Source organism: Mycobacterium scrofulaceum (genome assembly GCF_001667885.1).
Classification (GTDB): Bacteria; Actinomycetota; Actinomycetes; order Mycobacteriales; family Mycobacteriaceae; genus Mycobacterium; species Mycobacterium scrofulaceum_C.
This window is the reverse complement of the sequence record NZ_LZJW01000002.1, coordinates 1-55,777: the sequence shown is the minus strand read 5'-3', so window position 1 is coordinate 55,777 and position 55,777 is coordinate 1. Positions and strand designations below refer to the sequence as shown.

The 55,777-nt window shown below is 67.6% G+C and carries 58 protein-coding genes and 2 pseudogenes (1 of these 60 cut by a window edge); 31 read left to right on the top strand and 29 right to left on the bottom strand.

Translation table 11 applies throughout. The features are described 5' to 3' along the window. A protein-coding gene (locus A5681_RS00310) for a cation:proton antiporter regulatory subunit (protein WP_067268500.1) crosses the window boundary here: on the top strand, window positions 1–30 show its 3' end. Its footprint begins 453 nt before the window's first position; only the last 30 of its 483 coding nucleotides appear in the window; its start codon lies off the left edge, out of view; its stop codon occupies window positions 28–30. A gap of 4 nt (window positions 31–34) precedes the next feature. Continuing rightward, window positions 35–1,183: a cation:proton antiporter gene (locus tag A5681_RS00305; RefSeq protein ID WP_067268496.1), complete on the top strand. Its 1,149-nt coding sequence runs from the start codon at window positions 35–37 to the stop codon at window positions 1,181–1,183. A gap of 10 nt (window positions 1,184–1,193) precedes the next feature. On the opposite strand, the gene A5681_RS00300 is transcribed toward A5681_RS00305, so the two are convergent. Further along, window positions 1,194–1,733 carry an Rv3235 family protein gene (locus tag A5681_RS00300; RefSeq protein ID WP_067268494.1) on the bottom strand — a complete coding sequence of 180 codons (540 nt, stop codon included), beginning with the start codon at window positions 1,731–1,733 and terminating at the stop codon, window positions 1,194–1,196. A 185-nt stretch (window positions 1,734–1,918) separates the two neighbouring features. Here A5681_RS00300 and A5681_RS00295 point away from each other — a divergent pair, with 185 nt between their 5' ends. The 8 genes from A5681_RS00295 (at window position 1,919) to A5681_RS00260 (ending at window position 10,725) form a co-directional block, all read left to right on the top strand. Next, entirely contained in the window at window positions 1,919–3,337 is a 1,419-nt protein-coding gene (locus A5681_RS00295) for a WS/DGAT/MGAT family O-acyltransferase (RefSeq protein WP_067268492.1), read from the top strand. 41 nt (window positions 3,338–3,378) lie between these two features. Further along, entirely contained in the window at window positions 3,379–4,239 is an 861-nt protein-coding gene (gene ppk2 / locus A5681_RS00290; protein ID WP_067268489.1) for a polyphosphate kinase 2, read from the top strand. Further along, on the top strand, window positions 4,236–4,754 hold the full coding sequence (locus A5681_RS00285) for a DUF6912 family protein (RefSeq protein ID WP_156737780.1): 519 nt from the start codon (window positions 4,236–4,238) through the stop codon (window positions 4,752–4,754). Before ppk2 ends, A5681_RS00285 begins: the two co-directional genes overlap by 4 nt. A gap of 97 nt (window positions 4,755–4,851) precedes the next feature. Then, the gene (locus A5681_RS00280; RefSeq protein WP_419866283.1) at window positions 4,852–6,045 is read left to right on the top strand and encodes a ferredoxin reductase; all 1,194 of its coding nucleotides are present in this window, start codon (window positions 4,852–4,854) and stop codon (window positions 6,043–6,045) included. Window positions 6,046–6,142: 97 nt separating this feature from the next. Beyond that, window positions 6,143–7,432, top strand: a complete 1,290-nt coding sequence (locus A5681_RS00275; protein WP_067268487.1) for a fatty acid desaturase family protein — start codon at window positions 6,143–6,145, stop codon at window positions 7,430–7,432. 95 nt (window positions 7,433–7,527) lie between these two features. Further along, a complete protein-coding gene (locus tag A5681_RS00270; RefSeq protein WP_082968140.1) occupies window positions 7,528–8,589 on the top strand; it encodes an AraC family transcriptional regulator in 1,062 nt (353 codons plus the stop codon). Between the two features lie 75 nt (window positions 8,590–8,664). Next, window positions 8,665–10,155 (top strand): flavin-containing monooxygenase, encoded by a 1,491-nt coding sequence (locus A5681_RS00265; protein WP_067268485.1) that lies wholly within the window; start codon window positions 8,665–8,667, stop codon window positions 10,153–10,155. Window positions 10,156–10,188: 33 nt separating this feature from the next. Then, entirely contained in the window at window positions 10,189–10,725 is a 537-nt protein-coding gene (locus tag A5681_RS00260; protein ID WP_067268482.1) for a hypothetical protein, read from the top strand. Between the two features lie 28 nt (window positions 10,726–10,753). On the opposite strand, the gene A5681_RS00255 is transcribed toward A5681_RS00260, so the two are convergent. The 4 genes and pseudogenes from A5681_RS00255 to A5681_RS00240 form a co-directional block, all read right to left on the bottom strand. Further along, window positions 10,754–11,254 (bottom strand): nitroreductase/quinone reductase family protein, encoded by a 501-nt coding sequence (locus A5681_RS00255; protein ID WP_067268480.1) that lies wholly within the window; start codon window positions 11,252–11,254, stop codon window positions 10,754–10,756. Window positions 11,255–11,396: 142 nt separating this feature from the next. Beyond that, window positions 11,397–11,885, bottom strand: a complete 489-nt coding sequence (locus A5681_RS00250; RefSeq protein ID WP_067268478.1) for a DUF302 domain-containing protein — start codon at window positions 11,883–11,885, stop codon at window positions 11,397–11,399. Between the two features lie 23 nt (window positions 11,886–11,908). Next, window positions 11,909–12,991 carry an NmrA family NAD(P)-binding protein gene (locus A5681_RS00245; protein ID WP_067268475.1) on the bottom strand — a complete coding sequence of 361 codons (1,083 nt, stop codon included), beginning with the start codon at window positions 12,989–12,991 and terminating at the stop codon, window positions 11,909–11,911. After that, window positions 12,991–13,197, bottom strand: a pseudogene (locus A5681_RS00240) (steroid 3-ketoacyl-CoA thiolase); the annotation flags it as partial. The gene A5681_RS00245 and the pseudogene A5681_RS00240, both read right to left, overlap by 1 nt. Window positions 13,198–13,229: 32 nt before the next feature. Between A5681_RS00240 and A5681_RS00235 the strand changes: the two are divergent. The 3 genes from A5681_RS00235 (at window position 13,230) to A5681_RS00225 (ending at window position 18,670) form a co-directional block, all read left to right on the top strand. Beyond that, the gene (locus tag A5681_RS00235; protein WP_067268469.1) at window positions 13,230–14,570 is read left to right on the top strand and encodes a recombinase family protein; all 1,341 of its coding nucleotides are present in this window, start codon (window positions 13,230–13,232) and stop codon (window positions 14,568–14,570) included. Window positions 14,571–16,065: 1,495 nt separating this feature from the next. Further along, on the top strand, window positions 16,066–17,820 hold the full coding sequence (locus tag A5681_RS00230) for a hypothetical protein (protein ID WP_156737779.1): 1,755 nt from the start codon (window positions 16,066–16,068) through the stop codon (window positions 17,818–17,820). Between the two features lie 253 nt (window positions 17,821–18,073). Next, window positions 18,074–18,670 (top strand): recombinase family protein, encoded by a 597-nt coding sequence (locus tag A5681_RS00225; RefSeq protein ID WP_067268467.1) that lies wholly within the window; start codon window positions 18,074–18,076, stop codon window positions 18,668–18,670. A gap of 203 nt (window positions 18,671–18,873) precedes the next feature. Here the strand turns inward: A5681_RS00225 and A5681_RS00220 are convergent, their stop codons facing one another. From A5681_RS00220 to A5681_RS00195, 5 genes and pseudogenes are all read right to left on the bottom strand, one after another. Beyond that, window positions 18,874–19,929, bottom strand: coding sequence for a hypothetical protein (locus tag A5681_RS00220; protein WP_067268465.1), 1,056 nt, complete (start codon window positions 19,927–19,929; stop codon window positions 18,874–18,876). A 344-nt stretch (window positions 19,930–20,273) separates the two neighbouring features. Next, a complete protein-coding gene (locus A5681_RS26930; protein ID WP_156737778.1) occupies window positions 20,274–21,731 on the bottom strand; it encodes a hypothetical protein in 1,458 nt (485 codons plus the stop codon). Window positions 21,732–21,970: 239 nt separating this feature from the next. Continuing rightward, window positions 21,971–22,204, bottom strand: a pseudogene (locus A5681_RS00205) (steroid 3-ketoacyl-CoA thiolase); the annotation flags it as partial. Window positions 22,205–22,226: 22 nt separating this feature from the next. Continuing rightward, a complete protein-coding gene (locus A5681_RS00200; RefSeq protein ID WP_067268538.1) occupies window positions 22,227–22,961 on the bottom strand; it encodes a hypothetical protein in 735 nt (244 codons plus the stop codon). Between the two features lie 126 nt (window positions 22,962–23,087). Then, complete coding sequence (locus A5681_RS00195; RefSeq protein WP_067268457.1) at window positions 23,088–24,275, bottom strand: thiolase family protein; 1,188 nt, start codon at window positions 24,273–24,275, stop codon at window positions 23,088–23,090. A gap of 94 nt (window positions 24,276–24,369) precedes the next feature. Here A5681_RS00195 and A5681_RS00190 point away from each other — a divergent pair, with 94 nt between their 5' ends. Continuing rightward, window positions 24,370–24,843 (top strand): winged helix-turn-helix transcriptional regulator, encoded by a 474-nt coding sequence (locus tag A5681_RS00190; RefSeq protein WP_067268455.1) that lies wholly within the window; start codon window positions 24,370–24,372, stop codon window positions 24,841–24,843. Here the strand turns inward: A5681_RS00190 and rsgA are convergent. After that, a complete protein-coding gene (gene rsgA / locus A5681_RS00185; protein ID WP_067268452.1) occupies window positions 24,830–25,810 on the bottom strand; it encodes a ribosome small subunit-dependent GTPase A in 981 nt (326 codons plus the stop codon). The genes A5681_RS00190 and rsgA overlap by 14 nt on opposite strands. Next, window positions 25,807–27,090, bottom strand: a complete 1,284-nt coding sequence (aroA, locus tag A5681_RS00180; protein ID WP_156737777.1) for a 3-phosphoshikimate 1-carboxyvinyltransferase — start codon at window positions 27,088–27,090, stop codon at window positions 25,807–25,809. Before aroA ends, rsgA begins: the two co-directional genes overlap by 4 nt. A 44-nt stretch (window positions 27,091–27,134) precedes the next feature. On the opposite strand from aroA, the gene A5681_RS00175 reads away from it, so the two are divergent. After that, window positions 27,135–27,899 carry an SOS response-associated peptidase gene (locus A5681_RS00175; protein ID WP_067268448.1) on the top strand — a complete coding sequence of 255 codons (765 nt, stop codon included), beginning with the start codon at window positions 27,135–27,137 and terminating at the stop codon, window positions 27,897–27,899. On the opposite strand, the gene A5681_RS00170 is transcribed toward A5681_RS00175, so the two are convergent. Beyond that, a complete protein-coding gene (locus tag A5681_RS00170; protein ID WP_067268445.1) occupies window positions 27,896–28,138 on the bottom strand; it encodes a hypothetical protein in 243 nt (80 codons plus the stop codon). The two genes, A5681_RS00175 and A5681_RS00170, sit on opposite strands and share 4 nt — an antisense overlap. Before the next feature lie 209 nt (window positions 28,139–28,347). Here A5681_RS00170 and A5681_RS00165 point away from each other — a divergent pair, with 209 nt between their 5' ends. Beyond that, window positions 28,348–28,920, top strand: a complete 573-nt coding sequence (locus tag A5681_RS00165; RefSeq protein ID WP_067268440.1) for an HdeD family acid-resistance protein — start codon at window positions 28,348–28,350, stop codon at window positions 28,918–28,920. A gap of 8 nt (window positions 28,921–28,928) precedes the next feature. Here the strand turns inward: A5681_RS00165 and A5681_RS00160 are convergent, their stop codons facing one another. Continuing rightward, a complete protein-coding gene (locus tag A5681_RS00160; RefSeq protein ID WP_067268439.1) occupies window positions 28,929–30,155 on the bottom strand; it encodes a PucR family transcriptional regulator in 1,227 nt (408 codons plus the stop codon). A gap of 141 nt (window positions 30,156–30,296) precedes the next feature. Here A5681_RS00160 and A5681_RS00155 point away from each other — a divergent pair, with 141 nt between their 5' ends. From A5681_RS00155 to A5681_RS00145, 3 genes are read left to right on the top strand one after another with little or no spacing between them, the layout of a single operon-like run. Further along, entirely contained in the window at window positions 30,297–31,808 is a 1,512-nt protein-coding gene (locus A5681_RS00155) for a long-chain-fatty-acid--CoA ligase (RefSeq protein ID WP_067268437.1), read from the top strand. A gap of 2 nt (window positions 31,809–31,810) precedes the next feature. After that, window positions 31,811–33,508 (top strand): PHA/PHB synthase family protein, encoded by a 1,698-nt coding sequence (locus tag A5681_RS00150; protein WP_067268434.1) that lies wholly within the window; start codon window positions 31,811–31,813, stop codon window positions 33,506–33,508. 30 nt (window positions 33,509–33,538) lie between these two features. Further along, window positions 33,539–34,366, top strand: coding sequence for an alpha/beta fold hydrolase (locus A5681_RS00145; RefSeq protein WP_067268536.1), 828 nt, complete (start codon window positions 33,539–33,541; stop codon window positions 34,364–34,366). Here the strand turns inward: A5681_RS00145 and A5681_RS00140 are convergent. After that, window positions 34,363–34,848 carry an aminoacyl-tRNA deacylase gene (locus A5681_RS00140; protein ID WP_067268432.1) on the bottom strand — a complete coding sequence of 162 codons (486 nt, stop codon included), beginning with the start codon at window positions 34,846–34,848 and terminating at the stop codon, window positions 34,363–34,365. The genes A5681_RS00145 and A5681_RS00140 overlap by 4 nt on opposite strands. Before the next feature lie 13 nt (window positions 34,849–34,861). Beyond that, complete coding sequence (locus A5681_RS00135) at window positions 34,862–35,710, bottom strand: SDR family oxidoreductase (protein WP_067268430.1); 849 nt, start codon at window positions 35,708–35,710, stop codon at window positions 34,862–34,864. 304 nt (window positions 35,711–36,014) lie between these two features. Here A5681_RS00135 and A5681_RS00130 point away from each other — a divergent pair, with 304 nt between their 5' ends. Beyond that, window positions 36,015–36,662 (top strand): sigma-70 family RNA polymerase sigma factor, encoded by a 648-nt coding sequence (locus tag A5681_RS00130; RefSeq protein WP_197498463.1) that lies wholly within the window; start codon window positions 36,015–36,017, stop codon window positions 36,660–36,662. Further along, window positions 36,659–36,958, top strand: a complete 300-nt coding sequence (gene rsrA, locus A5681_RS00125) for a mycothiol system anti-sigma-R factor (protein WP_067268426.1) — start codon at window positions 36,659–36,661, stop codon at window positions 36,956–36,958. The genes A5681_RS00130 and rsrA overlap by 4 nt, the downstream gene beginning before the upstream one ends. A 6-nt stretch (window positions 36,959–36,964) precedes the next feature. Here the strand turns inward: rsrA and A5681_RS28090 are convergent, their stop codons facing one another. Further along, window positions 36,965–37,039 (bottom strand): 50S ribosomal protein bL37, encoded by a 75-nt coding sequence (locus tag A5681_RS28090; protein WP_011728008.1) that lies wholly within the window; start codon window positions 37,037–37,039, stop codon window positions 36,965–36,967. Between the two features lie 195 nt (window positions 37,040–37,234). Between A5681_RS28090 and A5681_RS00120 the strand changes: the two genes are divergently transcribed. Next, window positions 37,235–37,450 carry a biotin/lipoyl-binding carrier protein gene (locus tag A5681_RS00120; RefSeq protein ID WP_044512934.1) on the top strand — a complete coding sequence of 72 codons (216 nt, stop codon included), beginning with the start codon at window positions 37,235–37,237 and terminating at the stop codon, window positions 37,448–37,450. Between the two features lie 51 nt (window positions 37,451–37,501). Further along, complete coding sequence (locus tag A5681_RS00115) at window positions 37,502–38,995, top strand: sensor histidine kinase (protein WP_067268423.1); 1,494 nt, start codon at window positions 37,502–37,504, stop codon at window positions 38,993–38,995. Between the two features lie 67 nt (window positions 38,996–39,062). On the opposite strand, the gene whiB1 is transcribed toward A5681_RS00115, so the two are convergent. Together whiB1 and A5681_RS00105 are read right to left on the bottom strand one after the other, a co-directional pair. Further along, a complete protein-coding gene (gene whiB1 / locus A5681_RS00110; protein ID WP_007168139.1) occupies window positions 39,063–39,317 on the bottom strand; it encodes a transcriptional regulator WhiB1 in 255 nt (84 codons plus the stop codon). 270 nt (window positions 39,318–39,587) lie between these two features. Then, window positions 39,588–40,568, bottom strand: coding sequence for a diacylglycerol/lipid kinase family protein (locus A5681_RS00105; RefSeq protein WP_067268420.1), 981 nt, complete (start codon window positions 40,566–40,568; stop codon window positions 39,588–39,590). A gap of 79 nt (window positions 40,569–40,647) precedes the next feature. On the opposite strand from A5681_RS00105, the gene A5681_RS00100 reads away from it, so the two are divergent. Continuing rightward, a complete protein-coding gene (locus tag A5681_RS00100) occupies window positions 40,648–41,097 on the top strand; it encodes a hypothetical protein (RefSeq protein WP_156737776.1) in 450 nt (149 codons plus the stop codon). Here the strand turns inward: A5681_RS00100 and A5681_RS00095 are convergent. Genes A5681_RS00095 through A5681_RS00085 form a run of 3 tightly spaced genes read right to left on the bottom strand, consistent with a single transcriptional unit; the run spans window position 41,049 to window position 43,227 of the window. Continuing rightward, window positions 41,049–41,525 carry a GNAT family N-acetyltransferase gene (locus tag A5681_RS00095; RefSeq protein WP_067268418.1) on the bottom strand — a complete coding sequence of 159 codons (477 nt, stop codon included), beginning with the start codon at window positions 41,523–41,525 and terminating at the stop codon, window positions 41,049–41,051. The genes A5681_RS00100 and A5681_RS00095 overlap by 49 nt on opposite strands. Continuing rightward, the gene (locus tag A5681_RS00090) at window positions 41,522–42,619 is read right to left on the bottom strand and encodes an isochorismate synthase (protein WP_067268416.1); all 1,098 of its coding nucleotides are present in this window, start codon (window positions 42,617–42,619) and stop codon (window positions 41,522–41,524) included. Before A5681_RS00090 ends, A5681_RS00095 begins: the two co-directional genes overlap by 4 nt. Next, the gene (locus tag A5681_RS00085; RefSeq protein WP_067268414.1) at window positions 42,616–43,227 is read right to left on the bottom strand and encodes an acid phosphatase; all 612 of its coding nucleotides are present in this window, start codon (window positions 43,225–43,227) and stop codon (window positions 42,616–42,618) included. The genes A5681_RS00090 and A5681_RS00085 overlap by 4 nt, the downstream gene beginning before the upstream one ends. A gap of 110 nt (window positions 43,228–43,337) precedes the next feature. Here A5681_RS00085 and A5681_RS00080 point away from each other — a divergent pair, with 110 nt between their 5' ends. Then, window positions 43,338–44,138, top strand: a complete 801-nt coding sequence (locus A5681_RS00080) for a ParA family protein (RefSeq protein ID WP_067268412.1) — start codon at window positions 43,338–43,340, stop codon at window positions 44,136–44,138. A 91-nt stretch (window positions 44,139–44,229) separates the two neighbouring features. Here the strand turns inward: A5681_RS00080 and A5681_RS00075 are convergent, their stop codons facing one another. Continuing rightward, complete coding sequence (locus A5681_RS00075) at window positions 44,230–45,450, bottom strand: hypothetical protein (protein ID WP_067268410.1); 1,221 nt, start codon at window positions 45,448–45,450, stop codon at window positions 44,230–44,232. A gap of 18 nt (window positions 45,451–45,468) precedes the next feature. Beyond that, entirely contained in the window at window positions 45,469–46,968 is a 1,500-nt protein-coding gene (locus A5681_RS00070; RefSeq protein ID WP_067268407.1) for a DEAD/DEAH box helicase, read from the bottom strand. Window positions 46,969–47,217: 249 nt separating this feature from the next. On the opposite strand from A5681_RS00070, the gene A5681_RS00065 reads away from it, so the two are divergent. Continuing rightward, window positions 47,218–47,937: a ferritin-like fold-containing protein gene (locus A5681_RS00065; RefSeq protein ID WP_067268405.1), complete on the top strand. Its 720-nt coding sequence runs from the start codon at window positions 47,218–47,220 to the stop codon at window positions 47,935–47,937. Between the two features lie 226 nt (window positions 47,938–48,163). On the opposite strand, the gene A5681_RS00060 is transcribed toward A5681_RS00065, so the two are convergent. After that, window positions 48,164–48,877, bottom strand: a complete 714-nt coding sequence (locus tag A5681_RS00060; RefSeq protein ID WP_067268530.1) for an MmpS family transport accessory protein — start codon at window positions 48,875–48,877, stop codon at window positions 48,164–48,166. 206 nt (window positions 48,878–49,083) lie between these two features. Here A5681_RS00060 and A5681_RS00055 point away from each other — a divergent pair, with 206 nt between their 5' ends. Continuing rightward, a complete protein-coding gene (locus A5681_RS00055) occupies window positions 49,084–49,353 on the top strand; it encodes a DUF3107 domain-containing protein (protein WP_067268527.1) in 270 nt (89 codons plus the stop codon). Here the strand turns inward: A5681_RS00055 and A5681_RS00050 are convergent. Further along, the gene (locus A5681_RS00050; RefSeq protein ID WP_067268404.1) at window positions 49,340–50,026 is read right to left on the bottom strand and encodes a TetR/AcrR family transcriptional regulator; all 687 of its coding nucleotides are present in this window, start codon (window positions 50,024–50,026) and stop codon (window positions 49,340–49,342) included. The genes A5681_RS00055 and A5681_RS00050 overlap by 14 nt on opposite strands. Before the next feature lie 199 nt (window positions 50,027–50,225). Here A5681_RS00050 and A5681_RS00045 point away from each other — a divergent pair, with 199 nt between their 5' ends. The 3 genes from A5681_RS00045 to A5681_RS00035 all read left to right on the top strand — a co-directional run bounded on the left by A5681_RS00045 (window position 50,226) and on the right by A5681_RS00035 (window position 53,409). Continuing rightward, the gene (locus A5681_RS00045) at window positions 50,226–51,251 is read left to right on the top strand and encodes a DUF3152 domain-containing protein (RefSeq protein ID WP_067268402.1); all 1,026 of its coding nucleotides are present in this window, start codon (window positions 50,226–50,228) and stop codon (window positions 51,249–51,251) included. A 94-nt stretch (window positions 51,252–51,345) separates the two neighbouring features. Further along, window positions 51,346–52,518, top strand: coding sequence for an adenylyltransferase/sulfurtransferase MoeZ (moeZ, locus tag A5681_RS00040; RefSeq protein WP_067268400.1), 1,173 nt, complete (start codon window positions 51,346–51,348; stop codon window positions 52,516–52,518). 36 nt (window positions 52,519–52,554) lie between these two features. Then, entirely contained in the window at window positions 52,555–53,409 is an 855-nt protein-coding gene (locus A5681_RS00035) for a TIGR02569 family protein (protein ID WP_067268399.1), read from the top strand. Here the strand turns inward: A5681_RS00035 and A5681_RS00030 are convergent. The 3 genes from A5681_RS00030 to A5681_RS00020 are packed head-to-tail and all read right to left on the bottom strand — an operon-like array spanning window position 53,406 to window position 54,738. Continuing rightward, window positions 53,406–53,708 (bottom strand): MGMT family protein, encoded by a 303-nt coding sequence (locus A5681_RS00030; RefSeq protein WP_067268390.1) that lies wholly within the window; start codon window positions 53,706–53,708, stop codon window positions 53,406–53,408. The genes A5681_RS00035 and A5681_RS00030 overlap by 4 nt on opposite strands. A gap of 2 nt (window positions 53,709–53,710) precedes the next feature. Further along, complete coding sequence (locus tag A5681_RS00025; protein WP_067268387.1) at window positions 53,711–54,496, bottom strand: alpha/beta fold hydrolase; 786 nt, start codon at window positions 54,494–54,496, stop codon at window positions 53,711–53,713. Window positions 54,497–54,543: 47 nt separating this feature from the next. Beyond that, window positions 54,544–54,738, bottom strand: a complete 195-nt coding sequence (locus A5681_RS00020; protein WP_067268383.1) for a hypothetical protein — start codon at window positions 54,736–54,738, stop codon at window positions 54,544–54,546. Between the two features lie 108 nt (window positions 54,739–54,846). Here A5681_RS00020 and A5681_RS00015 point away from each other — a divergent pair. Next, a partial coding sequence (locus A5681_RS00015; RefSeq protein WP_156737775.1) for a UvrD-helicase domain-containing protein occupies window positions 54,847–55,777 on the top strand: 931 nt, incomplete at its 3' end.

The following is a 55,777-nucleotide window of genomic DNA, read 5'->3' as shown; positions in this document are numbered from 1 at the left end:
GCTGTCGAGCAGATAATCGACAAGGGCTGAGCCGGTGCAGGTTTCGTGGGCGCTGCTGCTACAGCTCGGCGCCCTCCTGGCGACGCTGGCCGTATTGGGCGCTATCGCACGCCGATTCGCGTTGTCGCCGATACCGGTCTACCTGCTCGCGGGCCTGTCCCTGGGCAAGGGCGGGATCCTGCCGCTGGACGCGGGTGGCCAGTTCATCACGACCAGCGCGCCCATCGGCGTCGTGCTGCTGCTGCTGACCCTGGGCCTGGAGTTCTCCGCGGCCGAGTTCGCCACCAGCATGCGCCACCACCTGCCGTCGGCGGGCGTGGACATCGTGCTCAACGCGGCGCCCGGCGCGGTGGCGGGCTGGCTGCTCGGACTGAACGGCGTGGCGATCCTGTGCCTGGCCGGCGTCACCTACATCTCCTCCTCGGGAGTCATCGCCCGGCTGCTGGAGGATCTGCACCGCCTCGGTAACCGGGAGACGCCGGCGGTGCTGTCCGTGCTGGTGCTCGAAGACTTCGCGATGGCGGCCTATCTGCCGCTGTTCGCGGTGCTGGCGGCCGGCGGCGGGTGGCTGCACGCCGTCGGCGGCATGGTGGTGGCGGTGGCCGCGCTGCTGGCGGCGTTCGCCGCGTCCTTCCGCTGGGGCCATCACGTCGGCCGGCTGGTCGAACACCCCGACTCCGAACAGTTGCTGCTGCGGGTGCTCGGCATCACCCTGATCGTGGCGGCGGCGGCCGAGTCTTTGCACGCGTCCGCCGCCGTGGGCGCGTTCCTGGTCGGGCTGACGCTGACCGGCGAGACGGCCGAACGCGCGCGCCGGGTGCTGGGCCCGCTGCGCGACCTGTTCGCCGCGATCTTCTTCCTGGGGATCGGCTTTTCGGTCGACCCGCACGCGCTGATCCCGATGCTTCCGGCGGCGCTGATACTGGCCGCGGTGACCGCGGCGACCAAGGTGGCCACCGGGATCTTCGCCGCCCGGCGCGACGGGGTGGCGCGGCGCGGGCAGCTGCGCGCGGGCACCGCACTCATCGCCCGGGGCGAATTCTCGCTGATCATCATCGGATTGGCCGGCACGTCGATCCCCGCGGTCGCCGCGCTGGCGACGTCGTACGTGTTCATCATGGCGATCCTGGGCCCCGTGCTCACCCGCTACACCGGAGGCCCGCTGGCGCCCACCGGGTCTTGAGCACCGCGGGTCAACCGATGTGCAGGGCCACCACCAGCCACCGGGCGCCGGCGTCGGCGGGCACCCGCTCGACCCGGCAGGCGATGGCGTGCATCCGGTTCCCGCGGCTGTAGGAGCCCGAGACCTCGGCGGCGGCCTCGGGGTCCCGGTGGCCGGCCGGCTGCAGCCGCACCCGCCGCAGCACCGCGGCGCCGGCGCGCCCGGCGGCCGAATGGCCCAGCGCGACCACGGAATCCACCAAGCTGGGCGTCAGCAACGGGCGCAGCTGCGCGGCCGGCCGCCGGCGGTCGATGACCTCCAGCACTCGGCGCAGCGCCGCGTCGGCGAAGGCCGCCGCCTGACGCATCTGCGGCGACGTTGCGGCGCGGGCGGGCTCCGCCGGTTGCCGCCCGGGCGGGTAGGGGTGCGGGCTGCGCCGGCGCAGCGGTGCGCGCGCCGACGGCCGGCAGGCGGGAACGCCGCGCGGGACGTCCTGCGGGGGAGGCTCGTAGTCGACGACGGGCTGGACGGCGAACACGTCGGACGGACCCGCGACAGGACTGGTGTTCACCACGCACTCTCCAACTCTTCGGTCGAACCTGAGCCCGCTGGAGAGTGGCAGGCAGTGGTCATCATGGCACAACCGCGGCGCGCGCGTACCCGCGCTCGGCCGGAACCCGGCGAGACGATTACCGTGGGCGGGGCACATCTCCTTCAGCAACAGGGCGATGATTCGACGAGGAGGACTGCGCCCCCATGGTGACCCGGCTGTCCCCATCGGACGCGTCGTTTTTTCGGCTGGAAAACACGGCCACCCCGATGTACGTCGGATCGCTGTCCATCCTGCGCCGGCCGCGCGCGGGATTGAGCTACGAGACGCTGCTGGCCACCGTCGAACAACGGCTACCCCAGATCCCGCGCTATCGGCAGAAGGTCCGGGAGGTCCGGGTCGGCTCGGCCCGCCCCGTGTGGGTCGACGACGGCGACTTCGACATCACCTATCACGTGCGGCGCTCCGCACTGCCGTCGCCGGGCAGCGACGAACAGTTGCACGAGCTGATCGCCCGCCTGGCCGCCCGGCCGCTGGACAAGACGCGGCCGCTGTGGGAGATGTATCTCGTCGAGGGCCTGTCCAAGAACCGGGTCGCCCTCTACACCAAGTCGCACCAAGCCCTGATCAACGGCATGACGGCGCTGGAGATCAACCACGTCATCGCCGACCGCACGAAGCGGCCGCCGGCGTTTCCCGAGGACATCTGGGTCCCGGAGCGCGACCCGGGCGACGCGCGCCTGATCTTCGGCGCGATCGGCGACTGGTTCGTGGGGCCGGGCGCCCAGCTGCAGGCCGTCGGGTCGGCCATCGGCGGGCTGGTGACCAACCATGGCGAGATCCTGGCCGCCGGGCGCCGGGTGCTCGACTTCGCCCGCACCGTCGCGCGCGGCACCGCACCCAGCAGCCCGCTCAATGCCACCGTTTCGCGCCACCGGCGGTTCACGGTGGCGTGCGGCAACCTCGACGACTACCGGGCGGTGCGCGCGCGGTACGACTGCGACGTCAACGATGTGGTGCTCGCGGTGATCGCCGGCGCGCTGGGCAACTGGCTGATGTCACGCGGGGTGGCGGTATCGCCGACCGCGACGGTGCGGGCCATGGCGCCGCTGCCGGTCTATGCCGACGGCCAGCTCGACGCGACCGGCCCCGGCCAGGCGATCAGCCAGGTGACGCCCTTCCTGGTCGACCTGCCGGTGGGGGAGCCGAACGCGGTGGTGCGGTTGTCGCAGATCGCGCACGCCACCGAATCGAACCCGACGGGCGCGCGCCTGGTGGACGCCAGGACCATCGTCACCCTGTCGGGATTCGCGCCCCCCACGCTGCATGCCATGGGCATCCGCGTCGCCACCAGTTTCCCCACCTTCTCCAGGCGGACGTTCAACCTGCTGATCACCAACGCGCCGGGGGCCCAGTCACAGATGTACATCGCGGGCACCAAGCTGCTCGAGACGTACGCCGTGCCGCCGCTGCTGCACAATCAGGCGCTCGCGATCAGCGTGACTTCCTACAACGGCATGCTGTATTTCGGCATCAACGCCGACCGCGAAGCCATGAGCGACGTGGACCTGCTGCCCGGGCTGTTGAGCCAATCGCTCGAAGAATTGCTGGAAGCTTCCCGCTAATTAGTCCAAGTGAAAAGCGGCCGGTTCTATCATTCGTTGATGTGAGTACCACGACGAAAACCCCGAAGGCGAAACCGGCGAAATCGGCGGCAGCTAAAGCGCCCAAGATTTCCGACGAGGTATACCGCACCGAATTGTTCCGCCTGCAAACGGAATTCGTGAAGCTGCAGGAGTGGGTGCGGCACACCGGCCAGCGGCTCGTGGTGATCTTCGAAGGCCGCGACGGAGCGGGCAAGGGCGGAACCATCAAACGGATCACCGAATATCTCAACCCGCGCGTCGCCCGCATCGTCGCGTTGCCCGCGCCGACCGATCGGCAGCGCGGCCAGTGGTATTACCAGCGCTACATCGCGCACCTGCCCGCCAAAGGGGAGATCGTGCTGTTCGACCGGTCGTGGTACAACCGCGCCGGCGTGGAAAAAGTCATGGGATTCTGCACGCCCCAAGAGCATGCGCTGTTCTTGCGGCAGACCCCGATCCTCGAGCAGATGTTGATCGACGACGGGATTCTGCTGCGCAAGTATTGGTTCTCGGTCTCCGCCGACGAGCAGCTGCGTCGATTCAGGGCCCGGCTGAATGACCCTGTGCGGCAATGGAAATTGAGCCCGATGGACACCGAGTCGCTGTATCGGCGGGAGGATTATTCTCGCGCCAAGGACGAAATGATGGTGCACACCGATACCCCGGTCAGCCCGTGGTACGTGGTGGAATCGGACATCAAGAAGCACGCGCGGCTGAACATGATGGCGCATCTGCTGGCTACCATCTCCTACCACGACGTCGAGCGGCCCCAGGTCAAGCTGCCCAAGGCCCCGGTGGTGAGCGGGAACTACCAGCGTCCGCCGCGTGAGCTGTCCAAGTACGTCGACGACTACGCGGCCACACTGATGGGGGCCTCGTGACGCTGGTCTACATCCCGGCCACGCTGGCCATGTTGCAGCGGTTGGTCGCCGACGGCTCGTTGATGCCCGTCAACGGCACCGCGTTCGCGCTGACGCCGACGTTGCGGGAGTCCTACGCCGAGGGTGACGACGACGAGCTCGCCGAGGTCGCGCTGCGCGAGGCGGCGCTGGCGTCGCTGCGCCTGCTGGCCGACTCGGAAGCGGAGGAAGCCGCCTCCGGCGGTGCCCTGCCGCCGCGGCGTGCGGTGCTGGCCGCCGAGGTCGGCGACGTCACCTTCCGTCCCGACCTCGACGACGCCGTGGTGAGACTCGGCGCGCCCGTCGCGCTGGAGGATGTGGTCGCCGCGTACGTCGACAACGCGGCGGCCGAGCCGGACGTGACGAAGGCCATTGAGGTCATCGACGCCGCCGACCTGGGCGATGAGGACGCCGAGCTGGTGGTCGGCGACGCTCAGGACCACGATCTGGCCTGGTACGCCAACCAGGAGCTGCCGTTCCTGCTCGAGCTGCTCTGACGCCGAATGTGACGCGTTCGGGGCGCGCCGCCCTAGCTACGCAACCGTAGGTTACGGTACCGTAGGTTTCGTGAGGCCCCAGGAATCGACCACAATGGTGAGCGCAACCAAGACGCCGCGTAGTGAGCAGGAGCTTCCGCTGGGCAGACGTAACCCCGCTATCAAGGGCAACGTCGTCGAGACCAAGCGACCCGTTGTCGCGGGCGCGGACCGCCATCCCGGTTGGCACGCGCTGCGCAAGATCGCCGCGCGCATCACCACACCGTTGCTGCCCGACGACTACCTGCACCTGGCGAACCCGCTGTGGTCCGCGCGAGAATTGCGGGGCCGCATCCTCGAGGTGCGCCGCGAGACGGAGGATTCCGCGACCCTGGTGATCAAGCCGGGGTGGGGCTTCGACTTCGACTACCAGCCGGGCCAGTACATCGGGATCGGCCTGCTGGTGGACGGACGCTGGCGTTGGCGGTCGTATTCGCTGACGTCCAGCCCCGCCGAGACGTCCGGATCCGGCTCCGCGCGCACCGTCACCATCACCGTCAAGGCGATGCCCGAGGGTTTCCTCTCGACCCACCTGGTGGCCGGCGTCGCGCGGGGGACCATCGTCCGGCTGGCCGCGCCGCAGGGCAACTTCGTGCTGCCCGATCCGGCGCCGTCGTCGATCCTGTTCCTCACCGCCGGATCCGGGATCACCCCGGTGATGTCGATGCTGCGAACCCTGGTGCGGCGCAACCAGATTGGTGACATCACGCACGTGCATTCGGCGCCCACCGAATCCGACGTGATGTTTCGCGCCGAGCTGGCCGCGCTGGCCGCCGACCACCCGGGCTACCGACTGAAGCTGCGGGAGACCCGCTCGCAGGGCCGGCTCGACCTCGCCCTGCTCGATCACGAGGTGCCGGACTGGCGCGAACGCCACACGTGGGCCTGCGGGCCGGAGGGCATGCTGGCCCAGGCCGAGAAGATCTGGTCGGCGGCGGGCATCGGCGACCGGCTGCACCTGGAGCGGTTCGCGGTGTCCAAGGCCGCGCCGGCAGGCGCGGGCGGCACGGTCACCTTCGCGCAGAGCGGCCGCGCCGTCGCTGCCGACGCCGCCACGTCGTTGATGGACGCGGGGGAGGGGGCTGGCGTGCAGATGCCGTTCGGCTGCCGAATGGGTATATGTCAGTCGTGCGTGGTGGGTCTGGTGGAGGGTCACGTTCGCGACCTGCGCACCGGCGTGGAACACGATCCGGGCACCCGGATTCAGACGTGTGTCTCGGCCGCCTCGGGCGACTGCGTGCTCGACATCTAAAGGCTACTCACAGGTAACCTACGGATTCGTAGGTTACGATAGCGTAGGTCTTGACCTGTTCAGGACGGACAAATCAAACCGTAGGGAGAAGAAGACGATGGCGATCACCGACGTCGACGTATTCGCCCATCTGACGGACGCCGATATCGAAAACCTGGCCGTCGAGCTGGACGCCATCCGCCAGGACATCGAAGACTCGCGCGGCGAGCGGGACGCCCGCTACATCCGCCGCACCATCGCGGCCCAGCGTGCGCTGGAGGTATCCGGCCGGCTGCTGCTGGCCGCCAGTTCTCGCCGCTCGGCCTGGTGGGCCGGCACCGTAACGCTGGGCGTGGCCAAAATCATCGAGAACATGGAGATCGGCCACAACGTCATGCACGGCCAGTGGGACTGGATGAACGACCCCGAGATCCACTCCTCGACGTGGGAGTGGGACATGAGCGGGTCGTCCAAGCACTGGCGCTACACCCACAACTTCGTGCACCACAAGTACACGAACATCCTCGGGATGGACGACGACGTGGGCTACGGCCTGCTGCGTGTCACCCGCGACCAGCGCTGGAAGCGGTTCAACCTCTTCAACCTGGTCTACAACACCATGCTGGCGCTGCTCTTCGAGTGGGGCGTCGGCCTGCAGCACGTGGAGATCGGCAAGATCGTCAAGAAGCGCATGGAGCACGACGACGCCCGGCAGCGGGTCGACGAGTTCCTGGCCAAGGCCGGCCGGCAGGTGGTGAAGGACTACGTCGCCTTCCCGGCGCTGACCGCGCTGTCGCCCGGCGCGACGTACCGGTCCACGCTGAAGGCCAACGCGGTGGCCAACATCATTCGCAACGTGTGGGCCAATGCGGTCATCTTCTGCGGCCATTTCCCCGATGGCGCAGAGAAATTCACCAAGACCGACATGATCGGCGAAACCAAGGGGCAGTGGTACCTGCGCCAGATGCTGGGCAGCGCCAACTTCGAGGCGGGGCCGGCGCTGCGGTTCATGAGCGGCAACCTGTCCCACCAGATCGAGCACCACCTGTTCCCGGACCTGCCGAGCAACCGGTATGCGGAGATCGCGGTGCGGGTGCGCGAAATCTGCGACAAGTACGACCTGCCCTACACGACCGGGTCGTTCCTGGTGCAGTACGGCAAGACGTGGCGCACGCTGGCCAAGCTGTCGTTGCCGAACAAATACCTGCGCGACGACGCCGACAACGCGCCCGAAACCCGCAGCGAGCGGATGTTCGACGAGCTGGGGCCCGAATTCGCGGGCACCGACCCGGAGACCGGCCGCCGGCGCGGGCTGAAGACCGCCATCGAGACCGTGCGCGGCTGGCGGCGCGGCAAGCGGGCGCAACGCGACGCGCGGCGCGCGATCACCGGCGACATCGCGGCCTAGCGGTCCACACTGAGCGGACACTGAGCCCGCGGTTTCGGGCTGATTCGCGCAGTGCGCGCACGTTCGGCGGTTTCGCCGTTCGCCATACTGGACACGTGCAGGTGTTCGCCGGTCGCCAGGTCTCGCACTGGGATTTCCCGCGCAGCATGGCCAGCGTCGCGCTGATGGCCGAATTCGGTTGCGCGAAGGGCCTTGCCGTAGCGGACGTGCTCGACGGGACCGGCCTGTCGGAGCCCGACCTGCGCGACCACAACCGGATGATCGTCGGCCGCCAGGAGCTGGCCGTCGTGACGAACCTGGTCAACCTGCTGGGTGACCCCGCCAACCTCGGGGTGCAGGTCGGCGGCGCCTATCACGTCGGATCGTTGGGCATCTTCGGCTTCGCTTGCCTGACCAGTTCGACGCTGGGCGACGCCGTCCGGTTCGCGGCCCGGTTCTACGAGCTCAGCTACGGCTTCTGCCTGCCGAGCGTCACCGTGGACGGGCCGGAGGCGGCGCTGCGGCTCGACCTGCCCGACCTGACCGGCGCAGTCGCGGAATTCCTGGTGCGACGCGACCTGACGGCCATCGCCCAAGTCATGTCGGAGCTGCTCGGCCGCGCCGTCCCGTTCACGTCGATCGAGTTCGAGGGTCCGGCGCCGTCGTCGGACACCTTGGCCCTCAAGGAATTTGGCGTGCCCCCGCGTTACGGCTCGCCGGCCAATGTGGCGCGGTGGCCGGCCGAGTTGCTGGACAACCCGCTGCCCCAGGCCAGCGAGATCAGCGTGGCCATGTGCGAGCAGCAATGCCGCGCGCTGTTGGAGCGGCGCCGGGAGCGGACCGGGGTCGCCCGGCAAGTCCGCGAGCGGCTCGCCTCGATCGACGGCGAACCCCACACCATCGCGGCCGTCGCCCGGCAGCTGGCGATGAGCGAACGGACGCTGCGGCGGCGGCTGGCCGAGGAGAACACCACCTTCCGGGATCTCCTCGAGGAGGTGCACCGGGTCCTCGCCGAGGAGCTGTTGGCGACGGGCGCGCTGTCGGTGGACGACGTGGCGTTGCGGCTGGGCTACGCGGAGGCGACGAGCTTCATCGCCGCGTTCAAGCGGTGGACGGGCACCACTCCCGCGCGCTACCAGCGGTCGGTGGCGCCGCGCGGGCGGTTGGTCGCCGTCTGATCGTGGCCGGAATTATGGATTCGCCGACCGCAATCGGCTGCCGGTGACACGCGGCCCGGCCCTACCGTTTCAGTCATGACTTCAACTCGTCCTCGCGTATTGGTGATCGGGGCCGGCTTCGGTGGCCTCGCCGCCGCCTACGAGCTGTCCAGGGACGGCCTGGCCGACGTGACGGTGCTGGAGAAGGCCGGCGACATCGGCGGCGTCTGGCGGGAGAACACCTACCCCGGCGCCGCCTGCGACGTCCCGTCGAACCTGTACTCGTACTCCTTCGCCCGCAAGACCGACTGGGGGCGTCGGTACGCCGAGCAGCCGGACATCCTCGGCTACATCCACGACACCGCCGACCGGTTCGGCCTGCGCGACATGGTGCGCACCGGGGTCGAGGTCACGTCGGCGGCCTACGACGACGGAACCGCCACCTGGCGGGTCGAGACCTCGTCCGGCGAGGTGTTCGAGGCCGACGTGCTGGTGCCCGCCGTGGGCCAGTTGTCGCGGCCGGCGCTGCCGAACATCCCGGGGCTCGACACGTTCGCGGGTCCCTCGTTCCATTCGGCGCAGTGGCGCCACGACGTCGACCTGACCGGCAAGCGCGTCGCCGTCCTGGGCACCGGCGCATCCGCGATCCAATTCGTCCCCCGCATCCGCCAGACCGCGGGGCAGGTCACCGTCTTTCAGCGCTCCGCGCCCTACATCGTCCCCAAGCCCGACCGCGCCTACACCGCCGCGCACCACGCCGCGTTCGCCAAGGCGCCCGGCTTCGCCGCCGCCATGCGCGGCCTGATCTGGGAGATCTCGGAGTTCTTCGGGCTCGCGCTGACCAAGGTGGCCCCGCTCGCCCGGCTGGTGGGCGTCGCCGCGTCGCTGAATCTCAAGCGCCACATCAAGGATCCGGTGCTGCTGGCGAAGCTGACCCCCGACTACCCGATCGGCTGCAAGCGCGTGCTGTTCAGTAACGACTGGTATCCGGCGCTGGCCAGTGCCAACGTCGACGTGCAGACCGGCGCGATCACCGAGGTGACGGCGACGGGGGTGCGCACCGCCGACGGCAGGCTGCACGAAGTCGACGTCGTCATCTACGGCACGGGGTTCAAGGCCACCGAATTCCTCGCCCCGATGACGATCACCGGCCGCGACGGCCGGGACCTGCAGTCCGAGTGGGCGGAAGGCGCGCGCGCCCACCTGGGCATGGCCGTGCCGGGCTTCCCGAACATGTTTTTGATCTATGGCCCGAACACCAACCTGGGCAGCAGCTCGATCATCCTGATGATGGAGCAGCAGGCCCGCTACATCCGCCAGATCACCGAAGAGCTCGCCCGCGGCGGCGTGGCCCGCGCGTTCGAGGTTCGGCGCGCCGCGGAGCAGGCCTACGACGCGGAGGTCCAGGCCCGGCTCGACGCCGGCGTGTGGACCTCCTGCGCCTCCTGGTACCGCACCGCGTCCGGGCGGGTCACCACCAACTGGCCGGGGCTGGTGCACGAATACCAGCGCCGCACAAGGGCGGTCGCGTTCGCCGACTACCTGGAGGTGCTGCCCAAACCGGTGGCCGAGGAGATCAGCGCCTGACCCGGAGCGGTCGGCGGGACTACGCTCGAGGGCATGCTCGCAGCGTTCGGATTCGAAACCATGGGTGTCGTCGTCGGCGACATGTTCTTCGTCGACCCGCGCCCGCTCGAAGGCCAGGAAACCCCGGAGCGGGGCGTCCGGCTGGAACTGCGCCTGGTCGACCGGGATGAGCCGCAAGGGTCCATCTACGCCGGCGTTCCGATCGGCTTCAACCGCCCGGTGTGGCGGGTGGATCTGTTCGGCTCCACCGAAAGCCCGCCCGGGACCCTGGACCGGGCCCATCACCACCCGAAGTTCGACGGCTGGGAGCCCGGGCGCCGGCACTTCGTCCCCGAGCTGTCGGCCGACCCGGTCGCCTGGCTGAGCGATCAGCTCGCCGACCCGGCCGCCGTGCTGGCCCGGGCGGGGGTCGATCCCGACCAGGTGCCCGACGCCGACAAGGCCGGCCTGGCCGCGGCCGCGCCGGAGATCGTGGCGGCGGTCAAACGGATGCTCGACGGCGTGCGCGACGGGGAGTTGGCCCCGTCGCCGCCCGAGCCGGTCGCCGCGGCTCGCACCGGCTGGCTCTGAGCTCTCGAGTTCGGTTGCCTGGCAACGGCTACCGGGAGTCTTCGGCGGAAAAGACGTCGATCGCTCGCACGGGTGTCAGCATCACCAGCGGGATCTGACGGCTGGTTGACTGCTGATAGGTTAGGTACGGCGGGTACAGGTGCGCCATGTACGCCCACACTTGGTGGCGTTCCTCGGCTTCGGGCTCCCGCCACGTGGCCTCGAATGCTTGAGTCGCGATCTGGACGCCGATCGTGTTGCTCTGCAAGACGTTCAAGTACCACTGCGGGTGCGTGTCGGCACCTCCCTTGGACGCGACGACCACGATCTCGCCACCGACGTTGCCGTAGATCAACGGCCTGACGTAGCTCTTCCCCGATTTGCGGCCCACGCACCTGATCAGGCAGTGGGTGGTGAATACCCGGCCCCCGACCGCGCTCACGTCCATGATGTGGCCCCGCGCGCCACCCGAGGTCAGATACGTCTCGAGGTGCTCGGTGATCCAGTCGCTGCGCGCGGCCCGGATCGAGGCGGCGTCGGCGTCGCTCATGGGGGCTCCTAACGTAAGCGAGGCGAGGGCCTTTGGCTGACGGCTTCCGTCGCCTGACTATGCCAGGCTCACCGGCCAGCCGTGCGCCGACCCAACCCGCTGCCGGCAACGCGCCGGCCAGCCCGCTACGACCGCCGCGCGGTTAGCCGCTCGTCACCTTTTCGGCCAGCGCGGCCAGCTTGGCGTCCAGTTGCTCCGCGGCGCTCAGTAATTCGGGATTGGATTCGACGACCATCAGCGACGACGGCTTGACGTAGGTCAGGCTGCTGCCGCCCGCCTCGTCGGTGATCAAGACCTCGACCGGGGCGAACAGGCCCGCGGTCGGGTCGTGCCGCAGCATCGTGATCGCGATCAGCGGGTTGCCCAGGATGACGCGAATCACCTTGCGGTCGATGCCGGTCTTGGTGATCCACGCGCCGTGGTCGAACAACCCGAACAACATGAATCCGCTTGGGCCCACGTGTGGTTCGACGCGCTGCCGATAAGAATCCCAGCTGTCGCTCGTTGCCGCGATGTCGTTGATCGCGACCGGTTGCTCGCCGATGTCGGCGAGCAACGCCGCGAGCAGCTCGTCGTAGCTCTTGGTGCTGTCGTGGCGCACCCGCACGCCCTTGAAAACAGTCTCGGTCATCAGTGCACCTTTCAGACGCAGGCCTACAATTTGCCTGTCCGTCGATCCTCACCGATCTTGAGGATCGGAGTCCGGTTCTCCGGTTGGACGCGCTCCCACAGGCCGCCCTTGCCCAGCTCCCGCCCCAACCGGTCTTCCCTGCGCAACCACTCCTCGGCGGTCTTGATCCGGTTCGGGTGAATCTCGTCGAGCAGGTCGTAATCGCGTTTGATGACTTCGTATTTCCACAAGTTCCAGAACCCCGTGAAGTTGTCGCGGATGTTCATGGTGCTCTTGTCGTTGGGGTCGGCGTTGTATCCGGCGGGCGCATCGGCGGCTCTGCTCAGGGGGCCCTCGCGCCAGTAGGTGTCCAGGTCGGTGTCGATGTATCGGGCTGGACGCCCGGTGACCTTCTCGAACGCCGCGGCCAGGTCCGCGTAGCGGATCTGGTCAATCGCGACTTCGAGATCCATGCCGTTCGCGCGCTCGGGATGATCGAAGAGCCAGCGAACGTAAAATCCGCAATCTTCAAGAGCCACATGGGCAACGGCGCCCGCACCGAGCGGAACCCGCCACGTGACGACACCGTCCTCGACGGTAGGCGCCATGGGCGTTCCGGTCGAGATCGCCATCTCGATGTATGGGCCCGTGGTGAAGAGGGCCGCCCCCATCCGATCACCGTTCACCCGATTCTGGGACAAGATCCATTCGCCCACCCGGCCCTTGCCGTCATAGTGGCCGGTGCGGAAGCGCGAATCGTATCCCGACTTCTTGAGCCCGTAGTCGAGGTTCCCGTAGACGAAGAATTTGACGCCCTCCTCGAGCGCAATCTCGTAACTGCGCATGGCCCAGTACATCTCGGTCTTCTCACCGGTGTTGAACCCGTCGATGTTGACGAATGCCGCGTCACACCCGCGGAATCCTTCGCGCAGGACGGCCTCGTCGGCGAAAGAGCCTTCCTGGACCGAGACGTTGTCCAGTGCGAGCAGCTCCTTGGCCCGTCGGGAGCCGGGGTCGCGGCTGAGGAATCGCACCGAGTACCTGTTGTCGGCGACCAGGGCCCGGATGATGGGCATGCCCTGGGCCCCGGTGCCGCCGATGACGAAGACCCGCGAGAGGGTGGACATCACAACCGCTCGATGATGGTCGCGTTGGCCATGCCGCCGCCCTCGCACATGGTCTGCAGCCCATACCGCCCGCCACGCTGCTCCAAAGCGTTGACCAAGGTGGTCATAATGCGCGCGCCGCTGGCGCCCAGTGGGTGGCCGATCGCGATGGCACCGCCGTTGACGTTCGTCTTGGCCAGGTCGGCGCCGGTGTCGTGCGCCCAGGCAAATGTCGGATTCACGGTGCTAAATTCCTTTCATGGACGCAGTCATCTACACGCGAGTCTCCCGCGACTCTGCAGGCGGGCGGTCCGTTGAGGACCAGGAGCGCGAGTGCCGCCAAGAGTGCGAACGCAACGACTGGTCCGTGCGGGCTGTCTACTGTGACAACTCGATCGGTGCATCTCGCTATTCCGGTGATCGACCTGAGTGGCGGCAGCTAAAGAAGGACCTCCGTAAGGGAGATGTGCTGGTCGTCTGGGAGGCTTCGCGGGCGCAGCGGGACCTGCAGGAGTTCGTGGAACTTCGCAACCTCTGCGCTGAGCTGAGCGTGCCCCTGTCCTATGCCGGACGAGTGCTTGATCTGACTTTGGGTGATGACCGCTTCGCCGGGGGCCTGGATGCGCTCGTAGCCGAATACGAGTCGGAACGCATTCGCACCCGCGTGTTGCGCGGCAAGCGGGCCTCAGCGGCCGATGGTCGGCCGATGAGCCGTCCGCCTTGGGGATTTCTAGCCACTCGAGAAATCGATGCTCAGGGACGATCCAGGCCACAATGGGAACTCGATCCCCTTGAGGCCCCAAGGGTCCGGGAAGCAGTAGAACGGATGCTCGCTGGTGAATCTCAGTACTCAGTATTGGCGTGGCTGAAGTCCACCGACGGCTATGCGCCCACTACACCGACGACGCTTCGAAGGGCGCTGCTGAATCCCGCTTTGGCGGGCTTGCGCCAGCACCAGGGCGAGGTGTTCGGACCGGCGACTTGGCCGGGCATCATCACCAAAGAACAGCACGAGCAACTGAAATCGCGAGATCGCCGTATGCGTGCCATGTTTGGGTTCAACTCCCAGCCGGGTCCGGAACCCAAGTACCTGCTCAGTGGGATAGCGAAGTGTGGTGTATGCGGTGAAGGTCTGAGGTACCGAGCCAAACAGGGCCGGAAGCCCTACTACGCCTGCCGCAAGGGCCACGTCGCTCGGCTGGCCTCTCTGCTCGACAAAGCGGTCGAGACTGAAATTTTCAAGCGGCTCAATGGAATTGACCCAGCGGACTACGAGACTGACAACATACAAGACAGCGCGTTGATAGCTGAGATCGAAGAACTAGAACGTCAGCTTGTCGAGTGGGAAGCCGAAGCTATGGCTGGCCGCGTCAGCCCCGGCGCGTTCGGCCGGGCCGAGCGGCAACTGACCGAACGCATCGAATCGACGCGAGCCAAGATCGAAGCACCATCAGAGCTGGAGCTTGACCCTACTCAGTGGCCCGCGCTGACCATGGCAGAACGTCGGCACATCGTGCGGTCCCTATTTGAAGTGGTCGTCCCAAAGCTCGCTAGGCGGGTACGCGCATTGCCGGGCGACGTAAACATCACGCCAATTTAGCCCTTGGCCGGAACAACTTTCGGACAGTTAACCACTGCTCTCGTGATAGTGGTTGCGTGGGCGACGCATTTCGCGTCGCCGCTTTCGTGTCCATGACTTGACCGTATGGATTCCCGGTAGACGTTCTGGCGGTTTGCTATCCCGGTAGACGCCTCGGTCGGCATGCCAACTTGGTAGGCGAGACAGCACTCGACGGCGAATATCAGATTCGATGAAATGGCTGGGTTGGACCAATGACTGACTGCGCAGCTCGTCCTGGCGATACTCGTCGGCGTAACTCGATAGAACTACCGACGCCCTGGCTCGCCACTTCTCAAAAGTTCTGGGAGAAGTTCGTTTTCATTGATCATGACAGTACATTTCGCGATTGGTTTCATGTCTACGCAGCGGCGGTCGCGAGATGCAAACCCAACCTACACGCAGAGTTCGCGTCCGGTGAACTTGGCAAAATCCTCGGCAGGATCGACCTGGACGGCACGTTGGTCCCAATGGCACCCAACCGACTAAGCAATCTGATTAGGGACTGCGTGCAACGTGGCCTCCTCGCCCAAGGATCTGGACAACGCTGCCTGAGTCTCCCCGCCGACTCGTTCGCCTGCACTCTTCCCGGCTGTAACACGCCGTGCCCGACCTGCGCCGAGCGGATCTCAAAGCCGCGAGCGGGATTTGTCTTGAGGGATCGTAGTAAAGAACATAAGAGAAATTCTAGATACGCACAGGTCAGGGCTCTGCCTCTACACCACCCGGATGTACGGCATACATCCCCAGAGTGCATGGAGGTTCGCGTGAGTTCTCCGTAGACACGTCTGAGGCAGGAGGGCTGGCGCTGCCACAGAAGCATCATGTCCGCTTTGGCTTTTAACGATTTGCATTTGAAAAGGTCCGAACGATTGATTGCCGGAGAGAGATAGCCAGATAGCACGACGTGTCCGGTCTACTGCGGCCGTGGGGATCCCCCCTGGGCAGCCAAAGGCCTTATTGCTCAACGAGATTGGAGAAGTAGTGAGGTGTAAACGAAACGACTGCAACAGGCGAGCGCACTCGCGGGGTTTGTGCACGACACACTATCGTCGGTGGCGCTCGGGCTGGCCGATGGACGCGCCCATCAGAGGCTACGTGCGGTACGAGGAGAGTGCTGAGGGCACTTGTGAGCCAGTGAATATGAAGTCGATTAAGCCGAGGCGAGACAAGCCGTTTGCGGCGGAGTACGCACTTCTGGCCGAGTTGGGGCTCTATCGCGACTGAGCTGGCTAGGATCGCGTACCCGTTTCTTTGGCTGTCCCCGGCTACAGTTGCCTGGCTGCCGCGTTGGGCGTCGTCGGGATGGCGCTCGTTTTGTGTGCGGCGAGGAGGGTTGCTCGTTCCGCCACACCGTTCTGCCGCAGCTCCGCAAAATGCCGCGATCGGCCTGTCGGTGCTAGTTAGATGGGATCGATCAAGATCTCGGCTGTTGATGCCTGTGGGATTGGGGGAAGCGAGTGGGCAGGAATGCGGGATGAGTCGACTGGCGTGGACCCGTTATGAAGGGAACGACATCGAGGCGGTCGTTTCCATGTTCGTCTGTCGGGAATTCCCTGACGCGTTCCGCATCCGACCCTCCCGCGGTGACGGCGGTATCGACGTATGCGTACCTGTGAGTCCTGGGCACGTTGAGATTTACCAGGTCAAAAAGTTTGCCGAGAATCTGGACGCCAGTCAGCGAGGTCAGATCGTCGAATCCCATACCCGGATTCAAGACTACGCAAGTACACGGAACTGGACGATCGACAAGTGGCATCTGACGCTCCCGCTCGACCCGACAACCGAGAACACGGAGTGGTTCGAAGAACTCGAATCGTCGGCCTATTTCCCTTGCGTTTGGGAAGGACTGGCACGGGTTGAAGGGTGGGCGGCAGCTCACCGAGACATCGTTGATTACTACTTGCGGGATGGCCGCGAGCGGTTAATGGAGGAAGTTGCCCGGTTCGTGGCGGTATCCGCAATTCCACTAAACGGCCCGCTCGCCGCGACACCGGAGGATTTCGCCGGCCTCGAACCCGATATGGTCCAGAACCAGTTGGCCACGCTTCGCGACACTCTGAACAGGCGCGACCCGCATTTCCAGTACGACATCGCGGTCTCCCATCGACCGTTAGATTCGATACCTGGTACGGATGCGTACCCCTCCTTGGTGGCCAGCACGTCACGCAAAATCGGGGACAGCTTCGTGACGTTCCACGTCCTCGCCCGTGGCGCTGAGTCGCTGTGTGAGCGGCCTATCACGTTCAGCGGCACACTTGCAGCCAAGGTAGGAAGCGAGGAGCACCGAGAATTCGAGGAGTTCCGAAAGTACGGACGACCCCCAACAGTTCCGCTCGACATTACGAACTTGTCCATGCGCCTTCCAGGCGGACTCGGCGGCGCGTTCGACGTCGGCAAGGTCACCATGGAGCGACTAGCCGATCGTAGGACGTTTGAAAGGCGACTATCGATTCTCTCGCCCGCGGACGAGACCCTGGCAGACGTCATTTTCACTATGAGGCCACCAGTGGCCAACATCGACAACACCGGCACTTACAGCTACGGAACAGATGCTGTCGGATTCCTTGAGATCGAGTTGTTGGCGACGTTTCAGGATGAGGTCGACATCAGGTTGCGGTTCCACCGTGGGGATCCGACTGGCCATTTTCCCGACAAGATCGAACCGTCCTTGGCGCTCGTCCAACACTTCGTTGCGCCGAATCACTTCCGCATCGCCGCCGTAAGGGGGCGTTCGTCGGCAGTCCAAGACATCCCGCATGTGCGCAGAGAGCGCACAGATGTTCAGTGGAATGATCTGCTGCTGCGGTACGTGCGGGCGTTGATCACCATTCAGCGTTATGCCGATTTCGAATTGACAGTCCCAGACTTGGCTACAGAAGACTTTCAGCACATCGAAGGTGTCTTGCGTGCAGCTCGACTGATCCGTGGTGAGGTTGTGGAAGTGACATGGGAACGTATCACCTTCACATTGCACCCGGACGCTTCGCCTCCAGACGGTCTACAACAGGCGATTCTTCCGCGGGAACTAGAGGTCACAATCAGCGGTAGGACCATCCCACTGGGAACGTTTCTGTTCATGAGCTCTGCAGTGGAGGTCACTAACGTCCAGACCGACAGCACGGGTGTGGTTACCGCTGACTTGGTGCCTGCGCTTGAGAACAAAACTGCACACCTGCGGTGGATGGGTGAGGCTTCGATCGACCCGGGGGCGGACGACAACGCCACGTAATAGCCTCAAACGCTAAACACATCGGTCCGAGGACGCTGACGGCTCGTTGCCTGATGGTGCCCGCTGCCGCTCACCTTCTTCCGCTGACCTGTCGGGATCTCTGGGCGGCAGCGGTCTCAAAACTAAGGAATTGATACTTCGACGCTGCGTTATCGCAGGGGCACCGAGAATGCCAGTTCGAGTTGTCTCAAAAGATGACTCAAAAGCGATGTCTCATATTGCATTGTTATGAGAGTTTTGAGACGATGTTCGCATGGCAACCCCCGCCCCCGCGATCACCGGCACGCCGCTCGGCTACGCCCGCGTCAGCACCGGCCACCAGTCACTCGATCAGCAGTTCGATGCACTCACCGCTGTAGGCGTGGACCCTTCTCGCGTCTACAGCGACAGGCTTTCAGGAACTTCGACCCGCGAGCAGCGTCCCGGCCTGGCTGCCCTTCTGGACTATGCACGTGAAGGCGATGCCATCGTAGTTGTCGGTATAGACCGGCTGGGTCGCAACGCTGCTGAGGTCATGGCGACGATTCGGGAACTGGGAGAGCGGGGAATTGTTCTGCGCTCGCTGCGGGAGGGCATCGACACCTCCAATGCCACCGGGCGCATGGTTGCCGGCGTTCTGGCCAGCTTGGCCGAGCTTGAGCTTGAACTCGGCAAGGAACGCCGCGCAGCGGCCCGAGAAGCACGGCGGGCACGCGGGCAATCCATCGGAAGGCCGAAGAAGCTGAATAACTCGAAAGTGGCTACGGCGCAACGTATGCACGCCAATGGCGAGCCTGCCTCGTCGATCGCCGATGCCCTGGGAGTCAGCCGGGCCACGATCTATCGCGTGCTTGCCGGGCAGTCCGCCTGAGCATCCGCAGCAGCCTCGTCGTCCACGATGTCAACCTTCTGACCAGCAGATCCTTAACAGAGCAAGGCCGTGGCCGGTGCACGCCCGAGTGTCTCGTCCGCATCGAAGATTTTCAGCCCACATGCTGGATAGTGGTGGCGTTGGCTATGCCGCCACCATCGCACATCGCACATCGCACGTTCTAGCGCGCCGGGCTTTTCGTTCTAGATGCCCGGGTCTCGTTCTTGCCTAGCTATTGTCAATTCGCGAATGCTGTTGAGGTGCTTGCGCTCAAGTTGCACCCGTGTGAAATGAAGAGTGCGGCCTTCGGCAGGTAGGACAATCGCCCACATCTGCCCTGGTACGTCGCTCAATCCAACGACTGCACCGGCGAATATTTCACCCGTGGGGACTTTCTGCATCGCGACGTGGAGCACTTGCTGCCGCTCCCACTTGAGTTGGCCGTGCAAGGTGAAGTTGTTGATTAGGTACAAGTTCCCATCAGATGCGCGTGTGTAGATTCCATCATTTGTCGTGTCGAGCGTATGAGCGTAGGGCCATTCTGGCTCTTCCGGCATTGGCGTAGCGCGGGCGTGGAACGCCTGTTTGTACGGCTCGAGGCGGTCTTGCATTGGCCTTAGCCTCCATAAGATTCCGGCGGACCGCACGACCATGGCTTCAATCATCGTGCCGACATCACCGTAGATCGGATGCTCATTTCCGTCCCTATCGAAAAGGGTTGTTGCCCCGGTGATCTCAGTTAGCGGTGCATCCACGCCGAGATGGTGTTGCTGGTGCTGGCGTGGCCATACAAGGTTCATAACTAGGGTGTTGAAGACTTCGGACGGCACGCCCGTCATTGGAAGGTCGGGGAACTGGCTTGCGATCGGTTCAGTCCAAGGGCTGATGGTGTAGAGATCCAGGTCGTGGCGCTGGGCTTTCCTGATTGCAGATTCTGAGAATCCAGACGACGAGACGATGGCGCGGTGCGTGACAGATGGCATGTCGTTGAACTTTGTGACGAGTGCGTCCACGTCGTCCACACTGAGCGGGTTCCCCCAGTGCTTAACCTCGTAGCCTTTGAATGCGTACACCCCATCAGGTGCGTTTACGGTGACTGTCACATCGACGTCCCGTTCAGTTTCGGACGCCTCGTCGGGCACCATATCGCCCAGCGTGACTTCGATGTCGACAGCGTTGGCGTCCCACCTAAGCGCACAGAGGCCCACAAGGTACTGAACCAGCATCGGCGACAGTGGCAACTTTTCGGACCTGCGCATGCCGCTAGTCGATCATTTCGAGTCGCCTATTACTAGCCGCCTCGCCGAGGCTTGAGCAGCAAGGAGAGGGTTAACTCCAACCATTCAACGATAGTGACATTGGCAATGCCGCCGCGCTCGCACATCGTGCGTGACTCGTAGCGGCCTCCACTGCTCCAAAGCGTTGATGAGTGCTGTCATGATCTGAGCACCGTCAGCGCGGAGCGTGTGACCGGTTGCGATTGCGCCACGGTTCACGTTCGCCCGTTCCAGAATGTAGGTCCAATTCCGCCTTCATCCATAGTTGGTCCAGGGCAATGGAGTGGGGTGTCGCCGAAGGGACCCCACTGTCGTGCAGGTACGAGCTACGTGTCGAGCGATTCATCCCATTCCGCGCCGAGCACCCAAGACAGAGCTGACATCCTCCCGCTCAGCAGCCCCCACTCGAAGTCGTCCCACCCGAGATTCTCCCGGCCGTATTTCGCCTCGATGCGAGCAGCGGCCTCGTTGGCTTGTTGGAGTATCTCGCCCTGTCCTTCCCTCAGCGGTTCCTCACCCGACTCGATCTTTTGTAGCCAGACTTGGTGGCGATTCCACCAGACCTTGTCCCATAGCTCGTTGTAGGTGGCGAGGATCTGCTTGTCGTTGCGGCGAAGAAGCATCGGATAGAAGGCACCCGGCATTTCGTCATCGGGGATCCACTCCACCTTGTCTCCCTCGTCTGTGTAGCCGACGCGGTGACCGTTCGGCCCTACTTCGTCTTCGACCGGATCGGAGGTTTGAGCGTTGGTCCGTTCCACGGGCTGCGCGCCGACCTGATCTCGCGTGAACTCGCGGTTGAGTTCTTCGATCTGCGCCATGAGGTCTGAATCGAATCGACCGATTTCAATGCCGGCGTCCCGGAGACGGAGTTCCCCGCGACCCCGGATCGCATCATTTGGATCGAGCACGCCGATGACGACGCGAGTGATTCGACGTTCGATGATTCTTTCGGCGCATGGGATCTTAGGGCTGTTTCGACCGGTGCAAGGTTCCAACGTCGTGAATAGGGTTGCGCCCGCTAATGTTTCGTCCCCGAGCTTGCGTTCTAGAAGCGTGAACTCGGCGTGCTCTCCGGGAGCGAGTTCGCCTCGAAAGGCTCCGCCCAGCGCCACACCATCCCGTACGACGAGAGCTCCAACCTTGGGCGAGATTCTCCCATCCTCGCTTACGCATTGTCGTGCGAGCGCGACGGCTCGCTCCATGAACGCTCGCTCCCCCTGAGGTGCCGGGCGTCCAGACACACTAGCGGCACCCGCCCGGGCTGCACTATTAATCGCGGGGGGTGTGGATCCCGATGGCGAGTTGCTCGCGGAGCCTGTTGATGGCGTGTCAGCTTGGATGCCTACCTGGTTGGAAGCATTTTGTCGCGCAACTTCTTCTCCCACCTGATTGTTGAGTTCATCGGCGAGCTGGCGCGTCTGCTCACTATGCGGACCAATGACGTCGAGATGGAGCGAAATGTCTTGTGGGCGAGAGGGAACGTACCGCCTCAGAATCAAGAAGATGTTGAGATTCGGATCGTCCACTCCCTGTTGCTGCCCAAAATTGGTTCGATAGTGGACCTGAATTTCGTGTAGGTCGTCGGGGATCTCCGCGAGTGCTTCGGCCAGATCGCTTGTGCCATTGATCCGATTACCGCCGACCGAACCGACTGTATAGGTGGCTGTGATCGGCTGAAGCGACACAATTGACGCCTCGATAACGGGTTCGAGCGAACGAAACGCAGTCAGCACGTCGCTGCGCCGGATGTCGTGCGTGGTGGTCTTCTGTAGTCGTGGCACCTACTTGCCCTCCGCTGGCAATCGGAACGGCCCTCCCTGTTCGCCTGCCCCTTGAAGCCTGCACCGGCCTGCCAACCACGCACTCACCTCTCGCTTGTACGTCTAGTCGAGGCAGGTTAAAACTCCATGGAAAGGGTAAGGCCAGTCTGTTGCTTCGGGAAGCGGTCGGAACCAACAGGGCCCGTCCGAATGCAAAAGCTCCATCGAGACGCGGGAAGGTGCCGCTGGGCCAAGCCCGGCTAGCCCAACCGCTCGATGATGGTGGCGTTGGCCATGCCGCCGCCCTCGCACATCGTTTGCAACCCATACCGACCGCCGCGCTGCTCAAGCGCATTGACCAGAGTCGTCATGATACGGGCACCGCTAGCGCCGAGTGGGTGACCAAGGGCGATAGCGCCACCGTTGACGTTCGTCCGTTCGAGGATGCCTGTTTGCGCCTCATCTACGTCGTGCGCCCAGGCGAGCACCACGGGCCTTCCGCGCGGAGTGACCGATCTACGGTACGGGGACGCATTCGACGTAAAGGCTTATACCTGCGGATATTCCACTGAAAAGTCCGTTCCTTACGTTGCCGTTGCCGTCCCATGCCCACTCGCTTACGGCGGGCTTGTACAGGCCGAGTCGTGCAAGCTCGTTCGCCAGTGGCTCACACGCACGCAAGGTGCAGCATGCAATCTCGAATACGAACGCCGAAGGCATGGACCTGCCGAACCAGTGCGCCCCTCCGGATTCCATGTACTTGCGCAACTGTTCAGCTGCTTTGTTGCGGTTGGGCTTGCCGTCATTGTGGGTGCCACCGAGGCTGTTCGCCGCTACCCTCAACACGCTCTCGACGGAGTATTGAACGTCAGCCAGTGTCAGGCCGATGGGGTGGGCCAGGAAGTCCTTCCGCGATAGTTCGAGCACTTGGTCGCCCGGCTCGGACGGTTCACCGCTCATCAGGCCTCCGCGCATCCCGGCACCGACGTTCACTCGCTTGACCTCTGGGTGGGCGGCGTGCATCACGATCCATGCTTTGTTCAGCGTGTCGGAGGGTTCATACGGCTTCGGCAGGACGACTCGGAACTTCGCCTCCAGTGAGGTGGCGGCGCTCGCATCGTCTAGCAGGTTTTCCAGCAGGATTTGTCGGAGAAGGCTCGACACCTTCAACAGCTGGTACTCAGTTGGGTTGCTATTGAGCTTCTGGCGGATGTCGATGAGCGTCTCGACAAATAGTTGTTCAACCTGCATGACGTGCTCCTCAGTACTCCACCCGGTGCATGGCATCGGGCGAAGGTTTCCAGAGTACACAGTAATAACAGCGTTGTCATTTCGTCTGGACGGGGGCGCGGGGAGACCTGTAACTTCTGCCCCGGCTCAGCTGAGCCGCTCGATGATGGTCGCGTTGGCCATGCCGCCGCCCTCGCACATCGCCTGCAAGCCGTACCGCCCGCCGCGCTGCTCTAGTGCATTGACGAGTGTGGTCATGATGCGTGCACCGCTGGCACCCAGCGGGTGGCCGATGGCGATCGCGCCGCCGTTGACGTTGGTCCGTTCAAGGATGCCGGTCTGCTCCCCATCAACGTCCTTGGCCCACGCCAGCACGACGGGCGCGAAGGCCTCGTTGACCTCGAACAGGTCGATGTCGCCCAGCGTCAATCCCGCGCGGTCGAGCACCTTTTCGGTGGCCGGGATGACGCCGGTCAGCATGTAGAGCGGATCGGAGCCGACCACGGTGGTGGTGTGGATGCGGGCCAGCGGGCGCAGGCCGAGCTTCTTCGCGACGTCGCTGGTGGTGATCAGTACCGCGGCGCTGCCGTCCGAGAGCGGCGAGGAGTTGCCGGCGGTGATCTCCCAATTGATCTGCGGGAAACGAGCTTTCATCGCGTCGCTGTAGAACGCCGGCCGCAGACCGGCCAGCGTCTCGACCGTGGTACCGGGCCGGATGAATTCGTCGGTGGACAGGCCGGCGATCGGGATCAGCTCGTTGTCGAAGAGGCCGTCCTTGGTGGCGCGGGCGGCCTTGTCGTGGCTGCCGGCGGAGAACTCGTCGAGCTGGGTGCGCGAGAAGCCCCACCGCGCCGCGATCAGTTCGGCGCTGATGCCCTGCGGCACCAGGCCGTCGGGGTAGCGCCGCGTCATGTCCTCGCCGAAGGGATTGCTGCCCGGCAGCACCGAGGTGCCCATCGGTACGCGGCCCATCGATTCCACGCCGGCGGCGACGACGAGGTCGTAAGCGCCGGAGAGCACGCCCTGGGCGGCGAAGCTGATGGCCTGCTGGCTGCTGCCGCACTGCCGGTCGATCGTGACGCCGGGGACCGATTCGGGGAAGCCGGCACCCAGCAGCGCGTTGCGTGCGATGTTGACCGCCTGGTCACCCACCTGGGCGACGGCGCCGGCGATGACGTCGTCGATCTGGGCGGGGTCCACGCCCGTGCGGGCCACCAGTTCGCGCAGGCTGTGCGCCAGCAGGTCGGCGGGCAAGACGTCGTGCAGCGCACCGCTGGGCTTGCCCTTGCCGATCGGGGTGCGGACGGCTCCGACGATGACGGCGTCGCGGTTCATGGCTCCTCCTTGAGTCCCAGGATCTAGGTATAGACCGCTGTACCCAGGTAAACATCTAGGTACACTAAAAGCAACCCAGCCGGGAGAGTGATTTATGACACTGCTACAGGGACCGCTGGCCGACCGCGACGCCTGGTCGGCCGTCGGCGAGTGCGCGATCGAGAAGACCATGGCGGTGGTGGGCACCAAGTCCGCCATGCTCATCATGCGCGAGGCCTACTACGGCACCACCCGCTTCGACGACTTCGCCCGCCGCGTGGGCATCACCAAGGCCGCCACCTCGGCGCGGCTGTCCGAACTGGTCGAGCTGGGGCTGCTGAAGCGCCAGCCCTACCACGAGCCGGGACAGCGCCGTCGCGAGGAATACGTGCTCACCGAGGCCGGCATCGACTTCATGCCGGTGGTGTGGGCGATGTTCGAGTGGGGCCGTCGTCACCTGCCGGGGCGCAACCGCCTCCGGCTGACCCACCTCGGGTGCGGCGCCGAGGCCAGCGTCGAAATCCGCTGCGCCCAGGGCCATAAGGTGGCGCCCGACGAGCTCGGCATGCGGCTCGCTAAGTCTGGTTGAGCGCGGCCAGCAGCCGCCGGGCCGCGGCGACGCGGCGCGCCGCTGGGCCGGACAACGTGTCCAGCGCGCATTCGGGATCGGCCGGCGGACCCATGTGCCCACAGCCCCGCGGACAGTCTTCGATCGCCTCCGCCAGATCGGAGAACGCCATCAGCACGTCCTCGGGCTCGATGTGCGCCAGCCCGAACGAGCGGATGCCCGGGGTGTCGATCACCCAGCCGGACCTCGCCAGGGGCAGCGCGACCGACTGGGTGGAGGTGTGCCGGCCCCGGCCAATGTCGGTGACCTCGCCGACGGCCCGTTCCGCCTCTGGGACAAGGCGATTCACCAACGTCGACTTGCCCACCCCGGAGTGCCCGAGCAGCACGGTGATCTTGTCGTCGAGCAGGTCGGCCACCGCGAGCAGCGGATCGTCGCGGCCCGCGGCCACCACGGTGAGATCCAGGTCGACGAACTGCTCGGCGAACGGCTCCGGCGGGGCCAGGTCGGTCTTGGTCAGGCACAGGATCGGGGTCAGACCGCCGGCATACGCGGCGATCAACGCCCGGTCGACCAGGCCGGTGCGCGGCGGCGGGTCGGCCAGCGCCACCACGATCAGCAACTGGTCGGCGTTGGCGACCACCACGCGTTCGGTCGGATCGGTGTCATCGGCGGTGCGGCGCAACACCGTTCGCCGCTCCGCGCGCCGGACGATGCGGGCCAGGGTGTCCAGCCGGCCGGACAGGTCGCCGACCACGTCGACGTCGTCGCCGACCACGATCGGCGTGCGGCCGAGTTCCCGCGCCCGCATGGCCGTGATCCGGCGTTCGGGGTCGCCCCCCAGCACGCATCCCCAGCGGCCGCGGTCGACGCTGACCACCATCGCGGCCTCGGCGTCGGCGTGCTCGGGACGAGTCTTGGTGCGCGGTCGCGAGCCCCTGCCGGAGCGGACCTTGACGTCGGACTCGTCGTAATCGCCGGGCCTCAAATATCGGACTCCAGCATGTGCGCCCACAGCTGCGGAAACTCCGGCAGCGTCTTGGAGGTGGAGCCGATGTCGTCGACCACGACCCCGGCCACCCGCAGCCCGACGATCGCGCCCGCCATCGCCATCCGGTGGTCGGCGTAGGCCCGCCAGACGCCGGGGTGCAGCGGTGCCGCGGTGATCACGAGGCCGTCGGGAGTTTCGGTGCAGTCGCCGCCGAGGTTGTTGATCTCGGTGCGCAGCGCGGCGAGGCGGTCGGTCTCGTGGCCCCGCAGGTGGCCGATGCCGGAGAGCCGGGAAACGGAGCCCGGGGTCGCCAGCGCGGCCAGCGCCGCCACCGACGGGGTCAGCTCGCCGACATCGCGCAGGTCTACGTCGAAGCCGTCATAGCCGGCCGATCCGCGCACCTCCAGGTACGAATCAGCTTGATCGACAACGGCATTCAGTTTACCCAGCACGGTCAGGATGTGGTCGGCCGGTTGCACGCTGGCCGCCGGCCAGCCGGTGATGCGCACCGTTCCGCCGCTGACCACGGCCGCCGCCAGGAACGGGACGGCGTTGGTCAGGTCCGGTTCCACCTGCCAGTGCCGGGCCGCGACCGGGCCGGGTTGCACCCGCCAGGTGTTGGGCACAGAGTCGTCGACCTCGACCCCGGCCTGGCGCAGCATCACCACCGTCATGGCGATGTGCGGCGCCGACGGCAGCGTCGCCCCGGTGTGCCGCACGGTCAGGCCGTCGGTGAACGACGGCGCGCACAGCAGTAGCCCCGAGACGAATTGCGAGGACGCCGAGGCGTCGATGTCCACGGTCCCGCCTGTCACCGATCCGCCGCCGTGGACGCGGAAGGGCAGGGCCGACCCTTCGATCGGCACGCCCAGGCCCCGCAGCGCGTCGAGCAGCGGCGCGATGGGCCGAGCCCGGGCTTGCTCGTCGCCGTCGAACTCGACCACCGCCTCGGCCAGCGCAGCCAGCGGCGGGACGAACCGCAGCACCGTCCCGGCCAAACCGCAATCCACCCGTGCCTCGGGCCCTGGGGCGATCCGGCCGCCGAGCGTCAGCTCGGACCCCGCGCCGTCGACGCGCAGGCCGAGGGTGCGCAGTGCGCCGATCATCAGATCGGTATCCCGGCTGCGCAGCGCCCCGCTGATGGTCGGGGACCCCTGCCCCTGCGCGGCCGCCAACGCGGCCAGCACCAGCGCCCGATTGGTCTGCGACTTCGACCCCGGAACGGTCACGGTCGCGCGCACCGGTTCCGGCGCGCTGGGGGCCGTCCACATACTCACCGGTCCATCATGGCGTGTCACCATGCAATGCCACTATGGGAGTTATGTGTGGACGGTTCGCGGTCACCACCGATCCGGCCCTGCTGGCCCAGAAGATCAAGGCGATCGACGAGGCCACAGGAGCCTCCGAGGGCGCCGGCGCGCCCAACTACAACGTGGCGCCGACGTCGACCATCGCGGCCGTCGTGAGCCGCCACACCGATCCCGACGACGAGCCCACCCGCCGGGTGCGGCTGATGCGCTGGGGCCTGGTGCCGCCCTGGGTCAAGGCCGATCCCGACGGGGCGCCGGAGACCAAGGGCCCGATGCTGATCAACGCCCGCGCGGACAAGGTCACCACTTCGCCCGCGTTCCGGTCGAGCGCCAAGTCCAAGCGCTGCCTGATCCCGATGGACGGCTACTACGAATGGCGCGTCAACCCCGACGCAGCCGGCGGCAAGAAGTCCCGCAAGACGCCCTTCTTCATGTACCGCGAGGACGGCGAACCCTTGTTCATGGCGGGGCTGTGGTCGGTCTGGAAGCCGGCCAAGGCGGGGTCGCCGCTGCTCAGCTGCACGATCATCACCACCGACGCGCCCGGCGAGCTGGCCGAAATCCATGACCGGATGCCGCTGGTGGTGCCCGAGGGGGAGTGGGACCGCTGGCTGAACCCCGACGCCCCGGTCGACGAAGACCTGCTCACCCGGCCGCCCGACGTGAGCGGCATCCGCATGCGCGAGGTTTCGACGCTGGTCAACAACGTCCGCAACAACGGCCCCGAGCTGCTCGAGCCGGCCGACCCGGAGCCCGAGCAGGCCACACTGCTTTAGTTGCTGAGCACCAGCTTCCAGTTGCCGTTGACGTTGCGGTCCGGGACGCACCAGAAGTTGTTCCAGTTGCCCGGCGTCGAGGCCTTCACGCCCGGCCCGGCGTCCTGGCAGGCGGCCCGCGTCGGGTAGTTGCCCTCGGTCTGGATCGTGTCGGCATGGCCGACGCCCACACCGGTCGTCAGCAACCCCGCAGCCGCCAGCACCGCGGCGGCGAAGAATCTGTTCATCGGTCGGTTCATGACGTCAACGGTATGCGTAGTAGGCCGATCGCAAGGGCTTTTTGCCGACGCCGACCTGCACGGATCGACAGCGCGGTCGGCGACGCCCCAGCTAACCGCATTCGCAGAGCCGGGTGGTCGGTGCGGCCGCGGTCTTAGCGTGTGGGCGATATCGAAATGTGTCCGAAAGGCCCTGTTGCCGTTGCTCCGGGACGGCGGAGCATATTGCCATGACAACCACTGAAAACACTGTGTTTGAGGGGCCACTGCAGCAACTTGCCCGTAGCGCATGGCAGCTGGTTCTCTTCATCGGCGTCCTGGCCATAGCGCTGGGTGTCGTCGTGCTGACGTGGCCCGGCAAGACGCTGTTCGTGGCCGGGGTCCTATTCGGCATCTACCTCGTGGTCTCCGGAATCGGCTACATGTTCGCCGCTTTCGGGGCGCACACCGGCGCGGCGATGCGGGTGCTGGCCTTCCTGACCGGCGTCGTCTCGTTGGTGCTGGGCTTTTTCTGCTTCCGTGACAGGTTCGAGGCGGCCTGGCTCCTGGCCATCTGGATCGGCATCAGCTGGGTGTTCCGCGGGATGAGCCTGCTCGCCGCGGCGCTGTCCTTCGACCACTTGCCCGGCCGCGGCTGGCAGGTGGTCTCGGGGCTGATCATCATCATCGGTGGCGGGGTGCTGATCATCTATCCGCAGGATTCGATCGCGGTGCTGACCCTGGTCGCGGGATGCTGGCTGATCGCCATCGGCATCGTCGACGTCATCAGCGCCTTCCAGATCCGCCACCGGCTGCGTGTGTGACGGTCCAGTCAGGCAGGCAGGTGTCGGTCGATTTCGAACGCGAGGCACAGTTCGGCGAGATCGGTCGGCCGCGAGAGCGATCGGCCGGTCAACTCCTCGATCCGGCGTAGCCGGTGCCGAACCGTGTTCGGGTGGCAGTAGATCTGTGCCGCGGTGTCGTTGGCGGAGCCGCCCGCCTGCAGCCAGGCGCCGAAGGTCAGGAGCAACACGTCGCGCTCCTGGGCGGGTAGTTCGTCGACCCGCCGCAGCAGCGCCGATTTGATCTTGCCCATGATCTCCGGCGCGCTGACCGCCGCGACCGCGAGCGGCGTGCCGTCGAACACCGTGACAAGTGAGTTGCCCGAACGCTTCCCGCGAAGCGCGACTCGCGCGAATCGCAGCGCCCCGGACGTCTCCGACAACTCCTGGAATGGCGGACTGATGCCCACCCGCGCGGTCGCGGCATGCCCGAGCACCTCGACGAGCGTGCCGAGCGTGCCGCCCGGGGCGGGATTCCGAAGGTGGGCGATTCCGGCCTGCAGGTCGGGCAGCAGTCGCCACGCCGACCGGATGTCACGGGCCCCCAGCTTGTTCTCGATCGCCGGCAGGCCGACCCTCCCGATCGCGGGCAGCTCCGCCGCCACGACGACGTAGGGGCCCACCGTCGGCAGCCGCAATAGCTCCGCCACCTCCCACAGGCTGTGCGCGCCGCTCATGCGCCCCAACAGCAGCGCCTCTACCAAGGCGGACCGTTCCTCCTCGCGCTCAAGCATCTGCGTTGTCAGCTGCTGGCGGTAGGCGTCGCTCATCGCATCCGTGAACGTTTCCTGCGCGAAGAAAACGCGCGCGGTGGCGTCCAGGATCGAATCGGTGGGTATGCCTTCGGCGCGGGCGGTCGCCAGCGTCCGTTCCCACATGAACCGGAAACCGATCCGGTAGGCCGTCATGACCGCCGGAAGGGGCACACCCGCCAGCGCACGCTCCGTACCGGTGCGCTCAGCCGGCGCCACCTCGACATCCGCGTCGTCGGCGAGCGCGTGAAAGATGAAACTGACGTTGGCCGAACAACTTTCGGCGACCTGATCCCTCGTCACCAAGCCGCCGTCGCGATACGCATCGATCTCGCGGCACAACACCTCCGCCATCTGTTTGCCCAACTCCGGGGCCTGCGCCAGCATGAGCCTGCCCAGCTTGACCACCTGCGGATCCACCGCGGCGGCGCGCCGCGCGGCGCGGGGTTTCGATGCCAAACCCATGCCCAAAAAGCCTAGGCCAGCGCGCGGGCGAATGTGCGTGGTAACACCAAACGGCCCCGGTCGTTGTCAGCGCGGACATTGAGCTACCGGATGCCCGCGACCACGCTTGAGACAGGCACTACAACACTCCCGGAGCGTCCCATGACCGCGTTGAGCGACAACCTGACCTCGGCCCACGAACGGCACCCCGAGCGCATCGCGCTGCGTTGCGACGACCTGACATTCACCTTCGCCGAACTCCACGCCGCCGCGGCCCGGCTGGCCACGCTGCTGGACCGGGCGGGGATCCGCCCCGGCGACCGGGTCGGTGTGATGCTGCCCAACACGCCGGCCTTCGCGGTCGCGTTCTACGGCATCATGTATCGCGGCGCCGTCGCGGTCCCGATGAACCCGCTCCTGAAGGAACGGGAGATCTCCTACTACCTCTCGAATAGCGGCGCCAAGGCGCTATTCGCAACGCCGGCTTCCGCCGACGAGGTCCTCCCGGCCGCCGCGAATGCCGGGGCGCAATGCTGGCTCGTCGACGACGCGGACCTGGCCGGGCTCATCGCCGACCTGCCGGAACAGCACACCGCGGTGGAGCGGGGCGACCACCATGTCGCGGTCATTCTGCACACCTCCGGAACCACCGGAAAACCCAAGGGCGCCATGCTTACTCACGCGAATCTGCGGCGCAACGCCGAGATCGGCGCTCACACCCTGCTCGGGGCGGGGCCGGACGACGTGGTGATGGGCTGCCTGCCCCTCTTTCATGTCTTCGGTCTCACCTGCGGGCTCAACGTTTCCATCCTCGCGGGCGCCACGTTGACACTCCTCCCTCGGTTCGACGCGCTCAAAGCGCTCCAGGTGATCGAGCGTGACAACGTCACGATCTTCCAAGGAGTGCCGACCATGTATTCCGCGCTGCTCGGCGTGGCGGAGCAGGCGTCGACGGGCGCGGCGCGGACCCTGCGGACGTGCGCCTCCGGCGGGGCGGCGCTGCCCGTCCAGGTCCTCACCGACTTCGAGAAGACCTTCGAATGCACGGTTTTGGAGGGCTACGGGCTCTCGGAGAGCACCGCCGTCGCGTCATTCAATCATCCCGATCGGCCGCGCAAGGCGGGCTCGATCGGCACCCCGATCGAGGGCGTCGAAATGCGCGTCGTCGACATGAATGGCGCGGAGGTGCCGCGGGGCCAAACCGGAGAAGTTCAGATCCGCGGCCACAACGTGATGAAGGGCTACTGGAACCTGCCCGAGGCGACGGCGACCGCCATCACGGCCGACGGCTGGCTGAACAGCGGGGACGTCGGACGCGTCGACGAGGACGGTTACTTCTACATCGTCGACCGGACCAAAGACATGATCATCCGGGGCGGCTACAACGTCTACCCCCGCGAGATCGAGGAAGTGCTCTATGAGCATCCGGCGGTGGCCGAAGCCGCCGTCGTCGGTATTCCGCACGACTCCCTCGGCGAGGAGGTCGGCGCCGCCGTCGCGCTCAAGGAGGGCGCCGCAGCAGCGCCCGAGGAACTGCGCGAATACGTCAAGCGGCGGGTGGCCGCCTACAAATATCCGCGCGCGCTCTGGCTCGTCGACGCCCTCCCCAAGGGCCCCACCGGCAAGGTCCAGAAGCGCGACATCACCGTTCCGACAACCGAAAGCATCCGTTGATCATGGCCGCACGAAACACCCCCAAAAATCCCGACGAGCTCGCCGTACCGCTGGACCTGCTGCTCACCAGCGCCACCAAGCCGTTCGCGAGCCGGATGATGCCCGACGCCACCTGGACCCGGATGGGTGTCAGCCTGGCCAAGCAGCCGCGACCGGTGGCCCGCCGGATCGGTTCTCTCACAAAAGAACTCGGGGCCATAGCGGCGGGCACCTCACACCGCGGTCCGGCGCGCGCCGACAAGCGATTCGCCGACCCGGCGTGGGAGCAGAACCCGTTGCTGCACCGCATCATGCAGGCCTACCTCGCGGGCGCCGAGACCGCCGAAGGGCTGCTCGCCGACTCCCAACTGGACTGGCGGGATCAGGAACGCATGCGGTTTGTCGTCGACAACCTCGTCGAAGGCCTCGCGCCGAGCAACAATCCGTTGATCAGCCCCCTGGGCTGGAAGGCGATGATCGACACCGGGGGGCTGAGCGCGGTCCGCGGCATCAAAGCCTTTGCGCGGGACATGCTCTCGAAGCCGCGGGTGCCCGCCATGGTGGAGCCCGACGCCTACGTCGTGGGGGAGACCCTGGCCGTCACCAAGGGCGCGGTCGTGCTGCGTACGCCGGTATTCGAATTGATCCAATACGCCCCGCAGACCGCAAAGGTGCGCGAGATCCCGCTGCTCATGGTGCCGCCCGTGATCAACAAGTACTACATCATGGATATCGCGCCCGGGCGCAGCATGATCGAGTACTTCGTCCAGCAGGGGCAACAGGTCTTCGTCATCTCGTGGCGCAATCCGCAGAAAAGGCACCGGGATTGGGGCTTCGACGCCTACGGCGCCGCGATCATCGAGGCGATGGATGCGGCGCAGAAGATAACCGGGGCCGACAGCACCCACCTGCTGGCCACCTGCTCCGGCGGCATTCTGGCCGCGATGACCGCGGCCCACCTGGCCGAGATCGGTGAAGGCGACCGGGTCGCCGGCCTCAACCTGTCGGTGACCGTCCTCGACGAGCACCGGGCGGGTTTTGCGGCCGCAGCGATGAGTGACCGTGCGGCGCAGGCCGCCATCGGACTCTCGGGCCGAAGGGGTTACCTGGACGGGCGCGACATGGCGGAGATGTTCGCCTGGTTGCGCCCCACCGACCTGGTTTGGCGGTACTGGGTGAACAACTATGTCCAGGGCCGGAAACCGGCGGCGTTCGACGTATTGTTCTGGAACGCCGACACCACCCGGATGACCGCAGCCCTGCACCGCGACATGGTGCTGATGGCAGTGCGCAACGCTCTTGTCACCCCTGGCGGGGTCAGCATGCTGGGCACCCCGGTCGACTTGGGGAAGGTCACCGCCGACGCCTACGTCGTCGGTGGCGTCGCCGACCACATCTCCCCGTGGCAGGCGACCTACCGCAGCGCGCGGCTGCTCGGCAGCAAGGACAACCGCTACGTGCTATCTACCAGCGGTCATATCGCGGCGCTGGTCAACCCGCCGGGCAACCCGAAGGCCTCGTTTCACACCGGTCCCGTCGACACCGACGATCCGCAGGAGTGGCTCGAGTCGTCGCACAAGTCCAGCGATTCGTGGTGGCCGGACTACGTCGAGTGGCTCGCCGAGCGCAGTGGCCCGGAGGTCGATGCCCCGAAAGCCCTTGGTGGCGAGGGGCTTCCGCCACTCGGGCCGGCGCCCGGCGGCTACGTGATGGAGAAGTGAGTGAAGCGCAGCCCACAACAACAGCGGCGCCTGCGAGTGGTCCAGCCGAGCACGGTGGGCCAGGAGCGTTACGTCAGCGCCGGCGGGCAGCGGATCCGGGTCAACATCCGTCGGGGAACCGGAGTGCCGCTCGTGCTCTGCAACGGCATCGGCGCCAGCCTGGAGGTGCTCGACCCGCTGGTCGAGCAGCTGCCGATGACCGTCGTGAGGTTCGACGTGCCGGGCACCGGGGGGTCGCCGACCTCGCCCCTGCCCTATGGGTTTCCCTACCTGGCCTGGGTGTTGGGCCGGGTGTTGTCCAAACTCGGCATCGGCGTCGTCGACATCTTCGGGCTGTCCTGGGGCGGCGCGCTGGCGCAGCAGTTCGCGTTCCAGAATCCCCGCCGGTGCCGGCGGATGGTGTTGGTGGCGACGGGCACCGGCATCCTGATGGTGCCGGCCAGCCCCTTCGTGCTGGCGAAAATGGCCACCCCGCGCCGGTTCTCGGATCCCAACTACGCCGCTTCGATCGCCGGTGACCTCTACGGCGGCACCGTCCGCGCCCACGGCGAAGACGTGGCGAAGCTGTTCGTACGGCAGTTACACGCCGGTTCGAAGATGGGCTACCTGCATCAACTGCTCGCCGGGTCGGTCTGGACGAGCCTGTTCGCGCTGCCCGCGGTGCGGCAGGAGACGCTGATCGTCTCGGGCACCGACGACCCGATCATCCCGGTGGTCAACGCGCACATCCTGCACCGGTTGCTGCCCCACGCGGTTCTCCACCTGCATTCGGGCGGTCACATCGACATCGTGCACAACGCGACCGAGCTCGCCCCCGTAATCGAGGGTTTTCTGAGCGAGGCGGGCGAACGGGCCTAGCCGCGGATGTCCGCGGTGACCGCATTCGTCAACCGGATCAGGTCATGCGGCGAAACGCCGACATCCCAGCCGCGCCGACCGGCGCTGCAGTAGATCCGCTCCCAACCAAGAGCGCTCGAATCGACCACGGTCGGCAGGCGCTTGCGCTGGCCGAACGGCGACACGGCGCCCAGCACATAACCGGTGGCCCGCTCGGCGGCGGCCGGCTCCGCCATGCCGGCCTTCGCCACCCCCAGCGCCGCGGTGGCCGCCTTCAGCGAAAGCCGTTGCGGCACCGGCAGTATCGCGACGGCGAGCCCGCCCGGCACCGCGATGACGAGGGTCTTGAAGATCTGCTCGGGCGCGATGCCGCGCTCGGCCAGCGTCCGGACCGCCTCGTCGCCGAACGCACGCTCGCGGGGATCGTGCTCGAATGTGACAACCTCATGCGGCACACCGGCTTTCGCCAACGCAGCCAGCGCGGGCGTGGCGGCGCGAGCCACCTGCTCGGCCCGACTAGGGCCCGGAGTAACCCGGCGGGTTCACGCCGTCGACCCAGAAGTCGACACCGAGCTGCCCGCCCGGCACGCAGTTGTAGACCGACAGGTCGGTGACACCGGACTCCACCAGCACGTCCTCGCACAGCAGGGTGTTACCGGTGTACTCGCGGGCGGGCTTGTTGAGGATCACGTAGGCCGCGTCGGAGTACACCTCCGGCTTGCGGGCCCGACCCATCGCCTCGTCGCCCCCGAGCAGGTTCTGCACGGCCGCCGTGGCCACCAGCGTGCGCGGCCACAGGGTGTTGGACGCGATGCCCGCCTCGCGCATCTCCTCGGCGATGCCCAGCGCGCACAGCGTCATGCCGAACTTGGCCATCATGTACGCCGTCGGCTTGAGCCACTCCTTGCCCAGCAGCACGGGCGGCGACAGCGTCAGGATGTGGGGATTCTCCGCGGACTTCAGGTGCGGAATGCAGGCCTGCGACACCGCGTAGGTGCCGCGCACCTGGATGCCGTTCATCAGGTCGAAGCGCTTCATCGGCACCTCGGTGATGGATCCCAGGTTGATCGCCGACGCGTTGTTGACGCAGATGTCGATGCCGCCGAATTGCTCGACGGTCTTGGCCACCGCGGCCTCCACCGACTCCGGGTCGCGAACATCCCCGACGATCGGCAGGGCCTGCCCGCCCGCCTCCTCGAGTTCCTTGGCGGCCGTGTACACCGTGCCCGGCAGCTTGGGATGGGGCTCGGCCGTCTTGGCGATCAGGGCGATGTTGGCGCCGTCCTGGGCGGCGCGCTTGGCGATCGCCAGGCCGATACCGCGACTGGCGCCGGAGATGAACATGGTCTTGCCGTTCAGGGACATGGCGTCACACTAACGTCCCCCTGCTCTCGCCCCGTCTGGGGGACGGGCGGCCACGGATCCGGCCGGGAAATAGCACGTCGGCCGCGGCTGTTGAAGCAATCGGTCTTGAAGTTGCAGTGGGTGCACCCGGGCAGACAGTGTCGGTGGCAGCCTCTAGATTGGGAGGAGCGGTTTGGTGTCAGCGGCGACGAGCCTGTTGGACCGTCCAATGGGTGTCGAGCAGTTGGCCTGCGTTCTGGCAGGCCCGGTGGCGCTTCCGGTGCTGTCCGGTGACACCGCAGCAGAAGGGACCGGGGTAATCGACATGGCCGACAGCGACGGCGCGACCGCACAGGAGATTGCCGAGCCGGGCCCACAGGAGACGGACGCGGAGCTGATGGCGCGTTTCGAGCGCGACGCGATTCCGCTGCTGGACCAGCTTTACGGCGGCGCCCTGCGCATGACCCGCAATCCCGCCGACGCCGAAGATCTGCTGCAAGAGACGATGGTGAAGGCCTACGCGGGCTTCCGCTCGTTCCGGGCCGGCACCAACCTCAAGGCCTGGCTGTATCGGATCCTGACCAACACCTACATCAACAGCTACCGCAAGCGGCAGCGCCAGCCGGCCGAGTACCCGACCGAGGAGATCACCGACTGGCAGCTGGCGTCCAACGCGGAGCACTCGTCCACCGGGCTGCGCTCGGCCGAGGTCGAGGCGCTGGAGGCGCTGCCGGATAACGAGATCAAGGAAGCTCTGCAGGCCTTGCCGGAGGAATTCCGGATGGCCGTCTACTACGCCGACGTCGAGGGATTCCCGTATAAGGAAATCGCCGAGATCATGGATACGCCCATCGGGACGGTAATGTCACGGCTGCACCGCGGCAGGCGTCAACTGCGTTCCCTGTTGGCTGACGTGGCCAAGGAGCGGGGCTTCAACCGCGGCCACCAGGCGCACGAGGAGGTGTCGTCATGAGCGAGTCGTCCACCGACGGCACCTGCCCCAACGACGACGCCCACGGCGCCGTCGGCTGCGCCGAGGTGATCCGCCAGGTCTGGCTCCTGCTCGACGGCGAATGCACGCCCGAGTCCCGGGACCAGCTGCGCCGCCACCTCGAGGCGTGCCCCGGCTGCTTCAAGCACTACGGCCTCGAGGAGCGGATCAAGGCGCTGATCGCGACCAAGTGCAAAGGTGAGAAGGCCCCCGAGGGCCTGCGCGAGCGGTTACGGCTGGAGATCCGCCGGACCACCATCATCCGGGAGACGCAGTAGCGGTCCTCAGGCGTTGGGCCGCTTGCCGTGGTTGGCCTTGCTGTGCTTGCGGTCGCGCTTCTTCCGGCCCCGTTTGGCCATTTCGGAAAACCTCCGTTGATTGATCAGAACCGGGCGCCCGGCGCCCGTTAGCTTGCCTCACATTCTCGCACGGCCTGTCGGGGGGCCGTGCGCCGCGGTGGGCCGGGGGCCTGTGGTTCGATATACACCGAGCCTGACGGAAGCTAGATGGACCAGCAGCCAGCCTGCGCAATGGCCGAAACGAGTGGGGTGAAGATGGCCGAGGATGTGCGCGCCGAGATCGTGGCCAGCGTGCTCGAAGTCGTAGTCAACGAGGGTGACCAGATCGGCAAAGGCGACGTCGTGGTGCTGCTGGAGTCGATGAAGATGGAGATCCCGGTCCTGGCTGAGGTCGACGGCACGGTCAGCAAGGTGAGCGTCTCGGTGGGCGATGTCATTCAGGCGGGCGACCTGATAGCCGTGATCAGCTAGCCGTTGGAGCCCTTCTTGTCCGCTGCCGGGGAATGGCCCGGGGAGTGAGCGATGTCGACTCTCGGTGACCTGCTTGCCGAACACACCGTGTTGCCCGGCAACGCCGTGGATCACCTGCACGCGGTGGTCGGCGAGTGGCAGCTGCTGGCGGACCTGTCGTTCGCCGACTATCTGATGTGGGTGCGCCGCGACGACGGCATGTTGGTGTGCGTGGCGCAGTGCCGGCCGAACACCGCGCCCACGGTGCTGCTGACCGACTCGGTGGGCAGCGTCGTCGCCGCCGACCGGCTGGCGCTCGTCGCCGAGACCTTCGACTCCGGGCTCGCGCAGCGCGATGGCGAAGCGCCGCAAGGGGATTCGTGGCTGCCCGGCCCGCACGTCGAGGCGTCCCCGGTGCGGTACGGCGATCGGGTGGTGGCCGTGCTCACCCGGCATCAGACCGCGGCCGACCGCGCGGCCGGCCAGCTGGAGACCGCCTACCGGGACTGCGCCCGGGACCTGGTCGCCATGCTCGCCGAGGGCACCTTCCCCGACGTGGGCGACGTGGTGATGTCGCGCTCCACGCCGCGGGCCGGCGACGGCTTCATCCGATTGGACGTCAACGGCGTCGTCGCCTACGCCAGCCCTAACGCGGTCTCGGCCTACCACCGGATGGGTCTGACCACCGACCTGGAGGGCCGCAACCTGGTCAAGGTGACGCGGCCGCTGGTCTCCGACCCGTTCGAGGCGCAGGAACTGGCCGAGCACGTGCTCGACCTGCTGGCCGGCGGGCGCAGCATGCGGATGGAAGTGGACGCCGGCGGCGCCACGGTGCTGTTGCGGACGCTGCCGCTGGTCGTCGACGGCGCCAGCGCCGGCGCCGCGGTGCTGATCCGCGACGTCACCGAGGTGAAGCGCCGCGACCGGGCGCTGATCTCCAAGGACGCCACGATCCGCGAGATCCACCACCGGGTCAAGAACAACCTGCAGACGGTCGCGGCGCTGCTGCGGCTGCAGGCCCGACGGACGGCCAACGCCGAAGGCCGGGAGGCCCTGATCGAGTCGGTGCGCCGGGTCTCGTCGATCGCGTTGGTGCACGACGCGCTGTCGATGTCGGTGGACGAGCAGGTCAACCTCGACGAGGTCATCGACCGGATCCTGCCGATCATGAACGACGTGGCGTCGGTCGACCGGCCGATCCGGATCAACCGGGTCGGTGACCTGGGCGTGCTGGACTCCGACCGCGCGACCGCCCTGATCATGGTGATCACCGAGCTGGTCCAGAACGCGATCGAGCACGCCTTCGACCCCGCCGCCGAAGAGGGCTCGGTGACCATCCGCGCCGAGCGTTCGGCGCGCTGGCTCGACGTCGTCGTGCACGACGACGGCCGCGGTTTGCCGGAAGGCTTCAGCCTGGAGACGTCCGACAGCCTGGGCCTGCAGATCGTGCGGACGTTGGTGTCGGCCGAGCTGGACGGCACGCTGGGCATGCGCCAAGCGCCGTCGCGCGGCACCGATGTGGTGTTGCGGGTGCCGATCGGCCGGCGAACACGATTGGTCCTGTAGGTCTGCGACCGACACAACAGCGCGGCCCCGACTTTCGTCGAGGCCGCGCTGTGTGGTCTAAACCGAGTCAGACTCCGCTACGGGCCTTCGTCCGGGCGTTGCGACGCTTGAGTGCGCGCCGCTCGTCTTCGCTCATCCCGCCCCAGACGCCCGAGTCCTGGCCGGTGTTCAGGGCCCAGGAAAGGCAGTCTGTGGTCACCGGGCACCGATTGCAGACCAGTTTCGCGTCAGCGATCTGCGCGAGCGCCGGGCCGCTGTTCCCTACCGGGAAGAACAGCTCCGGGTCTTCGTCGCGACAGACCGCCTTGTGGCGCCAATCCATAAGTTGTTACTCCTCACTGAGTGCGCAGCAAGGCGCACGGCCAATTTCTTCGGCTGTTAACGCGTGCACAAGAAAAGGGTCCGTACCCCTATCTAAATTTCTGCATGCAACCTTTCGATCGTTTCACAGGCCCAACAGAAGTCAATAGCGTGCGTTACCTCGTGGGCAATCTCACTTTGACCGTTCCGTAGCCGGGCCATTACTCCGTTGTACTACACTGACTGGCCGATCTCGCAGAAAAAATTCGCCGCCTGACCCCTGGGCGCTTCGTTACCGCAGCTCAGAGTGGTTTTTTCGCGGCGGTGCGACCACGGCCAGCGCGTCCGGGACCGCCCGGAACGTCATGCTTTCCCGCACGCCGAGGTAATCCCCGTCGAACTGGCAGGCCACCGGGCCGCCGGCCGAGGTCACCCGCAAACAGGGCACGTCGTCCTCGGTGATGAGGTGGTCGAACGCGAACTTGGGCCGTTTGGCGAACATCTGCCGCACGATGCGCAGGGTCGGGATCGTTTTCATGCTCTTCGGCGCGAACACTCCCAGCCCCGACTCGAAGGTGCAGCCGGGATTGGTCCATACCGGCCGGTCGTTGGCGAACGTCCAGGGGCTGGAGTTGGAGACGAACACGAAGCTCACCCCCGGAATGGGTTCGCGGCCGGGCAATTCGAGCTGCAGCATCGGCTCGCGCCGCGTGTAGCCCCACACGGCGGGCACCGCCGCGCGGATGTAGCGCCACGCCGTGACCTTGCCGCCCTTGTCGCGTTCGGCCTCGACCGCCGCGACCACCTCCGCGTCGACGCCCATCCCGGTGTTGAAGACCGCCCACCGCTCACCGCAGTCGATCAGCCCGATGCGGCGCCAGCTGCGGTGGCGGCGGTAGTCGTCGATCAACTGGATGAGCTGGTTGGTCGCGGCCACCGGGTCCCGTGAAATCCCCAGCGAGCGCGCCAGCACGTTCGCCGAACCCCCGGGAACCACCGCGACCGCCGGCACCGGGCCGGTGGGCCCCGACGCCGAGCCCGGACGGCCGAGGAGGCCGTTGACCACCCCGCTGACCGTGCCGTCCCCGCCGTGCACGACGACCAGGTCGACGCCGTCCGCGACGGCCTTCTCCGCGAGTTCGGTGCCGTGACCGCGGTGGTGGGTGTGTTCGACGGTGAGCTGCAGGCGGCTCTTGAGCGCGTGCGCCAGCAGGTCGCGACCGGCCGGGGTCGTGGAGGTGGCGGTCGGGTTCACGATCAGCACGGCGCGCATGAAGCACGAGCTTATGCGGGCGCCTTAAGGCCACGCTGTGGGGAACTCCCCCGCCGGTGGGGTGACTACGCTGACGCGGGTGACCGTCTTCCGCCGCAACCCCGGGGCCGCCCCGGCCGCTGTGCGCGGCGCCGGGCTGCTCGTGGCGGTGCAGGGGGTGGCCGCGCTGGTCATGGCGGCGGTGCTGGTGGTGCGGGGCGTCGCGGGGGCCGACCAGCGGGTGGTCAACGGCCTGGGCACGGCGGTGTTCTTCGTCCTGGTCGGGGCGGTGGTGCTGGCCGCCGGTCGCGCGCTGATCCTCGGCAAGCGCTGGGGGCGCGGGCTGGCCGTGATCACCCAGCTGCTGCTGCTGCCCGTGGCGTGGTACCTGACGGTCGACTCGCACCGGCCCGGTTTCGGGATTCCCGCGGGGATCGCGGCGCTGGCCGTGCTGGGGCTGCTTTTCAGCCCCGCCGGCGTGCGCTGGGCGGGCGGCGGCGATCAGCGCGACTCGGCCAGCTCGGCCAACCGGGGGCCCGAGACCCGATAGGTGGTCCACTCGCGCTGCGGTTGACCGCCGACGCCGTCGTACAGCGTGATCGCGTCGGCGTTCCAATTCAGCACCGCCCACGACAACCGCGTGTAGCCCTTCTCGAGGCATTCGGCCGCCAGCGCCGCCAGCAGTGCGCGGGCCAGGCCGCGGCGGCGAAAACCCGGCCGCACGAACAGGTCTTCGAGGTAGATGCCCGCCACGCCGTCCCAGGTGGAGAAGTTGAGGAACCACAGCGCCATCGCGGCGATTTCGCCGTCGGCTTCCGCGACGTGCCCGTGCAGCGTCGGGCTGGCACCGAAAAGCGCTGCGGCAATCTGTTTTTCGGTGACCGTGCATTGGTCCGCGGCATTTTCGAATTCGGCTAGCGCGTGAATCATTGCGGTGATGGCGGCGGCGTCCTCGGGCGCGGCGCGGCGAATGTTCATCGCTCGACGTCCATCGCGTTGAGGATCGTGGCGAATTTCGTCGTGGTCTCCGCGACTTCCTCGTCGGGGTCGGATTCGGCGACGATGCCGCCCCCGGAGCGGGCCAGCGCGCTGCGACGGTCCGCCGCCAGCTGCGCGCAGCGGATCGCGACCACCCAGCGGCCGTCACCCCGGGCGTCGCACCAGCCCACCGCCCCCGCGTAGAACCCGCGGTCGCCTTCCAGCTCGGCGATCAGCTCGACCGCGGCCTTGGTCGGCACCCCGCCGACCGCGGGGGTTGGATGCAACGCCAGGGCCAAATCGATTGCGCTGGTTGCGCTGTCGCGCAGCCGGCCGCTGACCGGCGTGCACAGATGCCACACCGCCGCGGTGCGGCTCAACTCGGGCTCGGCGGCGATCGTCAGCTCGTCGCACAGCGGCTCGAGGGCGGCCCGGATCGTCTCGATCACCAGCTGGTGTTCGTGCCGGTCCTTGGCCGAAGCGGCCAGTGCGGCGCCGTTGGCCGCGTCGACTTCCGGGTCGGCCGCGCGGGGGGCCGACCCGGCGAACGGCCGGCAGGTGACCCGGTCCCCGGAGCGCGCCACCAGCAGTTCGGGGCTGGCGCCCACCAGCGCCGCCCCGGCGTAGTCGTCGCCGGCGGCGGTCAGGTCGACCAGATAGCCGTAGGCGGCGGGATCCGCGGCGATGAGCCGGCGCAGGATGACGCGCGCGTCCAGGGGGGCGTCGGCGACCAGTCGCAGCGCGCGGGAGAGCACCACCTTGCTCAGCGGGCTGTCGGGCGCGGTGAGCTGATCGCGAGCCTGCACGATGCGGCGGCGGTAGTCGTCCGGCGGCGGGTCGGCCGCGGCGACGCGCACCGGCGGCAGCGGGCCCGTGGGCCAGCCCGGCGGGCCGTCGGTGCGGCGCACGGCCTCGGGTGCCAGCAGCGCCGCGGGCCGGGCCACGTCAAACGGCAACGCGCCCAACACTATTGGCGCCGTCCCGGACCGCAAGGCGTCCTGCGCCGCCGCCACGTCGCGGTAGCGCTCGCGCACCCCCTCGGCGAGCAGGGTTTGCCTCGGTCCGCACAGCGCGAACGGCGGGTGGGTGCTCACCCGGGTTTGATCGCCTGCGGCTGGGCGGTCAGGCCGAGCGCGGCGAGCTGCCGCACGCCGTGCTCGAAGCCGCACACGGCGAGCGAGCCGGCCAGCATCCAGAAGCGGCTGCCCTCGACGAGCGGGAGCTCCACCCAGCGCGTGATGACCGAACGCGAGAAGTGGCTGTGCCCCACGAACACCACGTCGCGCGAGTCCATGTGCTCCAACGCGAATGCGACGGCCTTGTCGGCGCGGTCGCTCACCTGCTGCACGCTCTCGCCGCCGGGGCATCCGTGCGTCCAGACCAGCCAGTTGGGCACCGATTCCTGGATCTGCGGGGTGGTCAACCCCTCATAGGATCCGTAATCCCATTCCGCGAGCAGGGGAGAGACCTCGTCGACCGTGAGGCCGGCCAACTTGGCGGTGGTCAGGGCCCGGATGCGCGGGCTGCTGACCACCAGCGGGTCGGTGAGGTTGAGTTCGCGCAGGACGCGGCCGGCGAGCTCTGCCTGGACGCGGCCGGTGTCGGTGAGCTCGAGGTCGGTCCGACTGGTGTGCCGGCCGGATTTCGACCATTCGGTCTCGCCGTGACGGAGCAGGACAAGTCGGTGGTTGTGCACGCCCATATCGACTGATTCTGCCGGACGACACCCCGAGCCCGTCGGCCGCAGCGCGCGACGATCGAACATGCCAGGATGGGCACTGTGACCGTGGCAACAAGGAGGGGCGGGCGCTGGTGAGTAAGACCCGGGTATTGGCGGTGGCCAACCAGAAGGGCGGCGTAGCCAAGACGACGACGGTTGCCTCGCTCGGGGCGGCGATGGTGGACGAGGGTCAGCGCGTGCTCCTGGTCGACCTGGATCCGCAGGGCTGCTTGACGTTCTCGCTGGGCCAGGATCCGGACAAGCTCCCGGTGTCGGTGCACGAGGTGCTGCTCGGTGAGGTCGAACCGAACGCCGCGCTCGTCACGACCATGGAAGGCATGACGCTGCTGCCGGCCAACATCGACCTGGCGGGCGCCGAGGCGATGCTGTTGATGCGGGCCGGCCGCGAATACGCGCTCAAGCGCGCGCTGGCCAAGCTCTCCGACGACTTCGACGTCGTCATCATCGACTGCCCGCCGTCGCTGGGCGTGCTCACCCTCAACGGACTGACGGCCGCCGACGAGGTGATCGTGCCGCTGCAGTGCGAGACGCTGGCGCACCGCGGCGTCGGCCAGTTCCTACGCACGGTCGCCGACGTCCAGCAGATCACCAACCCGGAGCTGCGGCTGCTGGGCGCGTTGCCGACGCTGTACGACTCGCGGACGACCCACACCCGCGACGTGCTGGTGGACGTCGCCGACCGCTACAACATGCCGGTGCTGGCGCCGCCGATCCCGCGCACGGTCCGGTTCGCCGAGGCCAGCGCGTCGGGCTCGTCGGTGATGTCCGGCCGCAAGAACAAGGGCTCGTCGGCTTACGGCGAGCTGGCGAAGGCGCTGCTCAAACACTGGAAGACGGGCAAGCCGCTGCCGACGTTCGCCGTCGAGGTGTAGCGGATTCGCTTGTGCGGCTGCGGCTTTGAGGGTGCGCCTATGGCGCGGCTCATCGGCGTGTCGCCTCCCTGAGCGCACGCGCAATGCAAACTCAGCCGAGGGCCACCACGGTGTCGCCGCGCTGCTCGAACACCCGGGGTCCCGCGACGGCCGGGACCACCGCCCGCCCGGGTGCGCCGGGCGGCCGGTTCACCGGGATGAAGCGCTCGCTGGCGCCGCTGACCGGGTCGTACACGCCGATCGCGCCGGTGACCGGGACCAGCAGCCGGCCGGCCATCATCGCGCCCGGCCCCAACGGCGCGGTCGTGTCGCCCGCGGCGATGGTGTAGCGCAGCGTCAGGTTGCCGGTCTCGAAGACCATGACGGAATCGCCCGTCCACCAAGTGATCAGGCTGCCCGCGTGCGACACCGCCCCGGGGCCCGACGCTGGTTTGGGCAACAGATTGCTCGACACGGTGGTGCCGGTTTCGTCGATCACGTCCACCCGAGGCCGCGGCGAGGGCAGGTACACCGCGGTGTTGTTCTCCCACACCGTGAGCACCCGGGCGCCGGAGTCCGCCCTGACACCGGGTTCGGCCACGATGCGTTGCTGCGGTTCGTCGTCGTCCTTGCCCGGCCGCAGCAGCACCAGCCGCAGGTCGGCCTCGTTGACGCAGCTTTCCAGCACCGACACCGCCGACGAGCTCGCCGCCGCGGACACCAGCTTGCAGCCGGAATGCAGGCCGCGCGCAGAGGGTTTCACCCGGGCGTCGGTCTCGCCGTAGGCCACCATGCGGACCATGTCGGAGCGCCAGAGCTCCAGCCGGGTGTCGCCGGTCGACAACACGGTGGTGCCGTCGGAGGACAGCTGCACGCGCGGGTCGGCGTAGCCGCTACGGGCGGGCCCGCGGCGACCCGTGGACCCGTCGAGCGTGCTCACCTGACCGCACCCGCGGTCGTCCCGGTAAACGGCGACGGCGAAGTGATAGACCCAGGACACCCCGCACAGCTCGGTGTCGCGCTGGTAGCTCCACAGGGACTGGCCCGAGGCGGGGTCGCGCCCGTCGACTCGGCGGCCGTCGCCGGTGATGACCGTCCCGCCGACCGCCACGGGTGCGGTGGTGGCCGGACTGGCCGCGGTCCACAGCTCCTTGAGCGTGGCCGGCACCTGTCGCGCCGGGTTCTGGTTAGGCGCGGGAACGGCGGCCGGCCGGCTGATGGTGGCCCGGGCGTCGCTGGTCCACCAGATCAGCGACGCGACGGCGGCGACGACGACCGCGATGGCGACGGCGGCCAGGACATCGCCCTTGGTCCGGCGTTCGGGTCTGACCATCTCCTCGGGGCGCGCGGCTCAGTTGGCGTGCGCGCCGGCTTCGGCGGGCTTGCGGCGCCGCCGGCGGCGACGGCTGGTCCCGGACTTGGCGGACCCCTCCGCGGCGGCTTCGCCGGTGGTTCCGACGGCGGTCGCGGCGTTTCCGTTCGGATGTCCGGTGACGGGCTGGCCGCCGCGGGTGCGCCGCCGCGGCGCGCCGGAACGGGCACGCCCGGTCCGCTCCGCCTTCTGGCCGTCGCGCTCGCTGCTGCGGCGTTGGCCCTGCGACTTCTTCGGTGTGCCGACGGTGCCGCTCGCCCCCGCCGGGATGCCCAGCTCCTCGTAGAGGTGCGGTGAGCTCGAGTACGTCTCGGCGGGTTCCGGGCAGTCCAGCCCCAGCGCCTTGTCGATCATCGACCAGCGGGGCAGCTCGTCCCAGTCCACCAGCGTGACCGCTACACCGGTCTTGCCGGCGCGGCCGGTGCGGCCGATGCGGTGCACGTAGGCCTGCTCGTCCTCGGGGATCTGGTAGTTGATGACGTGGGTGACGTCGTCGATGTCGATGCCGCGGGCGGCGACGTCGGTGGCCACCAGCACGTCGATGTCGCCGGTGCGGAAGGCCTTCAGCGCCTTCTCGCGGGCGATCTGACCCAGGTCGCCGTGCACGGCGCCGACCTTGAAGCCCCGTTCGGCGAGCTCGTCGGCAACCTTCTGCGCGGTGCGCTTGGTGCGGGTGAAGACCATCGTCGCGCCGCGGCCCTCAGCCTGCAGCACCCGGCTGACCAGCTCGACCTTGTCCAGCGCGTGCGCGCGGTAGACGAACTGCTCGGTGGTGTCGTGGGTGGCCGCCGAATGCGGCGCCTCCGCGCGGATGTGCGTGGGCTGGTTCATGAAGGTGCGGGCCAGCGTGATGATCGGGTCCGGCATGGTCGCCGAGAACAGCATGGCTTGCCGCTCGACGGGGATCTGGCGCAGGATGCGCTCGATGTCGGGCAGGAAGCCCAGGTCGAGCATCTCGTCGGCCTCGTCGAGCACCAGGACGGACAGCCCGCCCAGCTGCAGGTGGCCCTGCTGGCTGAGGTCCAGCAGCCGGCCGGGGGTGCCCACCACGACGTCGGCGCCGGCGCGCAGCGACTCGATCTGCGGCTCGTAGGGCCGGCCGCCGTAAATCGACACGACGCTCAGCGGGCGGTCGCCCTCGGCCTTGAGGTACTGGGCCGCGCCGGCGAGGTCGCCGTGGACCTGCAGGCACAGCTCGCGGGTCGGCACCACGATCAGGGCCCGCGGGGTGCCGTTGAGCGGACGGGCGTCGGCGCCGGCGGTGATGCGCTGCAGCAGCGGCACGCCGAACGCGAAGGTCTTGCCCATGCCGGTGCGGGCCTGGCCGATCAGGTCATCGCCGGCGAGCGCCAGCGGCAGGGTCAGCTCTTGGATCGCGAACGGGCGCTCGATGCCCTTTTCCGAGAGGGCGCGGACGATTTCGTCGCGGACGCCGAGGTGGGCAAAAGTCAATTCAGTTGTGCTGTTGAGTGCGCTCATGCGTGGGTAGTAAGCCTTTCGGTGACATATCCGGTTGTGTCGGTGTTCTCGCGGTCACGCGCGCACGAGTTCCGACTCCGAATACGTCGCCGAGTCGCGGGCCCACGCTCAAATTTGGGCGGGCCTGCTGTGCACGCACATTTCGCCGATAGCGGCTTCTGGAAGAAATACAGCCGCCATCTACCTACATGATAGCTGGTCGACAGCTGGCTCCCGTTTTGCGCCGGGTCCGCCGACTACAGTGTTGCCATGACCCGGCCCTCTTGCGAGCCCTCGGAAGCCGACCTGGACGCCGCCCGGGCGGACGATTCGCCTACCCCGCGGCTGTCGGCCGATCACCCCGGCGTCAACGAGTTGTTCGCGGTCCTGGCATACGGCGAGATCGCCGCGTTCTACCGGCTCACCGACGAGGCGCGGATGGCGCCTGACCTGCGCGGACGGATCTCGATGGCGAGCATGGCCGCCGCCGAGATGCAGCACTACGAACTGTTGCGCGACGCCCTGGAGCGCCGGGGCGTCGACGTCGTGCCGGCGATGTCGAAGTACGTCTCGGCGCTGGAGAATTACCACCGGTTGACGATGCCCAGCACCTGGCTCGAGGCGTTGGTGAAGACCTACGTCGGCGACGCCCTGGCCGCCGACCTGTACCTGGAGATCGCCGACGGGCTGCCCGACGAGATCGCCGACGTGGTGCGGGCGGCGCTGTCGGAGACCGGGCACTCGCAGTTCGTCGTCGCCGAGGTGCGCGCCGCGGTGACGGCCAGCGGCAAGCAGCGCAGCCGGCTGGCGCTGTGGTCACGGCGGCTGTTCGGTGAGGCGCTCACGCAGGCCCAGTACCTGCTGGCCGACCACGACGAGCTGGTCGACCTGGTGATGTCGGGCGCCGGCGGCCTGGGCCAGCTCAACGCGTTCTTCGACCGGTTGCAGCAGACGCACGACCGGCGGATGCACGAGCTGGGCCTGAGCTGACGCTCAGCCGTGATCGCAAGCGCGGCGTCGCCGCGCGCTGCGGGTCACGGCCATCGGACCCAGCCGTGATCGCAAGCGCGGCGCGAGCGCGCGCTGCGGGTCACGGCCATCGGACTCAGCCGTGATCGCAAGCGCGGCGCGGCCGGGCGCTGCGGGTCACGGCCATCGGACTCAGCCGTGATCGCAAGCGCGGCGCGGCCGGGCGCTGCGGGTCACGCCATCAAACTCAGCGAGCGCAGGTCGCCAGGCTGGAGTTGGTGCTCGACGCGGCCACCAGTTGCCCGGCGGCGTTGACGATCGAGCAGTTCAGCCGGCCGTAGAAGCTGGTGGCGACCACCGACGGGGTCTGGACGCCGGGATTGAGGATCACCGCTTTGGTCCACGGCAGCGACACGTTGAACTCGGTCTGGGACGCGCCGCTGCCATCGGTGTAGACGATGTTGACGAGGTCCAGGAGTTGCTTGGTGCCGGTCACGCTGTAGACGACGGTGCGCGGGTTAAGCGCCGCGGGCGGCGGCGTCAGGGTCAGGGGCGGCGCGGCGGTGGGCGTCCCGGTCGGGGCGAGGGTCGGCGCGGCGCTGGGCGTGGTCACAGTGGTGACCGTCTCGGGCGGCAGCGGTGTGCTCGAGGGGCCTGGCTGCGCGCTGGGCGGGACGGAGCTCTTCGTCGTGGCGGGCGCGGACGTCACCGGTTGGGGGGCCGGCGCCACGGTGGCCTTGGTGGAGGCGCTGTCACCGCTGTTGATGATGACGGCGGTAGCGATCGCGCCGACGGCCACCACCGCGCCGATGATCGCCGTGACGGGACGCCAGCGCAGCTCGGTGGGCCAGCCGGTCCAGGTGTAGTCACCCTCGGGGTAGGCGTCGGCGCCGTAGAGCTCGTCGGTCTCGTCCTCGGGGTAATCGTGCACCCTGTCGAGGTCGGCCAGTGTGGTACCCATGTTGCCGAAGTTAGCGATGTGAAAACACGGATCGGCCTTCGAACCCGGCTCTGGACCCAGCTGCAAGCGAATCGTTACCCGCTCGCGACCATCGTTTCGCTCAGCGCGAACCCCGCGGTGGGGGCTGTCGCGGATGCGGGTCCGCCCCGTCCACTAGCCTTCAGCTGACAGGTCTGTCGACTTCACTGCCTACGGAAGGGGTGACCGTGGAGGTCAAGATCGGTATCACGGACAGTCCGCGCGAGCTGGTCATCGCCAGCGCGCAGACGCCCGCCGAAGTCGAAGAGCTGGTCAGCGCCGCGCTGAGCGAGGGAGCGGGCCTGCTGAGGCTGAACGACGAGCGGGGACGACGCTTCCTGGTGCACACCAGCAAGATCGCCTACGTCGAGATCGGTCCCGCGGACGGCCGCCGGGTCGGCTTCGGCATCGGCGCCGAGGTCACCAAACTCCCCGGCAAGGGCGCTAAAGGCGAGTAAGGGGCACGTGGGATAGCCCGCCCCAGGCGAACTGCACGGTGCCCTCGACGGCGTCCGCCTTCGAGATCGGGCGGTCGGAGTCGAGCCAGTACCGGGCGCAGTCGACGCTGATGCCGACCAGGCCGACGGCGATCATCCGGGCTCGGTGCGGGTCGAGGCCCGAATCCTCGCTGATCAAGGCGAACACCGCGTCGATGCACGATTCCGTGGCGACCCGCACCTGCGCGGCCACCTCCGGTTCGGTGACGTAGTCGTTTTCGAAGATGAGCCGGTAACCCTGGCTGTCGTGCTCGATGAAGTCGAAGAACGCCTGGACCGCCGCGTGCAACCGCCTGCGGTTGTCGGTGGTGGCGTTCAACGCCTGCTGCACACCAGAGACGAGGTTCTCCACGTGCCGGGCCAGCACGGCCAAGTACAGTTCGAGCTTGCTCGAAAAGTGTTGATACAGAACGGGTTTGCTAACGCCTGCACGGTCGGCGATCTCGTCCATGCCGGCGGCGTGGTAGCCGCGGTCGACGAAGACGTCGCTGGCGACGATGAGCAACTGACCGCGACGCTCATCGCGGGGCAACCGGTTGCCGCGCCGGCCCGAAGCCGCAATGCCGTCGCCGGCCCGACTGCGGTCGGCCGACTTCACGGCGCGCCGCGCCGTGGGTTTGGCGAGTTCGCTCATCGAGTCCTCATCTAATGCGTTGGCAACCGGCCGCCGGCACCAGGGGCCAGCCGCGCGCGGCTCGTTGCGAGAGACATTACTACCCGAGCCGTCGGGGTAGTCGTCGTCGCGGCCGTCGTCGCTGGCAGAAAGTGGTGTCGGGCCGTGCATTCGGGCGCGCCAAGGACGGTGCCGGTGCCGACTGTGTAATCCTGGGGAAATGACTTCCCAGCGGCCCTCGCGCGGCACCGGTCGCGTCCCGGTGCTGCGGGACGAGTGGCGGGAACCCCTTCGCGCCCTGCGTGACCCGATCGCCCGCGACGGCGGACGGACCCGGGCCGACCGGGAGCGGCCGCGTCAGTGGCGCAAACAGACCTGGCTGGGCCGGTTCGTCTCCACCTACGGCTGGCGCGCGTACGCGCTGCCCGCGTTGACGGTGCTCACCGCGGTCGTCGTCTACCAGACGATGACCGGCACCGCCGCGACCAAGCCAATGGCCAATCAGCCCATCCAGAGTCCGCAGGAGATCGGCGCGGTGGGCACCTCGATCATCGACGCGCCGCCGCGCGGGCTCGCCGCGTTCGACGCGAATCTGCCGGCCGGGACGCTGCCGGACGGCGGCCCGTTCACCGAGGCGGGGGAGAAGACGTGGCACGTGGTGCCCGGCACCACTCCGCAGATCGGCCAGGGCACCGTGAAGGTGTTTCGGTACACCGTCGAGGTGGAGGACGGCATCGACCCCACGATGTTCGGCGGCGACAACGCTTTTGCGCAGATGGTCGATCAGACGTTGGCCAATCCCAAGGGCTGGACCCACAACCCGCAATTCGCGTTCATCCGGATCGACAACGGCAACCCCGATTTTCGGATCTCGCTGGTGTCGCCGGTGACGGTCCGCGAGGGCTGCGGCTACGAATTCCGTTTGGAAACCTCGTGCTACAACCCGTCCTACGGCAAGGACCGGCAGTCGCGAGTCTTCATCAACGAGGCGCGCTGGGTGCGCGGAGCCGTCCCGTTCGAGGGTGACATCGGCTCCTACCGCCAATACGTGATCAACCACGAGGTCGGCCACGCGATCGGGTACGTGCGCCACGAGCCGTGCGAGCAGCAGGGCGCGTTGGCGCCGGTGATGATGCAGCAGACGTTCTCCACGTCGAACGACGATGCCGCCAAGTTCGACCCGGATTTCGTCAAGGCCGACGGCAAGACCTGCCGGTTCAACCCCTGGCCGTTCCCGATCGCCTAGCCCGGCGTCGGCGTGCATCGGGTCGTGCAGTTGTTTGCCGGCGTCACGCGCGGCTGCTGTGATGGATGAAGACAAGCGATTGAGGAGAAGTGGGGTGTCCACATCGTTGCCGCCACTCGTGGCGCCGGCGGGCGAGCTGACCCGCGATGAGGTGGCCCGCTACAGCCGCCACCTGATCATTCCGGGCCTGGGCGTCGACGGGCAGAAGCGGCTCAAGAACGCTCGCGTGCTGGTGATCGGCGCCGGCGGGCTCGGCGCTCCGGCGCTGCTGTACCTGGCCGCGGCCGGGGTCGGGACGATCGGCATCGTCGACTTCGACGTCGTCGACGAGTCCAACCTGCAGCGCCAGGTCATCCACGGCGTGGCCGACGTCGGACGGCCCAAGGCCCAGTCGGCGCGCGAGTCGATCGCCGCGATCAACCCGTTGGTCCGGGTGCGGCTGCACGAATTCCGGCTGGATCCCGGCAACGCCGTCGACCTGTTCGGGCAATACGACCTGATCGTGGACGGCACCGACAACTTCGCCACCCGCTACCTGGTCAACGACGCCGCCGTGCTGGCGGGCAAGCCGTATGTGTGGGGCTCGATCTACCGGTTCGAGGGCCAGGTCTCGGTGTTCTGGGAGGACGCCCCGGGCGGGCGGGGTCTCAACTACCGCGACCTCTACCCGGAACCGCCGCCACCGGGCACCGTGCCGTCGTGCGCCGAAGGCGGCGTGCTGGGCGTCGTCTGCGCCTCCGTCGCGTCGGTGATGGGCACCGAGGCGATCAAACTCATCACCGGCATCGGCGAATCGCTGCTGGGCCGGCTGATGCTCTACGACGCGCTCGAAATGTCCTACCGCACCATCAAGATCCGCAAGGACCCGACGGCGCCCGCGATCACCGGGCTCGCCGACTACGAGGAGTTCTGCGGCGCGGCGCCCGCGGACGTCACCGCCGGCGGGTCGGCGATCACGCCGCAAGAGTTGCGCGCGTTGCTGGACTCCGGCGCCAAGTTGGCCCTGATCGACGTCCGCGAGCCCGTCGAGTGGGAGATCAACCACATCGACGGCGCCCAGCTGATCCCGCAGTCGTCGATCGATTCCGGCGAGGGCCTGGCAAAGCTGCCGCACGACCGCATGCCGGTGCTGTACTGCAAGACCGGGGTGCGCTCGGCCGAGGCGCTGGCGGCGGTGCGCAAGGCCGGATTCTCCGATGCGGTGCATCTGCAGGGGGGCATCGTGGCGTGGGCGCGGCAGATGCAACCCGACATGGTGATGTACTGACCCGATAGGGCAGGTGGCCTCGTCTAGGCTACCCGTGTGAATGTCGAGCCACCGCCGGAGCACGTGCTGGCGGCGTTTGGTTTGACCGGTGTCAAGCCCGTCTATCTGGGGGCGAGCTGGGAAGGCGGCTGGCGCTGCGGCGAGGTCGTCCTGTCGCTGGTGGCCGACCACGCCCGGGCGGCTTGGTCGGCCCGGGTGCGCGAAACGTTGTTCGTCGACGGTGTCCGGCTGGCCCGCCCGGTCCGCTCGACGGACGGGCGGTACGTGGTTTCGGGATGGCGGGCGGACACCTTCGTCGCCGGCACGCCCGAACCGCGGCACGACGAGGTGGTGTCGGCTGCGGTGCGCCTGCACGAGGCGACCGGCAAACTGGAACGCCCCCGGTTCCTCACCCAGGGCCCCACCGCGCCGTGGGGCGACGTGGACATCTTCATCGCCGCCGACCGCGCCGCCTGGGAGGAACGGCCGTTGGCCTCGGTGCCCCCGGGCGCGCGGACCGCCCCGCCGACGGCCGACGCCGAGCGCTCGGTGGAACTGATCAACCAGCTGGCCACCCTGCGCCGGCCGACCAAGAGCCCGAACCAGCTGGTGCACGGAGACCTTTACGGCACAGTGCTTTTCGTCGGCACCGCCGCCCCGGGGATCACCGACATCACCCCCTACTGGCGGCCCGCGTCGTGGGCGGCCGGCGTCGTCGTCGTCGACGCCCTGTCCTGGGGCGAGGCCGACGACGGACTCATCGAACGCTGGAACGCGTTGCCGGAGTGGCCGCAGATGTTGTTGCGCGCCTTGATGTTTCGGCTGGCCGTCCATGCGCTGCACCCACGGTCGACCGCTGAGGCCTTCCCGGGCCTGGCCCGCACCGCGGCGCTGGTCCGGCTGATCCTCTAGCGTCCGAAGTCGTAGCGGACTTCGCGCAACGGGATCTTGCCGTCCGTGGCCAGCACCCCTTCGGCGCGCAGCAGCTCGAGTTGCCGGGTGGTCAGGTGGCGTGCGGGGCGCCCGGAGGCGGTGATCACCCGGTGCCAGGGCAGGTCCGAGGAGTCGGTCCGCATGATCCAACCGACGATGCGCGGGCTGGAAAGGCCTGCCACGTCGGCGATGTCGCCGTAGGTGGCGACGCGGCCGGACGGGATCGCGGCGACCAGCGCGCGGACCCGCTCGACCTGCTCCTCGGTCACCGGCGCCACGATCAGTGGGTCTCGAGCAACTCGCGCGTCAGCGCGGCGACTTCGTCCGGCGCGGCGTAGGGGACCATGTGGTTGCAGTCGAAATCCAGCAGCCGGAAATCGGATCCCAGCCGTTCCTGCAGGCCGGTGATCAGGCGGTCGCCGACATAGGGCGGCGAGGTGCGCTTCGCGCGCACCAGGATCGTCGGCGTTCCGGCCGGCGGGAACACGATGTCGCGGGCCAGTTCGCTCCAGTACGACATCATCGCCGGCAGGCTGACGCGCCAGCCGTACCGACCACCGGGCAGCGCGATCAGGTGCTCGTCGATCTCGGCGCCCAGCAGCGCCGGGTCGACGTCCGACCAGGAGCCGTGCACCTTTTCCAGGCGCGCTTCCTCGGCGTCGGGGTAGTCGGGCGAGGCCAGCATCGCGTCCGCGATCTGGCGCATCCACTCGCCGTCGAGCCCGACCGCCGGGTCGAGCAGCAACAGCGAGGCCACCAGGTCCGGTCGTGCCGCGGCCAGCTGCATGGCGAGGCCGCCCCCGAAGGAGTGTCCCACCACCAGCACCGGCGCCTCGGCCCCGTCGTCGAGCAGCGCGGCCATCGCCGCCACGTTGGCGTCGATGGTCCACGGCGCCGCCCAGGTCGACCTGCCGTGGCCGATCAGATCCGGTGCGGCGAAGGTGATTTCGGGCAGCAGGCCGGCCAGCTGCTGCCAGCGCTGCCCGTGGCCGGTCAACCCGTGCAGCGCGAGCACCCGCACCGGGCCCGCGGGGCCGTAGCGGTGCACGTGGAGATCAGCGGTCACGCGTCGATCGTGCCAGCCGCCGCCACGGCCGCTCGCGGGCGGGCGGCTCAGTGTCCGTCTTCCCACTCGTCCTCGGTGGGCACGATGTAGGCCTGCTCGATGACGTCGGCCTCGTTCGCCTCGCGATCGGCCACGGTCAGATATTCGGTGTCCAAGCCGGCGTCGTCGTCGGCGTCGACCGGTTGCAGTTGTTCCGCGGCGTCACCTTCGGGCGCTTCGTCGCTGGGAAAGACGTCCGTCACGATGTCTACCTCCTCACCGTTCGTCGGGCTGTTCGCGGCCTCCAGCCTAGGGGCCCGCGGCGGCGCGGGCCGGGCCGACTTGTCAGACCCTGGTGATTGCATGCAGCCATGTCGTTCACCTGGGACCCCGAGGCGCTTGCCCTGCTGGCGCCCGGCTGGCGTGGGCCGGTCCGGGTGCTGGGCGGGCCCGGCACCGGCAAGAGCAGCCTGCTCATCGAGGCCGCGGTCGCCCGGATCGACGCCGGCTTGGACCCGGAATCGGTTCTGCTGCTTACCGGTTCAGGCCGCCTGGGGATGCGGGCGCGCAGTGCGTTGACGACGGCGTTGCTGCGGCCGCGCTCGGCGGGGCCCGGCCGCGCCGCCGTGCGCGAGCCGCTGATCCGCACTGTGCACGGCTACGCGTACGCGGTGCTGCGCCGGGCCGCCGAGCGCGCAGGCGATGCACCGCCGCGGCTGGTCACCAGCGCCGAACAGGACGCCATCATCCGGGAGCTGCTGGCGGGTGACCTCGAGGACGGCTCGCGCGCGGCGGTGGCGTGGCCCCCACATCTGCAACCCGCGCTGGCCACCGCGGGCTTCGCCACCGAACTGCGAAACATGTTGGCACGCTGCGCCGAACGGGGCGTGGACCCGCAGGACCTGGAGCGGCTGGGCCGTCGCTGCCGGCGTCCGGAATGGACCGCCGCCGGCCGGTTCGCGCGCCAGTACGAGCAGGTGATGCTGCTGCGGGCGGCGGTCGGTACCGCGGCGCCCCAGGCGACGGCGCCGGCGCTGGGGGCCGCCGAACTGGTGGGCGCCGCCCTGGAGGCCTTCGCCGTCGATCCCGAGCTGCTGGCCGCCGAGCGGGGCCGGGTGCGGGTATTGCTGGTCGACGACGCCCAGCAGCTCGACCCGCAGGCGGCCCGGCTGGTCCGGGTGCTCGCGGCGGGCGCGGAGTCGGTGTTGATCGCCGGGGATCCCAACCAGGCGGTGTTCGGCTTTCGGGGCGGTGAATCCGCCGGGTTACTGGACGGGGATTCGCCGTCGGTGACGTTGACGG

Excerpts from the sequence above, each read along its gene's own strand:
- A5681_RS00115 (WP_067268423.1), top strand. The coding sequence starts at position 37,502 with ATGTCGACTCTCGGTGACCTGCTTGCCGAACACACCGTGTTGCCCGGC.
- A5681_RS00265 (WP_067268485.1), top strand. The coding sequence starts at position 8,665 with ATGACTTCAACTCGTCCTCGCGTATTGGTGATCGGGGCCGGCTTCGGT.
- whiB1 (WP_007168139.1), bottom strand. The coding sequence starts at position 39,317 with ATGGATTGGCGCCACAAGGCGGTCTGTCGCGACGAAGACCCGGAGCTG.
- A5681_RS00190 (WP_067268455.1), top strand. The coding sequence starts at position 24,370 with ATGACACTGCTACAGGGACCGCTGGCCGACCGCGACGCCTGGTCGGCC.
- A5681_RS00045 (WP_067268402.1), top strand. The coding sequence starts at position 50,226 with ATGACTTCCCAGCGGCCCTCGCGCGGCACCGGTCGCGTCCCGGTGCTG.
- A5681_RS00295 (WP_067268492.1), top strand. The coding sequence starts at position 1,919 with ATGGTGACCCGGCTGTCCCCATCGGACGCGTCGTTTTTTCGGCTGGAA.
- A5681_RS00250 (WP_067268478.1), bottom strand. The coding sequence starts at position 11,885 with ATGACCGAGACTGTTTTCAAGGGCGTGCGGGTGCGCCACGACAGCACC.
- A5681_RS00105 (WP_067268420.1), bottom strand. The coding sequence starts at position 40,568 with ATGCGCGCCGTGCTGATCGTGAACCCGACCGCCACCTCCACGACCCCG.
- A5681_RS00255 (WP_067268480.1), bottom strand. The coding sequence starts at position 11,254 with ATGAGCGACGCCGACGCCGCCTCGATCCGGGCCGCGCGCAGCGACTGG.
- A5681_RS00195 (WP_067268457.1), bottom strand. The coding sequence starts at position 24,275 with ATGAACCGCGACGCCGTCATCGTCGGAGCCGTCCGCACCCCGATCGGC.
- A5681_RS00155 (WP_067268437.1), top strand. The coding sequence starts at position 30,297 with ATGACCGCGTTGAGCGACAACCTGACCTCGGCCCACGAACGGCACCCC.
- A5681_RS00230 (WP_156737779.1), top strand. The coding sequence starts at position 16,066 with ATGAGTCGACTGGCGTGGACCCGTTATGAAGGGAACGACATCGAGGCG.
- A5681_RS00095 (WP_067268418.1), bottom strand. The coding sequence starts at position 41,525 with ATGAACATTCGCCGCGCCGCGCCCGAGGACGCCGCCGCCATCACCGCA.
- A5681_RS00150 (WP_067268434.1), top strand. The coding sequence starts at position 31,811 with ATGGCCGCACGAAACACCCCCAAAAATCCCGACGAGCTCGCCGTACCG.
- A5681_RS00260 (WP_067268482.1), top strand. The coding sequence starts at position 10,189 with ATGCTCGCAGCGTTCGGATTCGAAACCATGGGTGTCGTCGTCGGCGAC.
- A5681_RS00060 (WP_067268530.1), bottom strand. The coding sequence starts at position 48,877 with ATGGGTACCACACTGGCCGACCTCGACAGGGTGCACGATTACCCCGAG.
- rsrA (WP_067268426.1), top strand. The coding sequence starts at position 36,659 with ATGAGCGAGTCGTCCACCGACGGCACCTGCCCCAACGACGACGCCCAC.
- A5681_RS00075 (WP_067268410.1), bottom strand. The coding sequence starts at position 45,450 with ATGGTCAGACCCGAACGCCGGACCAAGGGCGATGTCCTGGCCGCCGTC.
- A5681_RS00050 (WP_067268404.1), bottom strand. The coding sequence starts at position 50,026 with ATGAGCGAACTCGCCAAACCCACGGCGCGGCGCGCCGTGAAGTCGGCC.
- A5681_RS00275 (WP_067268487.1), top strand. The coding sequence starts at position 6,143 with ATGGCGATCACCGACGTCGACGTATTCGCCCATCTGACGGACGCCGAT.
- A5681_RS00160 (WP_067268439.1), bottom strand. The coding sequence starts at position 30,155 with ATGGGTTTGGCATCGAAACCCCGCGCCGCGCGGCGCGCCGCCGCGGTG.
- A5681_RS00235 (WP_067268469.1), top strand. The coding sequence starts at position 13,230 with ATGGACGCAGTCATCTACACGCGAGTCTCCCGCGACTCTGCAGGCGGG.
- A5681_RS00120 (WP_044512934.1), top strand. The coding sequence starts at position 37,235 with ATGGCCGAGGATGTGCGCGCCGAGATCGTGGCCAGCGTGCTCGAAGTC.
- A5681_RS00070 (WP_067268407.1), bottom strand. The coding sequence starts at position 46,968 with ATGAGCGCACTCAACAGCACAACTGAATTGACTTTTGCCCACCTCGGC.
- A5681_RS00220 (WP_067268465.1), bottom strand. The coding sequence starts at position 19,929 with ATGCGCAGGTCCGAAAAGTTGCCACTGTCGCCGATGCTGGTTCAGTAC.
- A5681_RS00165 (WP_067268440.1), top strand. The coding sequence starts at position 28,348 with ATGACAACCACTGAAAACACTGTGTTTGAGGGGCCACTGCAGCAACTT.
- A5681_RS00135 (WP_067268430.1), bottom strand. The coding sequence starts at position 35,710 with ATGTCCCTGAACGGCAAGACCATGTTCATCTCCGGCGCCAGTCGCGGT.
- A5681_RS00065 (WP_067268405.1), top strand. The coding sequence starts at position 47,218 with ATGACCCGGCCCTCTTGCGAGCCCTCGGAAGCCGACCTGGACGCCGCC.
- A5681_RS00225 (WP_067268467.1), top strand. The coding sequence starts at position 18,074 with ATGGCAACCCCCGCCCCCGCGATCACCGGCACGCCGCTCGGCTACGCC.
- A5681_RS00245 (WP_067268475.1), bottom strand. The coding sequence starts at position 12,991 with ATGTCCACCCTCTCGCGGGTCTTCGTCATCGGCGGCACCGGGGCCCAG.
- A5681_RS00200 (WP_067268538.1), bottom strand. The coding sequence starts at position 22,961 with ATGCAGGTTGAACAACTATTTGTCGAGACGCTCATCGACATCCGCCAG.
- A5681_RS00175 (WP_067268448.1), top strand. The coding sequence starts at position 27,135 with ATGTGTGGACGGTTCGCGGTCACCACCGATCCGGCCCTGCTGGCCCAG.
- A5681_RS00170 (WP_067268445.1), bottom strand. The coding sequence starts at position 28,138 with ATGAACCGACCGATGAACAGATTCTTCGCCGCCGCGGTGCTGGCGGCT.
- A5681_RS00130 (WP_197498463.1), top strand. The coding sequence starts at position 36,015 with ATGGCCGACAGCGACGGCGCGACCGCACAGGAGATTGCCGAGCCGGGC.
- A5681_RS00085 (WP_067268414.1), bottom strand. The coding sequence starts at position 43,227 with ATGGGCGTGCACAACCACCGACTTGTCCTGCTCCGTCACGGCGAGACC.